This window comes from Streptomyces sp. NBC_00045, from assembly GCF_045041095.1.
GTDB lineage: Bacteria > Actinomycetota > Actinomycetes > Streptomycetales > Streptomycetaceae > Streptomyces.
Map to the genome: position 1 here is coordinate 5,118,696 of NZ_CP108271.1, position 57,671 is coordinate 5,176,366.

50 protein-coding genes and 1 pseudogene (1 of these 51 only partly in view) are annotated in these 57,671 nt (G+C 71.4%); 36 read left to right on the forward strand and 15 right to left on the reverse strand.

Annotated features, from left to right (window positions below):
- The 3 genes from OHA65_RS24165 to OHA65_RS24175 form a co-directional block, all read left to right on the forward strand.
- Positions 1-37, forward strand: partial view of an alpha/beta hydrolase-fold protein gene (locus tag OHA65_RS24165; RefSeq protein WP_328763542.1) — the 3' portion only. Its footprint begins 1,067 nt before the window's first position; only the last 37 of its 1,104 coding nucleotides appear in the window; its start codon lies off the left edge, out of view; its stop codon occupies positions 35-37.
- A gap of 175 nt (positions 38-212) precedes the next feature.
- Positions 213-1,313, forward strand: a complete 1,101-nt coding sequence (locus OHA65_RS24170) for an alpha/beta hydrolase (RefSeq protein WP_405762403.1) — start codon at positions 213-215, stop codon at positions 1,311-1,313.
- Positions 1,310-2,107: a trypsin-like peptidase domain-containing protein gene (locus OHA65_RS24175; RefSeq protein WP_327285218.1), complete on the forward strand. Its 798-nt coding sequence runs from the start codon at positions 1,310-1,312 to the stop codon at positions 2,105-2,107. Before OHA65_RS24170 ends, OHA65_RS24175 begins: the two co-directional genes overlap by 4 nt.
- Before the next feature lie 40 nt (positions 2,108-2,147).
- Here OHA65_RS24175 and OHA65_RS24180 read toward each other — a convergent pair whose 3' ends face one another.
- The 3 genes from OHA65_RS24180 to OHA65_RS24190 form a co-directional block, all read right to left on the reverse strand.
- Positions 2,148-3,083: an EamA family transporter gene (locus OHA65_RS24180; protein ID WP_405762405.1), complete on the reverse strand. Its 936-nt coding sequence runs from the start codon at positions 3,081-3,083 to the stop codon at positions 2,148-2,150.
- A gap of 43 nt (positions 3,084-3,126) precedes the next feature.
- Complete coding sequence (locus OHA65_RS24185) at positions 3,127-3,936, reverse strand: isocitrate lyase/phosphoenolpyruvate mutase family protein (RefSeq protein ID WP_327285220.1); 810 nt, start codon at positions 3,934-3,936, stop codon at positions 3,127-3,129.
- A gap of 80 nt (positions 3,937-4,016) precedes the next feature.
- Positions 4,017-5,126 carry a threonine synthase gene (locus OHA65_RS24190; protein WP_328763543.1) on the reverse strand — a complete coding sequence of 370 codons (1,110 nt, stop codon included), beginning with the start codon at positions 5,124-5,126 and terminating at the stop codon, positions 4,017-4,019.
- Positions 5,127-5,273: 147 nt separating this feature from the next.
- Between OHA65_RS24190 and OHA65_RS24195 the strand changes: the two genes are divergently transcribed.
- From OHA65_RS24195 to OHA65_RS24225, 7 genes and pseudogenes are all read left to right on the forward strand, one after another.
- On the forward strand, positions 5,274-6,380 hold the full coding sequence (locus tag OHA65_RS24195; protein ID WP_328763544.1) for a septum formation family protein: 1,107 nt from the start codon (positions 5,274-5,276) through the stop codon (positions 6,378-6,380).
- 150 nt (positions 6,381-6,530) lie between these two features.
- A pseudogene (locus tag OHA65_RS24200) lies at positions 6,531-6,683 on the forward strand (GntR family transcriptional regulator); the annotation flags it as partial.
- 114 nt (positions 6,684-6,797) lie between these two features.
- Positions 6,798-7,283 (forward strand): UTRA domain-containing protein, encoded by a 486-nt coding sequence (locus tag OHA65_RS24205; RefSeq protein ID WP_405759260.1) that lies wholly within the window; start codon positions 6,798-6,800, stop codon positions 7,281-7,283.
- A gap of 416 nt (positions 7,284-7,699) precedes the next feature.
- Entirely contained in the window at positions 7,700-7,885 is a 186-nt protein-coding gene (locus OHA65_RS24210; RefSeq protein ID WP_327285224.1) for an SPOR domain-containing protein, read from the forward strand.
- A gap of 30 nt (positions 7,886-7,915) precedes the next feature.
- Complete coding sequence (locus OHA65_RS24215) at positions 7,916-8,347, forward strand: (deoxy)nucleoside triphosphate pyrophosphohydrolase (RefSeq protein ID WP_328763546.1); 432 nt, start codon at positions 7,916-7,918, stop codon at positions 8,345-8,347.
- Between the two features lie 162 nt (positions 8,348-8,509).
- Entirely contained in the window at positions 8,510-8,938 is a 429-nt protein-coding gene (locus OHA65_RS24220; protein ID WP_327285764.1) for an ATP-binding protein, read from the forward strand.
- Between the two features lie 158 nt (positions 8,939-9,096).
- Positions 9,097-11,709: a SpoIIE family protein phosphatase gene (locus OHA65_RS24225; RefSeq protein WP_371646916.1), complete on the forward strand. Its 2,613-nt coding sequence runs from the start codon at positions 9,097-9,099 to the stop codon at positions 11,707-11,709.
- Between the two features lie 38 nt (positions 11,710-11,747).
- Here the strand turns inward: OHA65_RS24225 and OHA65_RS24230 are convergent, their stop codons facing one another.
- The 7 genes from OHA65_RS24230 to OHA65_RS24260 all read right to left on the reverse strand — a co-directional run bounded on the left by OHA65_RS24230 (position 11,748) and on the right by OHA65_RS24260 (position 21,963).
- Positions 11,748-12,467: a PspA/IM30 family protein gene (locus OHA65_RS24230; protein ID WP_327285226.1), complete on the reverse strand. Its 720-nt coding sequence runs from the start codon at positions 12,465-12,467 to the stop codon at positions 11,748-11,750.
- 31 nt (positions 12,468-12,498) lie between these two features.
- Positions 12,499-14,580, reverse strand: coding sequence for a TPM domain-containing protein (locus tag OHA65_RS24235; RefSeq protein WP_329314444.1), 2,082 nt, complete (start codon positions 14,578-14,580; stop codon positions 12,499-12,501).
- A gap of 87 nt (positions 14,581-14,667) precedes the next feature.
- A complete protein-coding gene (locus tag OHA65_RS24240) occupies positions 14,668-17,991 on the reverse strand; it encodes a protein kinase domain-containing protein (protein ID WP_405762407.1) in 3,324 nt (1,107 codons plus the stop codon).
- A gap of 78 nt (positions 17,992-18,069) precedes the next feature.
- The gene (locus OHA65_RS24245) at positions 18,070-18,843 is read right to left on the reverse strand and encodes a succinate dehydrogenase/fumarate reductase iron-sulfur subunit (RefSeq protein WP_327285229.1); all 774 of its coding nucleotides are present in this window, start codon (positions 18,841-18,843) and stop codon (positions 18,070-18,072) included.
- The gene (locus OHA65_RS24250; protein WP_327285230.1) at positions 18,840-20,744 is read right to left on the reverse strand and encodes a fumarate reductase/succinate dehydrogenase flavoprotein subunit; all 1,905 of its coding nucleotides are present in this window, start codon (positions 20,742-20,744) and stop codon (positions 18,840-18,842) included. The genes OHA65_RS24245 and OHA65_RS24250 overlap by 4 nt, the downstream gene beginning before the upstream one ends.
- A 1-nt stretch (position 20,745) precedes the next feature.
- On the reverse strand, positions 20,746-21,567 hold the full coding sequence (locus OHA65_RS24255; RefSeq protein ID WP_405762409.1) for a hypothetical protein: 822 nt from the start codon (positions 21,565-21,567) through the stop codon (positions 20,746-20,748).
- A 174-nt stretch (positions 21,568-21,741) separates the two neighbouring features.
- Positions 21,742-21,963: a hypothetical protein gene (locus OHA65_RS24260; RefSeq protein WP_327285232.1), complete on the reverse strand. Its 222-nt coding sequence runs from the start codon at positions 21,961-21,963 to the stop codon at positions 21,742-21,744.
- Positions 21,964-22,312: 349 nt separating this feature from the next.
- On the opposite strand from OHA65_RS24260, the gene OHA65_RS24265 reads away from it, so the two are divergent.
- From OHA65_RS24265 to OHA65_RS24370, 22 genes are all read left to right on the forward strand, one after another.
- Positions 22,313-24,688: an ABC transporter family substrate-binding protein gene (locus OHA65_RS24265; protein WP_327285233.1), complete on the forward strand. Its 2,376-nt coding sequence runs from the start codon at positions 22,313-22,315 to the stop codon at positions 24,686-24,688.
- A gap of 317 nt (positions 24,689-25,005) precedes the next feature.
- On the forward strand, positions 25,006-26,910 hold the full coding sequence (gene typA / locus OHA65_RS24270) for a translational GTPase TypA (RefSeq protein WP_327285234.1): 1,905 nt from the start codon (positions 25,006-25,008) through the stop codon (positions 26,908-26,910).
- 452 nt (positions 26,911-27,362) lie between these two features.
- Complete coding sequence (locus OHA65_RS24275; RefSeq protein ID WP_327285235.1) at positions 27,363-29,000, forward strand: ABC transporter substrate-binding protein; 1,638 nt, start codon at positions 27,363-27,365, stop codon at positions 28,998-29,000.
- Positions 29,001-29,175: 175 nt separating this feature from the next.
- Positions 29,176-30,108 carry an ABC transporter permease gene (locus OHA65_RS24280; protein WP_327285766.1) on the forward strand — a complete coding sequence of 311 codons (933 nt, stop codon included), beginning with the start codon at positions 29,176-29,178 and terminating at the stop codon, positions 30,106-30,108.
- On the forward strand, positions 30,101-31,048 hold the full coding sequence (locus tag OHA65_RS24285; protein ID WP_327285236.1) for an ABC transporter permease: 948 nt from the start codon (positions 30,101-30,103) through the stop codon (positions 31,046-31,048). Before OHA65_RS24280 ends, OHA65_RS24285 begins: the two co-directional genes overlap by 8 nt.
- Before the next feature lie 20 nt (positions 31,049-31,068).
- A complete protein-coding gene (locus OHA65_RS24290) occupies positions 31,069-32,115 on the forward strand; it encodes an ABC transporter ATP-binding protein (RefSeq protein WP_371646917.1) in 1,047 nt (348 codons plus the stop codon).
- The gene (locus tag OHA65_RS24295; RefSeq protein WP_327285238.1) at positions 32,108-33,160 is read left to right on the forward strand and encodes a dipeptide ABC transporter ATP-binding protein; all 1,053 of its coding nucleotides are present in this window, start codon (positions 32,108-32,110) and stop codon (positions 33,158-33,160) included. The genes OHA65_RS24290 and OHA65_RS24295 overlap by 8 nt, the downstream gene beginning before the upstream one ends.
- A gap of 87 nt (positions 33,161-33,247) precedes the next feature.
- A complete protein-coding gene (locus OHA65_RS24300; RefSeq protein ID WP_329314450.1) occupies positions 33,248-34,864 on the forward strand; it encodes an ABC transporter substrate-binding protein in 1,617 nt (538 codons plus the stop codon).
- A 48-nt stretch (positions 34,865-34,912) separates the two neighbouring features.
- Complete coding sequence (locus OHA65_RS24305; RefSeq protein ID WP_327285240.1) at positions 34,913-35,875, forward strand: GNAT family N-acetyltransferase; 963 nt, start codon at positions 34,913-34,915, stop codon at positions 35,873-35,875.
- A 107-nt stretch (positions 35,876-35,982) separates the two neighbouring features.
- On the forward strand, positions 35,983-37,614 hold the full coding sequence (locus tag OHA65_RS24310) for an ABC transporter substrate-binding protein (RefSeq protein ID WP_405762417.1): 1,632 nt from the start codon (positions 35,983-35,985) through the stop codon (positions 37,612-37,614).
- A 30-nt stretch (positions 37,615-37,644) separates the two neighbouring features.
- Positions 37,645-38,568: an ABC transporter permease gene (locus OHA65_RS24315; RefSeq protein WP_327285242.1), complete on the forward strand. Its 924-nt coding sequence runs from the start codon at positions 37,645-37,647 to the stop codon at positions 38,566-38,568.
- Positions 38,561-39,568 (forward strand): ABC transporter permease, encoded by a 1,008-nt coding sequence (locus OHA65_RS24320; RefSeq protein WP_405762418.1) that lies wholly within the window; start codon positions 38,561-38,563, stop codon positions 39,566-39,568. Before OHA65_RS24315 ends, OHA65_RS24320 begins: the two co-directional genes overlap by 8 nt.
- A 12-nt stretch (positions 39,569-39,580) precedes the next feature.
- Positions 39,581-40,555 (forward strand): ABC transporter ATP-binding protein, encoded by a 975-nt coding sequence (locus tag OHA65_RS24325; RefSeq protein ID WP_405762420.1) that lies wholly within the window; start codon positions 39,581-39,583, stop codon positions 40,553-40,555.
- Positions 40,548-41,630, forward strand: coding sequence for a dipeptide ABC transporter ATP-binding protein (locus OHA65_RS24330; RefSeq protein WP_327285245.1), 1,083 nt, complete (start codon positions 40,548-40,550; stop codon positions 41,628-41,630). Before OHA65_RS24325 ends, OHA65_RS24330 begins: the two co-directional genes overlap by 8 nt.
- Positions 41,631-41,993: 363 nt before the next feature.
- Complete coding sequence (locus OHA65_RS24335; RefSeq protein WP_030153401.1) at positions 41,994-42,188, forward strand: hypothetical protein; 195 nt, start codon at positions 41,994-41,996, stop codon at positions 42,186-42,188.
- A 44-nt stretch (positions 42,189-42,232) separates the two neighbouring features.
- Positions 42,233-43,129 (forward strand): N-acetyl-1-D-myo-inositol-2-amino-2-deoxy-alpha-D-glucopyranoside deacetylase, encoded by an 897-nt coding sequence (mshB, locus tag OHA65_RS24340; protein ID WP_405762422.1) that lies wholly within the window; start codon positions 42,233-42,235, stop codon positions 43,127-43,129.
- The gene (locus tag OHA65_RS24345) at positions 43,126-43,509 is read left to right on the forward strand and encodes a DUF6113 family protein (RefSeq protein WP_405762424.1); all 384 of its coding nucleotides are present in this window, start codon (positions 43,126-43,128) and stop codon (positions 43,507-43,509) included. The genes mshB and OHA65_RS24345 overlap by 4 nt, the downstream gene beginning before the upstream one ends.
- 358 nt (positions 43,510-43,867) lie before the next feature.
- On the forward strand, positions 43,868-45,673 hold the full coding sequence (locus tag OHA65_RS24350) for a hypothetical protein (protein ID WP_328763555.1): 1,806 nt from the start codon (positions 43,868-43,870) through the stop codon (positions 45,671-45,673).
- 235 nt (positions 45,674-45,908) lie between these two features.
- The gene (locus tag OHA65_RS24355) at positions 45,909-46,871 is read left to right on the forward strand and encodes an ABC transporter ATP-binding protein (RefSeq protein ID WP_327285249.1); all 963 of its coding nucleotides are present in this window, start codon (positions 45,909-45,911) and stop codon (positions 46,869-46,871) included.
- Entirely contained in the window at positions 46,865-47,620 is a 756-nt protein-coding gene (locus OHA65_RS24360; protein WP_328763557.1) for an ABC transporter permease, read from the forward strand. Before OHA65_RS24355 ends, OHA65_RS24360 begins: the two co-directional genes overlap by 7 nt.
- A 62-nt stretch (positions 47,621-47,682) precedes the next feature.
- Positions 47,683-48,849: a sensor histidine kinase gene (locus OHA65_RS24365; RefSeq protein ID WP_405763427.1), complete on the forward strand. Its 1,167-nt coding sequence runs from the start codon at positions 47,683-47,685 to the stop codon at positions 48,847-48,849.
- Entirely contained in the window at positions 48,846-49,463 is a 618-nt protein-coding gene (locus OHA65_RS24370; protein WP_327285251.1) for a response regulator transcription factor, read from the forward strand. The genes OHA65_RS24365 and OHA65_RS24370 overlap by 4 nt, the downstream gene beginning before the upstream one ends.
- 37 nt (positions 49,464-49,500) lie before the next feature.
- On the opposite strand, the gene OHA65_RS24375 is transcribed toward OHA65_RS24370, so the two are convergent.
- Together OHA65_RS24375 and OHA65_RS24380 are read right to left on the reverse strand one after the other, a co-directional pair.
- Positions 49,501-50,292 (reverse strand): transglutaminase-like domain-containing protein, encoded by a 792-nt coding sequence (locus OHA65_RS24375; RefSeq protein ID WP_327285252.1) that lies wholly within the window; start codon positions 50,290-50,292, stop codon positions 49,501-49,503.
- On the reverse strand, positions 50,289-51,281 hold the full coding sequence (locus OHA65_RS24380; RefSeq protein ID WP_405762425.1) for a GNAT family N-acetyltransferase: 993 nt from the start codon (positions 51,279-51,281) through the stop codon (positions 50,289-50,291). The genes OHA65_RS24375 and OHA65_RS24380 overlap by 4 nt, the downstream gene beginning before the upstream one ends.
- 117 nt (positions 51,282-51,398) lie before the next feature.
- Between OHA65_RS24380 and fdxA the strand changes: the two genes are divergently transcribed.
- Together fdxA and dapC are read left to right on the forward strand one after the other, a co-directional pair.
- The gene (gene fdxA, locus OHA65_RS24385; protein ID WP_030291119.1) at positions 51,399-51,725 is read left to right on the forward strand and encodes a ferredoxin; all 327 of its coding nucleotides are present in this window, start codon (positions 51,399-51,401) and stop codon (positions 51,723-51,725) included.
- Between the two features lie 146 nt (positions 51,726-51,871).
- Entirely contained in the window at positions 51,872-52,966 is a 1,095-nt protein-coding gene (gene dapC, locus OHA65_RS24390; protein ID WP_405762427.1) for a succinyldiaminopimelate transaminase, read from the forward strand.
- 112 nt (positions 52,967-53,078) lie between these two features.
- On the opposite strand, the gene OHA65_RS24395 is transcribed toward dapC, so the two are convergent.
- Positions 53,079-53,489 (reverse strand): ATP-binding protein, encoded by a 411-nt coding sequence (locus OHA65_RS24395; protein ID WP_327285255.1) that lies wholly within the window; start codon positions 53,487-53,489, stop codon positions 53,079-53,081.
- 249 nt (positions 53,490-53,738) lie between these two features.
- Positions 53,739-54,698, reverse strand: a complete 960-nt coding sequence (locus tag OHA65_RS24400; RefSeq protein WP_327285256.1) for a hypothetical protein — start codon at positions 54,696-54,698, stop codon at positions 53,739-53,741.
- An 86-nt stretch (positions 54,699-54,784) separates the two neighbouring features.
- Here OHA65_RS24400 and dapE point away from each other — a divergent pair, with 86 nt between their 5' ends.
- Together dapE and OHA65_RS24410 are read left to right on the forward strand one after the other, a co-directional pair.
- Positions 54,785-55,864 carry a succinyl-diaminopimelate desuccinylase gene (gene dapE, locus OHA65_RS24405; protein ID WP_327285257.1) on the forward strand — a complete coding sequence of 360 codons (1,080 nt, stop codon included), beginning with the start codon at positions 54,785-54,787 and terminating at the stop codon, positions 55,862-55,864.
- Positions 55,865-55,928: 64 nt separating this feature from the next.
- Positions 55,929-56,687, forward strand: a complete 759-nt coding sequence (locus tag OHA65_RS24410; protein WP_327285258.1) for a TIGR00730 family Rossman fold protein — start codon at positions 55,929-55,931, stop codon at positions 56,685-56,687.
- A 75-nt stretch (positions 56,688-56,762) separates the two neighbouring features.
- On the opposite strand, the gene folP is transcribed toward OHA65_RS24410, so the two are convergent.
- Complete coding sequence (gene folP / locus OHA65_RS24415) at positions 56,763-57,623, reverse strand: dihydropteroate synthase (RefSeq protein WP_327285259.1); 861 nt, start codon at positions 57,621-57,623, stop codon at positions 56,763-56,765.
- Positions 57,624-57,671 lie beyond the last annotated feature (48 nt).

The following is a 57,671-nucleotide window of genomic DNA, read 5'->3' on the forward strand; positions in this document are numbered from 1 at the left end:
CAAGGTGCTCAAGGGGCCGCAGCCCGCGACCGGCTGAGCCTCCGGCTGAGCAGGCCTTATGCACGGAGCCCGGGACCCGCGTGGCACGCACCACGTCCCGCCGGTCCCAGGCAACCCATCCGATCGTTGACACCTCTGTAAGGGGTGTAAGGGGGACCGATCGGTCCGACCCGCGCTCTTCGGGAGCGCCGGAGAAGGAACGGGACAAATCCGTGCAGCATGACCAGCTTCAGAGCGATGGCGGCCTCCTGGCCGAGGAAGGCCCGCTGACCACGGGCCGCCGCCGTCCCAAGCGCCTGCGCAGGCTTCTGATCAGCGGTGCGCTGGCATTCGTACTCGCCGCCGGGGGCGCCGCCGCCTACCAGTACGGGCTCTTCTCGGACATAGGGGATCCGGTGTCGTTCGGGAAGGTCCAGCAGTCGGCCGCGGCCGCGGACATCGGGCCGGGGGTGAGGATGCCGACCGGGCCGAAGGCCGCCTTCGTGCGGACCTACCGGCTGCCCGACGGCACCCAGATCGGCCGGACCACCCTGACCGGCGCGAAGTCCGGGTTCACCGGTGACGTGTGGGTGTGGGTGCCGAAGCAGTACGACGAGCCGAAGTACGCCAAGAGCGCCTTCCCGGTCCTGATCTCCCTGCCGGGCGGTCGGGGCTACCCCACGAACTACTGGGGAACGGGCCCGGGCCTCGGCCTGGAAAAGGCGGTGAGCGACGGGGCGAAGGCCGGTACGAGCCTGCCCTTCATCCTGATCATGCCGGTGCACAACGCCGACACCAAGCACCACTTCGACGCCTCGGACATCCCCGGCGAGCCGAAGATGGGCACCTGGATGGTCGAAGACATCCCGGATTTCACGAGGGCCAATTTCCGGACCTTCACCTCCCGCGACGGCTGGGCCTTCATGGGCTCCTCGGCGGGCGGGTTCGGCGCCTTCAAGCACGTCCTGAAGTACCCCGACCGCTTCAAGGCGGCCATCGCGAGCGGGGTCGACATCGTCCCCGACTCCCCGCTGTGGAAGGGGAACACGCAGGCCATGGACGAGAACAACCCCGAGAAGCTCGCCGGGAAGCTGATCAAGGAGGGTGGTCCGGACGTCTACATCAACTTCCAGATCGGCACGAAGGAGATCGGCCGCGAGAAGGCCGAGAAGTTCATGAGCGAGTACGGGAAGGGCCCCGTGCACACCACGCTCCAGGTGATCCAGGATGGTGAGCACAATGGGAAGTCGTACGTGCGCGGTATGAGGGAGGGCGCTCTGGAGTGGATCAGCAAGGTCATGCTGGCGCCGACCCCAGACCCCGCCGTGCGATGAACGCAGTGGCCAAGGGTGCGTCCGCGGCGGCCGTCGCCGGAGTGGCGGCGATGCTTGCCGTCGGCTTCCTCAAGGCGACGGACGGGGATGCGAACGCGGTGCACCCCTTCCCCGGCGTCGGCGTGCTCATGGCCAACGGGGAGCACTGGTGCACGGCGAGCGTCGTCGACAGCCCGAAGGGCACGGTCGTCGCGACCGCCGCGCACTGTGTGGCCCCGGCCGGCGAGGACGGCGCGCCCGGTGCGGTCGCGCACGACGGGCGGGCCATCGGTGACCTCTCCTTCGCCCCCGCCTTCACCGGCGAGGGCGTGGGCCGCCAGCCCCTCGGGGTGTGGAAGGTCCGCGCGGTCCACGTGGACGAGCGCTGGATCAAATGGGGGGAGGACACCGCCGATTTCGCGTTCCTCAGCATCGAGCCGGACGAGGACGGCCGCACCGTGCAGCAGGCGGTCGGCGGCGCCGCGGAGGCACCCAAGCCCGACTGGACCTCCGGGTACGAGCGCGACGTGACGGTCGTCGGCTACCCGGAGTCGGACCGCAACCCGCAGAACAAGCCCGTCTCCTGCACCACCCAGACCAGCCACGACCAGGAGGACCCCGCGATGCTCTACATCAGCTGCGCGGGCTTCTGGACGGGCACCAGCGGGAGCCCGTGGATCGCCGACCGCGGCGGTCCGGGGAACCCGGGGCGGCTGATCGGGGTGCTGAGCGGCGGGAACACGGACGTGGACTCCACGGCCGCGCTCTTCGACGAGAAGGCCAAGGCGCTGTACGAGCAGGCCGCGCGGGACTGACGCCGGGCCCGGGCCCGGCCCCGGCGCCGGACCGCCTCCGCTACTGCCTGCGCTCGGTGCTGACGATCACGCATACCGCGAGGACGACGATCGCGCCGCCGATCAGGATCGGGACGGTCAGGGCCTCGTCGAGGATCAGCGCCCCCAGCGCGACGGCGACGACCGGATTGACGTACGCGTACGTGGCGACCAGTGACAGTGGCGCCGACTGCAGCAGCCACGCGTAGGCCGTGAAGGCGACCAGCGAGCCGAAGACGACGAGGTAGCCCAGAGCCAGCCAGGAGGCGGTGGAGAAACCGGCCCAGTCCAGCCCGTGGTGTTCGCCGCGCAGCAACCCGACGACGATGCCGCCGGTCCCGCCGGCGAGCATCTGGTACGCGCTGCCCGTGAACGGGTTGCCCGGCAGCGACAGCTTCGACGCGGCGAACGAGCCCAGCGACCAGAGCACGGACCCCGCCAGCACCAGCAGCACGCCCCAGAGCCGCACCGCGCCGCTGATGCCCGGGCTGGTCAGTACCGCGAGCCCCCCGAAACCCAGCAGTACGCCGCCGAGGGTGCGCAGCGCCGGCCGGTCGCCGGTGGCGGTCCGCAGCACCACCAGCCACATCGGCACGGCCGCGACGAGCAGCGCGGCCAGGCCGGACGGGATCGAGGTCTCCGCGAGCACGACGAGGCCGTTGCCGCCGAGCACCAGCAGCAGGCCGACCAGGACCGCCGCACCGGCCTGCGCACGCGTGGCCCGGAGCGCGGCCGGCCCGTACCGCCAGGCGACGAGGCCGAGCAGCAGCAGGCCGGCCGCGATGAAGCGGGTTCCGGCGGACAGGAACGGCGGCATGGTCCGGACGACGACCCGGATGCCGAGGTAGGTGGAACCCCAGAGGACGTAGACGAGGGCGAGCGCGACCCACACGGCGCCCGTGACCCTGCGGGCGGCGGATTGCGGCGGCTTGCTCTCGGCGGTCTCCGGGGTGCGCATGACCGGATCCTAGGTTCGTTGGCGCGTACACGCTCCCCGAATATCAGCCCTTGAGTAGGGCGTTCAGCTCCCCGTACGGGAGTGACGCGTCGAGCGCGGTGTACGTACCACCCGCGATCAGCTCCTCGGCGGCGCGGCGGACCACGTCGTAGGCGGCCGACGCGACCGAGGAGCCGAGGCTGACGCGGGCCGCGCCGAGGGCGCCGAGCTCGGCGACGGACGGCGCGCCGGGGCCGGCGAGGACGTTGAGCGGCGCGTCGATGCCCTTGGCGAGCTCGCGGACGGTGGCCGGGTCGGTGACACCGGGGACGAAGATGCCGCTGGCGCCCGCGCGGAGGTAGGAGGCGGCGCGGGCGAGGGTCTCGTCGAGGCGGTGCTCCTCCTCCCCGAGGCCGAAGAGGAAGGTGTCGATGCGGGCGTTGATGAACAGCGGGACCCCGGCGGTGTCGGCGGCGGCCCGGGCCGCGGCCACCCGCTCCGCGTGATCGGCGGCGGCCCGGGTGCCGTCCTCGATGTTGACGCCGACCGCGCCGGCGGCGAGCACCCCGGAGACGGTCTCGGCGACGCCGGCCGGGTCGGCGCCGAAACCGCCTTCGATGTCGGCGGTGACCGGGACGGAGATGGCGGCGACCACCCGGGAGACGAGGTCGAGGGCACGGTCACGGGTCAGGGCGTCCCCGTCGGGCGCGCCGAGGGACCAGGCGACACCGGCACTGGTGGTGGCCACGGCGGGCGCCCCGGCGGCCTCGACGAGACGGGCACTGACGACGTCCCAGGCATTGGCCAGGGCCAGCGGCGCGGCGGGGTCGTGGAGCGCGGTGAACCGGCGGGCGAGATCAACGGTGTTGGTCATGGTCCCAGTTCACCAGACGGCCCCGTACCCGGCTGGCGGTTTTCCGACGTGGAGGTGTCGGCGCGGCGCCCTTGCCCGGCCTACTCCCACCCCGCCTTGAGGCCTGCTCCGCACAGGGGCAGGACCGTCGTGCGGCCCTGGAGGGGGTCGGTGGGGGCCAGGGGGCCGACCGCCGCCCAGCAGGCCGCTGCCGTGGGTTCCACGAACAGGCCGCGCTGCGCCAGGTCCCGGTGGGCCGCGCGCAGGGCCTCTTCCGGGACCGTCAGGAAGGTGCCGCCGGACGCGCGGACCGCGGCCAGGATCTGCCGGGCCCGCGGCGGGGCCGGGATCGCGATCCCGTCGGCGAGCGTGGGCAGCTGTTCCACCGGGGCGGCGTCCTTTGCACCCGCTGCGAAGGCCGTGGCCAGCGGGGACACCGCTTCGGCCTGGACCGCGATCAGCGCGGGCGGTTTCACGCCGCGGCGGGCGAGCTCCGAGACCGCCAGGGCCGCCCCCAGCAGCAGCGTGCCGTTGCCGACGGGGACGACGAGGGTCTCGGGGAGGCGGCCGCCGAGCTCCTCCCACACCTCGTACACGTACGTCTTCGTCCCGTGCAGGAAGTACGGGTTGAAGACGTGGCTCGCGTAGAAGACCCCGGGGAGGTCGGCGGCGGCGCGGGCCGCCAGCGCGGTGGCCTCCCGGCCGCCCGGTACGAAGCGGACCGCCGCGCCGTGCGCCCGCATCTGCTCCGTCTTCTTCTGCGAGGTGCCCTCGGGCACGAATACCTCGCACTTCAGTCCGGCGCGCGCGCAGTACGCGGCCACGGCGGTCCCCGCGTTCCCGCTGCTGTCCGCGACCACCCGTTCCGGGGCCAGTCGCCGGGCCAGTTCCGCGAGCATCACGGCGCCGCGGTCCTTGAAGGACAGCGTGGGCATCAGGAAGTCGAGCTTGGCGTGAACGCGCTCCGCGAGCGGGACCAGCGGGGTGTTCCCCTCCGACAGCGTCACGGAGAACGCCCCCGGCAGCGGCAGCGCGGAACCGAACCGCCAGAGCGAGTTGGGTCCGGCGGCCGGTTCGAGCGGGCCGGCCGGATCGGGTGCGAAGTCGAGGTCCCACGGTCCGCCGCACAGGGGGCAACACCAGGGGGCCGTCCGGGCGTCCGCGCGCGTGGAGTCCTCGGGGCAGACGTAGCCGGGCAGTGCGTGCGTCATGTGCAGAGCACCTTTGCTCATTCATGGCCGTTGTATGGCACGGATGTTACGCGTTCGTCCCGGGGGCGACCGTTACGGCGGCCGCACCCGCTGCGTACTATTTCGCGCATTCGTTCGCGCCCCCGCTGTGATGGAGCCCCTTGCCCCGTGAGCACCCCGCCGCCGCCCCACTGGTCCGCTCCGACCCCGCAGCCGGCGTACGGGGAGCCCGCGCTCAACGGCTTCGCGCTGGCGTCGCTGCTGGTCGGGCTGCTGTGCCTGCCGCCGCTCGGTGCCGTCTTCGCGATCGTGGCGCTCGTGCAGATCGGGCGGAAGGGGGAGCGGGGCAGGGCGCTCGCGATCACGGGCCTGATCGTTTCCCTCGTGATGACCGTGGCCGTCGTCCTCGTCACGGACCAGGTGGCGGGGCGGCTGTTCGACCGGCTGGACACGCTCCAGCGGTTCGAAGGCGCCGACGGCGAGTTGACCCCCGTGGACGACATGCGCGCGGGTGACTGCTTCAACGTCCCCGGCGGTGACCTGCTCGCCGAGAGCCCGTTCATCTACCGGATCGCCTGCACCGAGGTGCACCAGGGGGAGGTCACCTCCTCGACCCGGCTCGGCGGCGGCGCCTTCCCCGGGGTGCCCGAGCTGCGGAGGGCCGCCACGCAGGCGTGTTGGAAGGCGCAGGACGCCTACGCGATGGATACGTGGGCGCTGCCCCCGTACGCGGACATGTTCTACTTCGCGCCCACGCGCGAGTCGTGGAGCGGCGGCGACCGGCGCTTGCTCTGCGTCATCGGCACGGCGGAGGAGGAGCACCGCGGCAGCCTGCGCAAGGACGCCGGAACGCTGGAGCCGCACCAGGTGGCCTTCCTGCGGGTGATGAACGAGGCCGACCTGGCGTTGGGCGGCGAGCCCGAGGAGGACATCGACGAGGCGCTGCCGCAGTACCTGGACTGGGCCCGCGCGGTGGACGTCGCGCTGGCCGCGGAGGCGTCGCTGCTGGACGGGGCGAAACAGCGGCCGGAGCTTGCCGGGCCGGCGCGGGCGCAGCTCAAGGAGGTCGAGGCGGCGCGCGCGGGGTGGCAGCGGGCGGCCAGGGCGACGAAGCCGGCCGAGTTCAAGGCAGCGTGGGACGAGGCCACGGGGGCGGTGTCCGTGCGCACGGAGAAGGCGCTGCGCGGGGCGTACGGTCTGGCGACGACGGTGCCGGAATGGCTGGCGGAGCAGTCGGGCGGCGACTCGGACGGGTCCGGTTCGGCCGCGACCTGAGGGGCCGACGAGGATAGCCGCAGGTAACGCGCGGTAACGGGTTTCAGTGACCTGGCTTCATCACTTCGGGTGAAACTCTGGCCCTTGCTTGCGGTCCACAACCGACGGTTGCCAGGGTGTAGCTGTCTGTCAACCTGATGGGAGTGGCCAGTGACTTTCGGTGAGCAGCCGGCCTATCTGCGCGTCGCCGGGGATCTGCGACGGAAGATCGTCGATGGGTCCCTGCCCCCGCACGCCCGGCTCCCCTCGCAGGCCCGGATCCGCGAGGAGTACGGGGTCTCCGACACGGTGGCGCTGGAGGCGCGCAAGGTCCTCATGGCGGAGGGGCTCGTCGAGGGCCGGTCCGGGTCGGGTACGTACGTACGGGAGCAACCCGTGCCGCGGCGGGTCGCGCGCTCGGGATACCGCACGGGCGGGGTGTCGACGCCTTTCCGGCAGGAGCAGGCGGAGGCCGGGGTCCGCGGGACGTGGGAGTCCAGCAGCGAGCAGGTGGTGGCGCCGGCGGAGATCGCCAAGCGGCTCGGCATCGAGCCGGGCGAGCGTGTCATGCGGACGCGGTACGTGTTCCGTGATACGGGGGAGGCGATGATGCTTTCGACCTCCTGGGAGCCGCTCGCGGTCACCGGCCGGACCCCCGTGATGCTGCCCGAGGAGGGGCCGCTCGGAGGCTCGGGGGTCGTCGACCGGATGGCCGCGATCGACGTCGTCGTCGACAACGTGGTGGAGGAGGTCGGAGCGCGGCCGGGCCTGGCGGAGGAGATCATGCTGCTGGGCGGGGTCCCGGGGCACGTGGTCCTGGTGATCGGCCGTACGTACTTCGCGTCCGGGCTGGCGGTCGAGACCGCCGACGTGGTGGTCCCGGCGGACCGCTACCGCCTGTCGTACCACTTGCCCGTCCGTTGAGCGGCGCTCCCCGGGTGACGTGTCCCCGGGGAGCGGCCGAGGTGTGACATATGACGGGACGTCATGGACCCGGCGGGTTTCGGCGCGATGGTGATCGCCCCCGCCGCCCGGTTCCTCGCCTTCTTCGGGCCGTTCGGCTCCCGTGCCGGGGTCCGCTCCCCCTTCGCCGCCCGTTCCGCGGCCGGACTCGCCCTCGTTCCCGGCCCGTTGACCGCGCGATTGGCCGCGCGCCCCGTCCCGGAGCGCGCCGGGTCCGAACCGGCGCGCACGGCCCGCTCGTACGCGTGGCCGGATGCGTACGCCGTGAGGTACCTCTTCGTAAAAAACCGTATCCGCTCCGTAAAGGTCGGGCGTAAGCTCGGGCATATGCGCAATGCGGTTTCCTGGGCAGGTACATCGGCGGAGGGTGAAACGCGATGAACGACAGCGGTGCCCTGCTCCCATGGCTGGTCATACGTCAGGACGACAACGGCAACTGCTACCGGGTGGGCCGCTACCCCACCCGGGCCGAGGCCCAGAAGGTCGTCGACAGCCTCGAAGACAGGGGCCACAAGCAGCTGTACTGGGTCGAGCGGATCGGCCAGACCGCCACGACGAACTGAGCGCTCCCGCTGTGACATAGGCTCCGCCCCATGACGGTACGAGTGGTCGTGGGCGGAGCCCTTTGTCATGAGGGCCGCCTGCTGGCCGCCCGCCGCAGTGCACCCCCCGAAGTGGCCGGACGCTGGGAGCTGCCCGGCGGCAAGACCGAGCCGGGCGAGTCGGTCCCCGAGGCCCTCGTCCGCGAACTGCGCGAGGAGCTCGGCGTGGAAGCCGAGCCGCTGGAGCGGATTCCGGGGGAGTGGCCGGTGCGGCCGGGGCTCGTGCTGCAGGTGTGGACCGCCCGGCTGCTGTCCGGCGAGCCCGTGCCGCTGGAGGACCACGACGAGCTGCGCTGGCTCGGGCCGGAGGAGCTCGACTCGGTGGACTGGCTCGACCAGGACCGGCCGGCGGTGGCCGAGGCCGGACACCGGCTGCGCGCCGAGCGCGATGAGCGGCACACCAGGTCGCACGGGGGCGCGTGACGCGCGCACACTGGGCCGTCTGCGCCACAGTGCGCCGGTGCGGGAGGATCGGGTGGTACGACGCCTCGAATATCGGGTATGTCGCTATTAGTCCCAATCGTGTACTGCCCCTCGTGGCTCTGTCCCTGCTGAATCGGACTGGGGTCGTTGCCGGCCCGGGAAGTGATCGGCGTGATCGACACAGACGGTGAATGCGCCGAGTGGGCCTTCCCCGCAGAGCCCGGCGCCGTCCGCACCGCACGCCACGCCGTACGCGGCACGCTCAGCTCCTGGGGCCTGGACTCCGTCGGCGATGTCACCGTCCTGCTGGTCAGCGAGCTGGTCACCAATTCGCTGCGGTACGCCTCCGGCCCCATCGGGGTCCGGCTGGTGCGGCGCGATCCGGCCAGTGAGAGCGTGGCGGGGGGCGCCGCGCTGCTGGTGGAGGTTTCCGATCCGCTTCCGGATCCGCCCCGCGAACGGGTCGCGCAGCCGGACGACGAGGGTGGCCGGGGGCTCCATCTGGTGGCCGTCTCGGCGCAGCGCTGGGGAACCCGGCACGGGAAATCGGGCAAGACCGTGTGGTTCGAGTTGGCACTTCCTGGTGAGTAACAAGGTGAAGGATGGCCGACGATCACAGGGCATGGCTCGAAATAGTCGGGACCTTTTTGTGATCGTGAACGCCGTGCCGTGCGGGGCCGTGGTGCTGAATACTTCGGTCATGGCCGGTCCGGTTGCGGTGAGCTGGAGGGGACGGTCGCGTGAGCGAGATACCTGCGCAGGCACATCAGGCCCGTGTGCCCGGGGAGACATGGCACGACTCCCTGTGGCACAGCAGCCCGCCTGGCTCGATATATGACTACATAAAGGTTGCGTCCTTCTCCATCGGACCCGACGGGCTCATCGACCAGTGGAGCCTGCGCGCCGAGGACCTGTTCGGGCTGACCGCCGCGCAGGCCGTGGGCCGGGACCCGGTGGACGCCTTCATGCCGCCGGAGCTGCGCGCCGGCGGGCACCGACGGGTGGCCGAGATCCTCGACGGCAAGGAATGGACCGGCCTCGTCCCCTTCCGCATCCCCGGCGGGGACGGCGCGCACGGCGTGGCCGAGATCTACGTGATGCCCACCCAGACGGAGACCGCCGAGCGGGCCGCCCTGTGCGTCGTGGTCGACGTACGCGCGCTGCGCCGGATCGAATCCGACCTGGCAGCTTCGCAGGCGATTTTCGGCCAATCTCCTTTCGGTTTCCTGCTCTTCGGAACGGACCTCACCGTGCAGCGGGCCAACCGCCGTTTCGCGACCGTATTCGGCGGCGCCGTCGAGGAACACCGCGGCCGCACCGTCCACGACTACCTGCCGCCCCAGGAGGCCGACCGGATGACCGAGGCCCTGCGAAGGGTCCTGGAGACCGGCCATTCCGTCACCGACCTCCAGATCACCGGCGCCGCCCCCGGTAGCCGGGAGAAGCGCCACTGGTCCATCAACCTCTACCGCCTCCACGGCGGCACCGGCCGCCCCATCGGCGTCGCGGGCCTCGGCACCGACGTCACCCGCCGCCACCTCGCCGCCCGCGAGGCCGCCGGGGTCCGGCGCAATCTCGCCCTGCTCAACGAGGCCGGGCACCGCATCGGGAACTCCCTCGACCTGGAGACCACCGCCCGCGAACTGCTCGACGTGACCGTGCCGGGCTTCTGCGACCTCGCCGCCGTCGACCTCTACCAGGGGCTGCTGCTCGGCGACGACGACCGGCCCGCCCGGCCGCACGGGCCCGGCGTGCCCCCGCTCCCGGCCGGGCTCGGTCCCGGACGGGTGCCGTCCGCGCCGCTGCGGCGGGTCGCCTTCGCCTCGGCGGTCTCGGACGCCCCATTGTCGGGTCCGGGCGCGCTGGTCTCCGTGGGGGAGATCCACCGCTATCCGGCGGCCTCGCCGGGAGCGCTGGCCCTGCGGACCGCGCGGCCGCGGCTGATCGAGGGCGGCGGCCCGGACGACCTCGTGCAGTCCACGCTCGTCGTGCCGATGGTCGCCCACGACACCGTGGTCGGGCTCGCCCAGTTCTCCCGTACGAAGGGCAGCGAGCCCTTCGGCGAACGGGACCGGGCGGTGGCCGTGGAACTCGCCGCCCGCGCCGCCGTCTGCATCGACAACGCCCGGCTGTACCGGCGCGAGCACGAGCGGGCGCTGATACTCCAGCGCAGCCTGCTGCCGCCCGGGGACCCCGAGGCCGCCGGCCTGGACATCGCCTGCCGGTACCTGCCGGGGAACGCGGCCACCGAGGTCGGCGGAGACTGGTTCGACGTCATCGAGCTGCCCGGGCACCGCACGGCCCTGGTCGTCGGCGACGTGATGGGCCGCGGGCTGCGGGCCGCCGTCGCGATGGGCGAACTGCGCACCGCCGTACGGACCCTGGCGCTGCTGGACCTGGAGCCGGCGGAGGTGCTGACCGCGCTGGACGAGATCGCCCGCGGGCTCGGCGCGCCCGGCGGCTCCCAGCAGGCCTCCCGGGCCGCCCTGCACTCGCGGGACGCGGACCGCTCGGAGGTGTACCTCGCGACCTGCGTGTACGCCGTCTACGACCCGGTGACCCGGCGCTGCACCATCGCCAACGCCGGCCACATGCCGCCGGTGCTGGTGGAACCGGCGGAACCGGGCGCCCCGCCGCGGCCCGCGCTGCTGCTGGAGGTGCCGCCGGGGATGCCGCTCGGGGTGGGCGGGGAGCCGTTCGAGGAGGTGGAGGTGGACCTCCCGGAAGGAGCCCTGCTGGCCCTGTACACCGACGGGCTGGTGGAATCGCGGGACCACCCGCTGGAGGAGGGGCTGCGGGGGCTGCGGGACGCGCTCGCCGACCCGGTGCGGCCGCTGGAGGACGTCTGCGACCACGTGCTGAACACGCTGGACACGCGGCACGGCGAGGACGACATCGCGCTGCTGATGGCGCGGGTGCAAGGGCTGCCGATGGACGCGGTCGGGGACTGGCAGCTGCCGCGCGAGGCCCGGTCGGTGGGCCGGGCGCGGGAGTTGGCCCGGGCGAAACTCCCGGCATGGGGCCTGGAGGGGCTGCTCGACACCACCGAACTGCTGGTCAGTGAACTGGTGACGAACGCCCTGCGGTACGGCGAGGGCGAGATCAGGCTCCGCCTGCTGCTCGACCGCACCCTCGTCTGCGAGGTCTGGGACGGCAACCTGGTGCAGCCGCGCCGCCGCCGGGCCCGGGACACCGACGAGGGCGGGCGCGGCCTCCAGCTGGTCGGCATGCTGTCCGCGGGCTGGGGCACGCGCCGCACCCACCGCGGCAAGACGGTCTGGTTCGAGCTGCCCCTCCCCGGCGCTGCGGCCGAGGCGGTCTCGGAGCTGTCGGCGGAACAGCTCCTCAACATGTACGGCTGACCGCACGGCTGACCCGTCCCGCGGGGCCGCGGCGAACCTCAGGCGGCCTCGCGGGACTTCAGCGCGGCCAGGCGCGCCTCGACCTCCGCGGTCCTGCCGAGGTCGTCCAGGGCCTCGAACTGGGCGTCCAGCGAGGAGGCCGCGAGCTCCTGCCTGCCGAGCGCCCTGGCCTCCTCCCGGCGGACCTTGTCCTCGAAGCGGGCCAGGTCGCTCGTCGGGTCCATGACGTCGATGTTCTTCACCGCGTCCAGCATCGTGTTCTGCGCCTGCGCGGTCTTGGCGCGGGCCACCAGCTCGTCACGTTTCGCCGTCAGTTCGGTCAGCTTGTCCTTCATCGCGTCCAGTCCGGACCTGAGCTCGTCGACGACCTCCGTCTGCGCGGCGATCGTCGGCTCCGCCGTCGCCGCCTCCTTCTCCGACCGGAGCTGGCGCCCGAGGGCGACCTTCGCCAGGTTGTCGAACTTGTCGGCGTCCGCCGTGGCGCCGGACGTCCGCAGCTCGTCCGCCTTGCGGCTGGCCGCGAGCGCCTTGCCGCCCCACTCCGCGGCCGCCTCCACGTCCTCCTTGTGGTCCGCCTCCAGCATCCGCAGATTGCCGATCGTGGTGGCGACCGCCTGCTCCGCCTCCGAGATGTTGTTCGTGTAGTCGCGGATCAGCTGGTCCAGCATCTTCTGCGGGTCCTCCGCCTGGTCCAGCAGCGCGTTGACGTTCGCCTTCGCGAGCTGGGTGACACGGCCGAGGACGGTCTGCTTGCTCATCGGTGCCCTTTCCCGGGTTGACGCGAGTGGGTCAGAAACGGCCCCCGCCGCCCATGCGGCCGCGGGTGCCCCCGCCGCCGAACGAGCCGGGTCCCGGCCCCCCGCCCCCGCCGCCGAAGCCCCCGCCGAAGCCGCCGCCCCCGCGGCCATCGCCCAGGATCTCGCCCAGGATGATCCCGCCGAGGACCGCGCCGCCCATGCCGCCGCCCTGCTGCTGCCCGCCGCCGTACGGGTTCCGGTACGCCCGTACGTCCTCCTCGGCCAGCTGCTGCGCCTGCCGCGCCAGCCCGTCCGCCTGCTGCGCCTGCGCCAGCGCCCCCGCCGGGTCCGAACCCGCCAGCGCGGCCGACTGCTCCAGCCGCCGCTGCGCCTCCGCCAGCCGGGTACGGGCCTGGCTGCCCACCGCGCCCCGGCTGGTGGTGACGTAGTCCGTCGCCGCCCCGATCGCACTGCGCGCCGAGAGCGTCGCCTGGTCCAGCAGGGCGGCCGCCCGCTGTCGGCCGCTCTCGCGCTCCCGGGCACCGGTCAGCGCCTCGTCGAGGACCGCGTCGGCCTCCTCCACCCGGCGCAGCGCGTCGATCGGGTCGTACCGGCCGGCCGCCTGCTCCCGCCGTACGTCGGTCAGGACCGCCTCCGCCCGGCCGATCCGGCCCCGCAGGTCCGCCGTGGAGGTGCCTTCCGCGGTGCCGGTCAGCAGGCCGCGGGCATCGGCGAGGTCGGTGTCGGTCTCCGTGAGCGCCCCGGGCAGCTTCCCGGCCGCCTCCGCCAGCTCCTGCGCCCGCCGCTCCACCGCGTCGACCAACGTCGCCGCCTGGTCCACCGCGCCCTCGGCGGCCCGCACGTGCACGGCCGCCTTCCCGTTGTCGCCGCCGTCGAGCGCCGCACGGGCCCCGCCCAGGTTCGTCGTCGCGAACAGCAGCCGGTCCTCGGCCTGTTCGGCGTTGGAGGCCACCGGTGCGGACGCCGAGTCCGCGTACCGCCCGGCCATCGCGGTCAAGGTCGCCGCGGCCGTCGACGTACGTCCCGCCAGGTCCTGGGCGTGCGCCTCCACCGTGGCGAGCGCCCGCGGGGCGTTCTTCTCCAGGTCCCGCAGCCGGTCGAAGTCCGCCGACTCGGCGTCGAGGCGCCGGTTCGCCTCGGTGCACCGCGCCACGATCTCGTCCAGCATCCGCCGCCGCGTCGGATCGTCCTCGGGGTACGCGTCGTCGAGCTGCTGGCGCAGCCGGAACGCGGCCGTCAGCTCGCTCTGCGCGAAGACCACCGCCTCGGTGAAGGCGGCGACCGCCTCGTCGCCGAACTGCGCGGAGGCGAAGCCGAGCTCCTCGGCGCTGGTGCGGATCGCGTCGTCGGTCTCCACCAACAGGGCCTTCGCCTTGGCGTCCAGCTCCGGCAGCGGGAGCGCGGTCGTGGTCGCCGGCTGCGCGCCCCAGCCCGTCGTGCCACCGGCGCCGGCGCCCCTGCGCTTGCGGCGGGTGTACGCGTACGCCCCGAGCGCGCCGGCCGCACCGACGAGGACCACCGGGAGCACGTAGTCCCCGGCCCCGCTCGTGCCCGTGTCCCCGCCGGGGTCCGCCACGCCGGGGGTGACGTCCGGAACCGGTACGGGCTTCCCGGAGAGCACGGCGCCGTACCCCTCGGCGGCGCCGATCGCCGCGCCCGCCCAGTCGTTCTGCCGCAGTGGGGGCTCGATGGCCGTCCGGGCGACGTCCGCGAGCTGCGCCTGGGTGAACCCGGAACCGACATCGGCCGAATAGGCGTACTGGCGGGCTCCGGTCGCCACGGCCAGCAGCACGTCGTCCTGACCGAGGCCGTTCTTCTGCGCGGTGGCGTCCGCCCAGCTCTGCGCGGAACGCCCGGAGAAATCGTGCACGTACGTCACGAACAGCTGGATCCGGTGGTCGGCGTACAGCTTGTCCAACGCGGTGGTGACGGCCGCCTTCCGATCGCCCAGGGCGCCCACGCGGTCGGTGATCTGTCCCTGCGAGGACAGGGTGACGGGATCCTCGGCCCGGGCGGCCGGCGCCCCGACCACCCCCCAGCCACCGAGCCCCAGCAGCGCGGCGGCCAGGACCAGCCCGGCCCGTACCGACGTCCCCGTGGCGGTGCGTCGCATCGACCTGCTCCTGGGCGCCCTCACATTTGGGAGGGTAGGGGCGGCCGTGCCCACCCGCACCCGGAGAACCCCGCGGCCCGGAGCCCGTTACGGGAGGGCGTACGCCGCCAGTTCCGGGCGGGACAGCACGAGCTGGTCGCCGACCAGCAGGGTGTCCCCGTCGGCGAGCCCCGGCTGCTCCCACTGGCGGCGCTGCCTGCCCGTCGCCGGATCCAGGACGGCGACGAACGGGCCCGACTCCCGGCCCAGCCGCCCGCGCCGGCCACCACGGGCGGCCTTCACGTACAGTCCGCCCGCCCGCAGGCCCAGCAGTTCGAGCGCGCACACCGTCCCCTCGCGCCGGACCACGGTCCGCTGCCAGCGCAGCGCCCCCGTCCGGGCGTCGAGCGCGAACACCAGGTCCCAGCCCTGGTCCTGGCGGTGCCCCGCCGCGTACACGGCGTCGCCCTCGACTAGTAGCCGCGCCGCCGGCACGCCCGGGGCGAACTGCCACAGCTCCCGGCCGGTGCCGCGGTCCACGGCGCGTACGAGCTCCCCGTCCAGCACGTGCACCGGCTGGAGGCCGGGCTCGCGGTCGAAGGCCTCCGAGCCCCGTAGCTGCGACCACATCCGCCGGCCGCTCGGCAGGTGCAGCGCCTGGAGCCACCGCCCGTCCGTCAGGACCAGGCAGTCGCCCACCGCCGCCAGGGACCGGGTGGCTTCCGACAGCGAGCGCTGCCACACGACCTCGCCCGTCACAGCCCGCAGCACGGTCAGGTCGCCCCGCGCCTCGTGCACCAGCACCGGCCCGGCGCTGCGCAGCGAACCCGCCCGCGGCAGGTCCCGCCACCAGCGCACCCGACCGTCACGCGGCTCCCGCGCCACCACCCGGACCCCGGGCCCACCGTCCCGGCGCACGTCGACGTACACCGTGGCGGCGTCCGCCACGCAGGACACCAGCAGCCGCCCGCCCTCCGGCAGCAGCGGCGCGAGCACCCCCTCGTCCGCGAAGGCCGTCCAGCGCGTCGCACCCACGTCGGCCCGTACGCAGCCCACCGCGGCACCCGACCGCCACACCAGTGCGGACCCGGCGGAGTGCAGGGCGTCCGGGCGGACCGCCTGCCGCCACCGGCGGCCGTCCGGGTCCGCAGGCCGCAGCGCCCCTGCCCGCTCGGCGAGCACCGTCACCCCGGGCGGCGGCGGGGCTCCCGGCTCCGCCGCCGCCTCGGGCAGCCAGGTCGTACCCGCCGCGGCCACGCAGTCCCGCGCGATCCGGGCCAGTTCGACGGCCCGGACCGGCGACCCGAACGGGCCGCGTGCCCGCTCGACGCGCTCCCGGGCCCCCGCCGGGTCCAGCGCGGGACCGGCGGCGCGCGCCACCTGCTCCCGGACCTCCTCCAGGGCGCCCAGTGCGTGCGCCGCCTTCTCGTCACCGGCCGTTTCCGGCCGGCCGCGGAGCAGGCCGTCGGCCCGGGTGCGCAGCCGCTCCGCCTCCACGAGCAGTCCGCGCTCGGCGTGCCAGGCCGCCTCCTCCCGCAGCCACGCGGCCCGCTCCTCCAGTACCCGGGGCAGTTCCTCCTCGGCGAGCGCCAGTGCGCGCCGCGCGCCGGTCACGTCCCCGGCGGCGGTGCGGTCCCGCGCGACCTGGCACAGCGCCAACAGCCGGGCGCCCGCGGAGCCGATCCGCTCACTGAGCCGCAGGGCCGCGGGCAGGTCCCGTGCGGCCAGGGCCAGCACCATGTCGTACGTCGCGGTCGCGCGCCGGCCGGCGTCCTCGATCCGGGACAGATCCCGCTCGGCCCGTCCGGGTTCGGCCACCGCGAGGGCCACGTCGACGCGGGCCCGGATCCTGCTCCCGGCGGAGCCGTCCGCGAAGTGGTGGCCGACGAGCCGGGCGGCCTGCTCGGGAGCCACCACGGCCAGCTCCTGCGCCACCGCGAGCAGCGGGCCCTGACGGTTGGAGCCGAACACGGTGAACAGCGCCTGCTCCGCGTCGGTCAGCAGCCGCAGGGCCCGGGCCGGGGCGTGCGGGGCGGTTTCCCCGGCCAGCAAGGTCAGCAGCCGGGCCACCTGCCCGCCGTCGCCCCCACTGCCGGTCCACGCGACGGCCTCCGCGTCGGCGAGCAGCCGGCCGGCGAGCTCCGCGTCGAAGCGGGCCGCGGCGTCCGCGGCGACGGCCAGCGCCTCCACGCGGGCGTCGGCGCCGTGCGGCCAGGCCCGCAGGGTCTGCTCCACCTCCAGCAGCAGCCCCCGCACGACCTCCCGCACCTCGGGCGTCACACCCCCGCCCCCCGGCACCGGGTGCGGGTCCGGTGTCCGCTCGGGCGACACGGCCTCCGGCCCCGGGCCCGGCTCCTGGTCGGCCCCGGCCTCCGCCTCCGCTCCGGGCCGGGACCCGGGCAGTGTGCCCGGGTCCCGTGGCACGACCCGGCCCGCGACCACACCGTCGAGCACGGCCGCGGCCGCAGCCGCGACGTCGATCCGGGCCGCCGGTGCACGTCCGGGCACCGGATCCGGCGGGAGCCCGGGCGGTGCGTGCCCCGGCTCCGAGCCCGGCGCCCGGCCGGGCGCCGCCTCCGGTGTGCGGGCGGCCGCCGGTTCGGGATCGTCCGTGAGCCCGCGAAGACCGCGCAGGGCCTTGCCCACGGCCTCCGCCGACTCCGGCCGGTCCGCCGGGTCCTTCGCCAGCAGCGCCTGCACCAGCCGGTCCAGCTCCGCGGGAACCGGCGCGCCGACCTCGCGCAGCGGGAGCGGTGCCTCCCCGGTGTGCCGGAGCATCAGGGCGTACAGGTCGGCGTGCCCGAACGGCGGGGCCCCGCTCAGCAGCGCGTACAGCACGCACCCCAGTGCGTACAGATCGCACCGGCCGTCCACGCGTTCGCTGCGCCACTGCTCCGGCGCCATGTACGCCCAGGTGCCGATCACCTGGCCCGTGGCCGTCCAGCCCGCCGTGGCGTCCGCGGAGTAGGCGATGCCGAAGTCGCATATCTTGAGCCGCCGGCCCGACAGCAGGAAGAGGTTGGACGGTTTCAGGTCCCGGTGCACCACGGACTGCTGGTGCGCAGCGGCCAGGGCCTCCGCCGTCTGCGCGGCCAGGTCGACCGCGACGTCTACCGCGAGCCGGCCCTCGCGCGCCAGCACGGTGGCCAGGTCCTCGCCCGCGAGCAGCTCCATGACGATGAACAGCCGTCCGTCCTGCTGCCCCACGTCGTGCACCACGGTGATCCCCGGGTGCTGGAGCCGCGCCCCGATCGTGGCCTCGCGCCTGAACCGGGCGACCACCTCGTCGCTCGTGGCCGCCTCCAGCAGCACCTTGACCGCGACGGACCGGCCCAGCGCCAGGTCGTGGGCGCGCCACACCTCGCCCATCCCGCCCTTGCCGAGCCGCTGTTCCAGCCGGTACCGGCCGGCCAGCTCATCCCCCACCCGCACCGCAAAGCCCCCTGACATCACGTCATACGACGTTTTCCCAGGGGGCATTGTGTCCTGCGAAGTGAACCACCGGGGGTGCTACGGCTCGCTGCGCCTGCGGATCTTGCTCCCGAGCCACACCAGCGGGTCGTACTTGCGGTCCACCGCCCGTTCCTTCAGCGGGATCAGCGCATTGTCAGTGATCTTGATGCCCTCGGGGCAGACCTCCGTACAGCACTTGGTGATGTTGCAGTAGCCGAGCCCGTGCTCCTCCTGGGCCGTGCGCTTGCGGTCCAGGCCCGCCTCCGCCGCCGCGTCCAGCGGATGCATGTCCAGCTCCGCGACCCGCATCAGGAAGCGCGGACCGGCGAACGCCCGCTTGTTCTCCTCGTGGTCGCGCACCACGTGGCAGGTGTCCTGGCACAGGAAGCACTCGATGCACTTCCTGAACTCCTGCGAGCGGTCCACGTCCACCTGCTGCATCCGGTACGCGCCCGGAGCCACCCCCTCCGGCGGCACGAACGCCGGAACCTCGCGCGCCTTGCGGTAGTTGAACGACACGTCCGTGACCAGGTCCCGGACCACGGGGAAGGCGCGCAGCGGGGTGACCGTGATCGTCTCGGACCGGTCGAAGGTGGACATGCGCGTCATGCACATCAGCCGCGGCCGCCCGTTGATCTCCGCACTGCACGAGCCGCACTTGCCCGCCTTGCAGTTCCAGCGCACCGCCAGGTCGGAGGCCTGGGTGGCCTGGAGCCGGTGGACGATGTCCAGGACGACCTCGCCGTCGTGCACCTCCACGGTGAAGTCCCGCAGCTCCCCGCCTTCCGCGTCGCCCCGCCAGATCCGGAAGCGGGCGTCGTAGTCAGTCACTCGTAGAGCTCCTCTTCGGCGAGGTACTTGACCAGCTCGTCCTTCTCGAAGAGCGCGAGCAGGTCGGGGCGGATGGGTTCGGTGCTCGTCCGGACGAGGGAGATCCGGTCAGCGGCCGGATCCTCGGGCGCCGGGTCGACCGGGCGGCACAGCAGGTTCACCGGGCGCCAGCTGCGCTCCATCGACGGGCAGTCCTCCCGGGTGTGCCCGCCGCGGCTCTCGGTGCGCTCCAGGGCCGCGCGGGCCACGCACTCGCTGACCAGCAGCATGTTCCGCAGGTCCAGGGCGAGGTGCCAGCCCGGGTTGAACTGCCGGTGCCCCTCGACGCCGGCCCTGGCCGCCCGTACGCGCAGGCCCGACAGCTTCTCCAGCGCCTCGGCCATCTCGCCCTCGCGGCGGATGATCCCCACCAGGTCGTTCATGGTCGTCTGGAGCTCCTGGTGGAGCGTGTACGGGTTCTCCGCGCCCTCGGCGGCGTGGAACGGGGCCAGCGCCTCCGTCGCCGCCGCGTCGATCTCCGGCTGGGAGACCGCGGGCGGCGCGTCGGCCAGGCCCGAGGCGTACTCCGCCGCGTGCATGCCGGCCCGCCGGCCGAACACCAGCAGGTCGGACAGGGAGTTCCCGCCGAGCCGGTTCGAGCCGTGCATGCCGCCCGCGACCTCGCCCGCCGCGAACAGGCCCGGGACCCCGACCGTGGCGGCGGTCTCGGAGTCCACCGCGATCCCGCCCATCACGTAGTGGCAGGTCGGGCCGACCTCCATCGGCTCGGCGGTGATGTCCACGTCCGCCAGCTCCTTGAACTGGTGGTACATGGAGGGCAGCCGCCGTTTGATCCGCTCGGCCGGCATCCGGGTCGACACGTCGAGGAAGACCCCGCCGTGCGGGGAGCCGCGGCCCGCCTTGACCTCGGAGTTGATGGCCCGGGCCACCTCGTCGCGGGGGAGCAGCTCGGGCGGGCGCCGGTTGTGGTCCGGGTCCTCGTACCAGCGGTCGCCCTCCTCCTCGGACTCCGCGTACTTCTCCTTGAAGACGTCCGGGACGTAGTCGAACATGAACCGCTTGCCCTCGCTGTTGCGCAGCACCCCGCCGTCGCCGCGCACCGACTCGGTGACGAGGATCCCCTTCACCGAGGGCGGCCAGACCATTCCGGTGGGGTGGAACTGCACGAACTCCATGTTCAGCAGCGGGGCGCCCGCGAGCAGGGCCAGCGCGTGGCCGTCGCCCGTGTACTCCCAGGAGTTCGAGGTCGTCTTGAAGGACTTGCCGATCCCGCCCGTGGCCAGGACCACCGCAGGCGCTTCCAGTACGAAGAACCGGCCGGACTCGCGCTCGTAGCAGAAGGCCCCCGAGACCCTCTGCCCTTCCTTCAGGACCCTCGTGACCGTGCACTCCTGGAAGACCTTGAGCCTGGCCTCGTAGTCCCCGAACTCCTTGAAGTCCTCCTGCTGGAGCTGGACGATCTTCTGCTGGAGGGTGCGGATCAGCTCCAGCCCGGTCCGGTCGCCCACGTGCGCGAGGCGCGGGTACTCGTGCCCGCCGAAATTGCGCTGGGAGATCTTCCCGTCCGGGGTGCGGTCGAAGAGCGCGCCCCAGGTCTCCAGCTCCCAGACCCGGTCCGGGGCCTCCTTCGCGTGGAGTTCCGCCATCCGCCACTGGTTCAGGAACTTGCCCCCGCGCATCGTGTCGCGGAAGTGCACCTGCCAGTTGTCGCCCTCGTTGACGTTGCCCATGGAGGCGGCGATCCCGCCCTCCGCCATGACCGTGTGGGCCTTGCCGAACAGGGACTTGCAGATGACGGCCGTACGGGCTCCCCGTTCGCGGGCCTCGATCGCGGCCCGCAGCCCGGCGCCGCCCGCACCGACCACGACCACGTCCCACTGCTGCCGGTCGACTTGAGCCATGTCAGAAGATCCTCGGGTCGGTGAAGGTGCCGCTGGCCAGCAGGTACACGTAGAAGTCGCACAGGGCGACGCTGATCAGCGAGGCCCACGCGAGCAGCATGTGGCGGGAGTTGAGCCGGCTGATCCAACCCCATAGCCGGTAGCGCACCGGGTGCTTGGAGAAGTGCCGCAGACGGCCGCCCATGATGTGCCGGCAGGAGTGGCAGGACAGCGTGTAGGCCCAGATCAGCGTGATGTTGACGAGGAACAGCAGCGTCCCGAGGCCCATGTGGCCCCACTCGTAACGGTCGTTGCGGAAGGTCAGCACCGTGTCGTACGTGAGGATGCCCGCGACCGGGAGCGCCGTGTAGAAGAAGTACCGGTGCGCGTTCTGCAGGATCAGCGGGAAGCGCGTCTCGCCCGTGTACTTCTCGTGCGGCTCGGCGACGGCGCAGGCGGGCGGCGAGGCCCAGAAGCCCCGGTAGTACGCCTTGCGGTAGTAGTAGCAGGTCAGCCGGAAGCCGAGCGGGAAGACCAGGATCAGCAGGGCGGGGGACAGGCCCCACCAGCTGCCGAACAGGTCCAGGTTGGGGCCGCCGCGCATCTCCTGGCAGTTCTCCGCGAGACACGGGGAGTAGAACGGGGAGACGTACGGGGCCGCGTAATAGTCGGCGTTGGCGAAGGCCCGCCACGTCGAGTAGACGATGAAGGCGAGCAGCCCGGCCGCGGTGGCGGCGGGGGCCAGCCACCACCGGTCGGTGCGCAGGTGCCGGGCGGCGATCGCGGCCCGGGAGGCGTCGTGGACGCCGGTCAGCTGCCGGGGTGGTTCCGTGCCTGTGGCCAAAGGGGACTCCGGGTGGAGTGATGAGGGGTGACCCACGAGGCCCAGCCGCGGACGGCTGGGCCGGGTGGGGTGCGGGGTGCCGCGCGTGCGGGGGCCAGGTCCCGTCGTCAAGGTCCCGCCCGGCCCGCGGGCCCGACCGGCGCTACTTCGACGACAGGACCTCGGCCCGTCGGGTCAGGGTGCCCGGCGGTCGCGGGCGCCGAGACCCTCGTCGTCGACGTCCTGCCACAGCGTGCTGTCGTACGGGGTGTCCGGAACGGGGACCATCCCCTCCTGGCGTGGCGCCCGCGAGGTGGCGGGGGCTTGCCGGGCGACGTCCTGCTCCAGCCGTTCCACCGAGCGGACCAGGTCGTTCAGATTGCGCCGTACCGCGGTCAAATCATCTTGCAGGGACATGACTTGCCCTCACTTCCGCTGGTTGCGGTGGCAACGCTCATGTGCGCCTGCGAGTGTCGCGCCTCCCGTCCCCGGTTGTGAAGGGACGTGCAGCGATTGCGGGCGCGCAGGCGCAATCTGTGCGCCCCTCCCTGCTCCCATTTTGATCCCTCTTCCGAGGGAACGCCCGTCCGTGGCGCAAGCGGGATTGGTCCGCACGGGTGGGGTTCGCGGCGTGGCGAGGGTCGGCTGCGAGAGGTGTGGCGAGCTGTGGATTTCAGTGTGTAGCGGCACCCAGTGTGATCAGCTCCATATACCGCCAAACGTGATCAAGCCGCCCCTTTCACGCCCCGTCCCGGAGGTACCACCCATGTCCCAGAGAAGGCGCAGGTCCTTGGCGCTGCTGACCTCGGGAGTCCTCGCACTGCCGCTGCTCGCGGGCTGCGGCGCCGGAGACGACGAGGGCGGTCCCGTGGCTGCCGGCCAGGACATCGCGGCGACGGCCCGCGACAAGGTCGCCGACGGCGGCGTGCTGCGCTGGGCCGTGGACGCCCTCCCGGACACCCTGAACACCTTCCAGGCCGACGCGGACGCCACCACCAACCGGATCGCCGGGGCGGTGCTGCCCCAGCTGTTCACGCTGGACGACAAGGGACGACCGGTGGCCAACCCGGACTACCTGGAGAAGGCCGAGGTCGTCGAGCGGGAGCCCAAGCAGGTCGTCCTGTACAAGCTGAACCAGCAGGCGGTGTGGAGCGACGGCCGCGAGATCGGCGCCGCCGACTTCGTGGCGCAGTGGCGGGCCCTGAACGGCAAGGACTCGGCGTACTGGACGGCCCGCAACGCCGGGTACGACCGGATCGAGAAGATCGAGCGCGGAAAGACCGACCTGGAGGTCAAGGTCACTTTCGCCAAGCCGTACACCGACTGGCGCTCCCTGTTCACCCCGCTCTACCCCAAGCAGGTCACCGGCACCCCGGACTCCTTCAACGAGGGGGCCCGCGGCACCCTCAAGGTCACCGCCGGGCCCTTCAACCTCGGCGCCATCGACAAGGGGACGGGCACCGCCGCGCTGACCCGCAACGCCCGCTGGTGGGGGCGGCCGGCCAAGCTGGACTCGCTGGTCCTGACCGCCGTTCCCCGGGCCCAGCGCCCGGCCGCGCTGGCCGCCGGCAAGGTCGACCTGGCGGAGATCGACCGCGCGGGCGCCGACCGCATCGCGGTGGCCCGCCGGGACGCGGAACGCTCTCCGGGCCCGGGCGGGGCCCCGGCGCACGGACCGGGCGCCTCGGTCACCCCGGCCCAGGCCACGCTGTCGTGGGCGGTCGCGAACGGCTCCGACGAGGGCAAGGCGGCGACGGAGCGGGAGACCCGCGCGCAGAACGCCGAGGCGGCCAAGAGCTACGCCGACGAGCAGTCGGCGCTGCGCACCTTCACGGTCCGCAAGTCCCTGGAGCCGGCCTACACGCAGCTCGCCCTGAACGGGGCCTCCGGCCCGCTGGCCGACGAGCGGGTCCGGCGGGCCGTGGCCCGGGCCCTGGACCGCAAGGAATTGGCCGAGATCGTACTGAAGCCCCTGGGCCTGCCGGCGAAGCCGGTCGGCAGCCACGTGGCGCTGGCCGGGCAGCGGGCGTACGCGGACAACAGTGACGCGCTCGGCGGCAAGGACATCCACGCCGCCGAGGCCCTGCTCGCGGACGCGGGCTGGCGCCGGGGCGGCAAGCTCACCGAGCCGTCGGGTGCGAAGGCCGGCTCCGAGAACGCGGAGGGCGACGGCCAGGACGACTCGAAGACCCCGTCGGGCCCGGGCACGGGCAACGACGGCCTCTACATCGTGGGCCAGGAGGACGAGCGCAACGGCGACACCCTGGAGCGCGGGATCCCGGCGGTCGGCGGAGAGGCGTTCGTGCAGGGAGGCCGGGGCGAACGGGTCTCCCCGGTGCCGGCCGCGGCCCTGCACGCGGAAGAGCAGAAGGCCGCGCTGCTGGCCCAGGCCGACGCCCTGGACGCGAAGAACCCGGGCGGGTCGGCGCGAGCGGCGGACGACGCGGACACGACGGCCGCCGACGACGCCAAGCGCGGTCCGGCCCGCGACGGCGAGGCCCCCGGGCCCGGCAAGGCCGGGACGGCCTCCCCGGCGCCGGCACCGGCCAAGCAGGCCCGTACCTCCGGCAACATGCTGGCCAAGGACGGCAAGGCGCTCAACCTGCGCTTCGTCCTCCCGGCCGGCCCCGGCTCCGAGGCCCTGCGCACGGTCGGCGAGCGGATCGCCCAGATGCTCCGCAAGGTCGGGGTGAGCACCGAGCTGACCAAGGTGGCCGACGAGAGCTTCTTCAAGGACCACATCGCCTCGGGCCAGTACGACCTGGCGCTGTACTCCTGGCCGGCGACGGCCTACCCGGCCACCGACGCCCGCCCCATCTTCGCCAAGCCGGAACCGGCAGCCGACGGCTCGCTGCTCGTCGAACAGAACTACACCCGGGTCGGTACCGACCACATCGACCAGCTGTTCGACCAGGCGCTCGGCGAGCTGGACGAGGACGCCTCGCGAGAGCTGATGCGCAAGGCGGACGCGCGGATCTGGGCCGCTGCCGGATCCATCCCGCTCTACCAGCGCCCCGAGCTGGTGGCCGCCAAGTCGAACCTGGCCAATGCGGGCGCCTTCGGCCTCGGCAGCCCCCACTTCCAGGACATCGGCTGGAAGAAGCCGCCGGCCGCGGCGAAAGACGAGGGGAAGAAGAAGTGACAAAACGGGGCCAGACAGATTGAGCTTCGACTCATAAGCTCAGATGTGACTCAAGTCGCTTGCCCGCCGGATCCTCCGGCGGGCAAGGTCGTAGATACCCGTTGACCCGCGGCAATACCCGTAATACCCCCAGCCGGGAACCCCCCACCCCGTACCCGGCCCTTCTCAGTCGTCCGGCCTCTTGACAGACCCCCCGGCGGGCGGTTCCCGCCACGCGACGTACGATGGGGTAAGGCCGTGGCAGGTTTTCCGCCCGGTCGAGGCTCGCGTGCCGGACCGTACGCGCTGCCATCCACGATCCCGGGAGAAGCGCCGAAGTGCCCACGCGCCACGACATCCGTAACGTCGCCATCGTCGCCCACGTCGACCATGGCAAGACGACCATCGTCGATGCCATGCTCAAGCAGGCCGGTGCCTTCGCCGCCCACCAGCACCTCGACGACCGCATGATGGACTCGAACGACCTGGAGCGTGAGAAGGGCATCACGATCCTCGCCAAGAACACGGCGGTGAAGTATCACCCCAAGGACGGCGGGGCCCCGATCACGATCAACATCATCGACACCCCCGGCCACGCCGACTTCGGTGGTGAGGTCGAGCGCGGTCTGTCGATGGTGGACGCCGTCGTTCTGCTGGTGGACGCCTCCGAGGGTCCGCTGCCCCAGACCCGCTTCGTCCTGCGCAAGGCCCTGCAGGCGAACATGCCGGTCATCCTCTGCATCAACAAGACGGACCGTCCGGACTCCCGGATCGACGAGGTCGTCAACGACACGTACGACCTCTTCCTGGACCTGGACGCCACCGAGGAGCAGATCGAGTTCCCGATCGTCTACGCCTGTGGCCGTGACGGCGTCGCCTCGCTGACCAAGCCCGAAGACGGCACCGTCCCCGCGGACAGCGACAGCCTGGAGCCGTTCTTCTCCACCATCCTGGAGCACGTCCCCGCCCCGGTGTACGACGACGAGGCGCCCCTCCAGGCCCACGTCACCAACCTGGACGCCGACAACTTCCTCGGCCGCATCGCGCTGCTCCGCGTCGAGCAGGGCGAGCTGCGCAAGGGCCAGACCGTCGCGTGGATCAAGCGTGACGGTTCGATGTCGAACGTCCGCATCACCGAGCTGATGATGACCGAGGCGCTCACCCGCAAGCCGGCCGAGGTCGCCGGCCCCGGTGACATCTGTGCCGTCGCCGGTATCCCGGACATCATGATCGGCGAGACCCTGGCCGACCCGGAGAACCCGATCGCGCTTCCGCTGATCTCGGTCGACGAGCCGGCGATCTCCATGACCATCGGTACGAACACCTCCCCGATGGTCGGCCGCGGCGGCAGCGGCAAGGGCGCGGACGCCAAGTCCGCGGTCAAGGACCGCAAGGTCACCGCCCGCCAGGTCAAGGACCGTCTGGACCGCGAGCTGATCGGTAACGTCTCGCTCCGCGTCCTCGACACCGAGCGCCCGGACGCCTGGGAGGTCCAGGGCCGTGGTGAGCTCGCGCTCGCCATCCTGGTCGAGCAGATGCGCCGCGAGGGCTTCGAGCTGACCATCGGCAAGCCCCAGGTCGTCACGCAGGAGATCGACGGCAAGGTGCACGAGCCGGTCGAGCGCATGACGGTCGACGTGCCCGAGGAGCACATGGGTGCGGTCACGCAGCTCATGGGTGTCCGCAAGGGCCGCATGGACAACATGTCGAACCACGGCTCCGGCTGGGTCCGCATGGAGTTCGTCGTCCCGTCGCGCGGCCTCATCGGCTTCCGCACGGAGTTCCTGACCAACACCCGCGGTACGGGCATCGCCCACTCGATCCACGAGGGCCACGAGCCGTGGTTCGGCCAGCTGGTGACCCGCAACAACGGTTCGCTGGTCGCCGACCGCGCCGGTTCGGTCACGCCGTTCGCGATGATCAACCTGCAGGAGCGCGGCGTCCTGTTCACCGAGCCCGGCACCGAGGTGTACGAGGGCATGATCGTCGGCGAGAACTCGCGCTCCGACGACATGGACGTGAACATCACCAAGGAGAAGAAGCTCACCAACATGCGTGCGGCTTCCGCGGACAACACCGAGAACGTGGTGCCGCCCCGCAGGCTCTCCCTGGAGCAGTCCCTGGAGTTCTGCCGCGACGACGAGTGCGTCGAGGTGACCCCCGAGGCCGTCCGTATCCGCAAGGTCGTCCTGGACCAGAAGGACCGCTCGCGCACCGCGTCGCGCGCCAAGTCCGGCAAGTAGGTCCGACCATCGCTTCCGGTACGTAGGAAGTGGGCCCCGCGGGGCCGTCGTTCCACCGACAACCCCTTCACCACGGCTTCGTGGGGGAGGGGTTGTTGCCTTTTGTCAAGCGGATTGTTGCGTTCCAGTGTCCACGGTGTCCGTATACCGACCGTGACACTCCGGATGGTGAGCTAACAGTCCGTTTCGCACGTGTCTGTCTCCTATCCGTTTGTCCGGATTTCGGGTTTTCGCCGTGCGGTGATGTTGTGAAAACGAGACCAGTTAAGTGTGGTTTACGGTCAGGCCGTCCCTGAGGATGGCTCCATTGAGCTCGGGTCAATGGGTCACACGCTGTGGGGAGCGTCGACTCACGAGCACACTCGGGGCACTGTTCATCTCGCCGTCAGGGGTGTCGGCGAAGCGTGCATGTGTCCCGCACATCAAACAGTGGACTCATGAGGAGGAAACCCATGCGCGGTGCCAAGAGCGCCAAGTGGGTAGCGGGCGCGATTGTCGTCGCCCTGGCTGCGACCGCCTGCGGTGGCAACGACAAGGGCGACGCCGCCGGCAAGGGTGAGGTTGACCCGAACGGCATCTACTCCGTCGAGGTGGGCGAGCCCGAAAAGCTCCTCCAGCCGGCCGACACGATGGAGTCCAACGGATCGATCGTCATGTCCGGGCTGTTCTCGCAGCTCGTCGACTACGACGCCGACGGCAAGCTGACCATGGTCAACGCCGAGTCGGTCGACTCCAAGGACAGCAAGCTCTGGACCGTCAAGCTCAAGCCGGGCTGGACCTTCCACGACGGCACCAAGGTGACCGCCGACTCGTACGTCAAGGCCTGGAACTGGGCCGCGAACATCGACAACAAGCAGGGCAACGCGTCCTGGTTCGCGGACATCAAGGGCTTCGACGCCGTCCACCCCGAGGCCGAGGGCGCCAAGCCCACCGGCACCGCGATGGAGGGCCTGAAGGTCGTCGACGAGAACACCTTCACCATTGAGCTCGCCAACGCCGTCCCGTACTTCGCGTACAAGCTCGGCTACGAGGTCTTCTCCCCGCTGCCCGAGTCCTTCTACAAGGACCCGAAGGCCGCCGGTGAGAAGCCGGTCGGCAACGGCCCCTACAAGTTCAAGTCGTGGGAGCACAAGAAGCAGATCGAGCTCACCCGCTTCGACGAGTACAAGGGCGAGAACAAGGCGAAGAACGGTGGTGTGATCCTCAAGAACTACTCCACCCTCGAAACCGCCTACGAGGACCTGAAGTCGGGCAACGTCGACGTCCTGCGTCAGATCGGCCCGAAGGACCTCCCGGTCTACCGCGCCGACCTCGGCGACCGTGCCGTGGACCAGGCGTACTCGGCCGTCCAGACCCTGGCCATCGCGTTCTACGCCGACCAGTGGAAGACCCCGAAGCCGGTCGACCCCAAGGTCATCCAGGGTCTGTCGATGGCGATCGACCGTGACACCATCACCAAGACCGTGCTCCAGGGCACCCGCGAGCCGGCCACGGGCTGGGTCGCCAAGGGCGTCCTCGGCTACACGCCGAACGCCACCGGTGACGTCACCAAGTTCAACCCGGCCAAGGCCAAGGAGCTCATCACCGCGGGTGGTGGCGTTCCGAACAACGAGATCTCCATCCAGTTCAACTCGGATGGCGGTCACAAGGAATGGGTCGACGCTGTCTGCAACAGCATCACCCAGGCCACCGGCGTCAAGTGCACCGGCGACGCCAAGCCCGACTTCCAGGCCGACCTCCAGGCCCGTAAGTCCAAGCAGGTCAAGTCGATCTACCGCTCCGGCTGGGTCCTCGACTACCCGGTGAACGCCAACTTCATCAGCGACCTGTTCCGTACGGGCGCCGGCGGCAACCAGGGCGGCTTCTCCAACCCCGACCTGGACGCGAAGATCGCTGCTGCTGACACCGCCGCGTCCCTGGACGAGTCGGTCAAGGCCTACCAGGCCATCGAGAAGGACCTGGTGAACTACATGCCGTCGATCCCGCTCTGGTACTACAAGGTCAACGCGGGCTTCTCGGAGAAGGTCCAGAACGTGAAGTACGCCCAGGACGGCGACCCGATCCTCGAAGGCGTCGAGGTCAAGAAGTAAGTCCCACAGCGTAATTCCGCTCGACGGATGTGGGCCGGCGGGGAGCCGGCCCGCATCCGGGCCTAAATGCAGAGCCTCGGGGGGCCCTTTCGCGACGCAGTGACGATCCCGTCACGTGCGTGCGTGGCGAAAGGGCCCGTCCGGCTGCCTCTGCCGCATCTTCTACGGAGGCATGATGGGGCGCTACGTCGCACGACGACTGCTCCAGATGATTCCGGTCTTCTTCGGGACGACCGCGCTCATCTTCTTTATGGTCTACAGCCTGCCCGGCGACCCCGTGGCCGGTCTCTTCGGTGACAAGGGAACAGACCCTGCCACGCTGGCCGCACTCCGGCACGAGCACGGGCTCGACCTGCCGGTATGGCACCAGTACTACAACTACATCACCGGCATCCTGTTCCACTTCGACTTCGGACAGCAGATCCGCAGTGGACGTGAGATCACGGACGTCATCGGATCCGCCTTCCCGGTCACGCTCCGCCTGGCTTTCCTGGCCTTCGCCATCGAGATCGTCCTGGGTCTGGCCCTCGGAATCGTCGCGGGCCTCAAGGCCGGCAAGCTGGTCGACAACCTGGTCCTGATCCTCACGCTGCTGATCATCTCGATGCCGGTCTTCGTGCTCGGGTTCATCGTGAAGTCGGTGTTCGCCTTCCAGCTCGGCTGGATCGACCCCAACGTCAGCAACAAGGAGACGTGGGGCGAACTCATCGCGCCGGCCATCGTGCTCGGATCGCTGTCCCTCGCCTACGTGGCCCGCCTGACCCGCACCTCGATGGCCGAGAACCTGCGCTCGGACTACATGCGCACCGCCGTTGCCAAGGGCCTGCCCAAGCGACGCGTCATCGGTGTGCACCTGATGCGCAACTCGATGATCCCCGTCGTGACCTTCCTGGGTACCGACATCGGCGCCCTCATGGGCGGCGCCGTCGTCACCGAAGGCATCTTCAACGTCAAGGGTGTCGGTGGCCTGATCTACGACTCGGTCATCCGCCGCGAGGGCCTGACCGTGGTCGGTGTCGTCACCGTCCTGGTCGTCGTGTACCTCATAGCCAGCCTGCTCGTCGACCTCCTCTACGCGGTCATGGACCCGAGGATCCGGTATGCCTGACATGACCAAGACCGAAGTCGTTTCGACCGAGGGCGCCGTCGCCCCCGTCGACGCGATCGCACCCGTCACCAAGGAGAAGGCGCGCAGCCTCTGGGGCGACGCCTGGGCCGACCTGCGTCGCAACCCGTACTTCGTCGTCTCCGCGGCGCTGATCCTCATACTCCTCGTGATCGCGACCTTCCCGGGCTGGTTCACCAGTGCCGACCCCACCAAGGGCGACCTGGTCCACCACTTCCTCGGCAAGCCGGAACTCGCCAAGGTCGGTTCGCCCGACTGGCTCGGGTACGACGGCCAGGGGCGCAGCGTCTACGCCCGCCTGATCTACGGCACCCGGGCCTCGATCATCGTCGCCACCTGCGTGACCCTGATCGTCACCGTCGTCGGCGGCGTCACGGGCATGATCGCCGGTTACTTCGGCGGCCTCACGGACACGCTCATCTCGGGGATCACCAACATCTTCTTCGGCATCCCCTTCCTGCTCGGCTCGATGGTCGTCCTCCAGGCCTTCACCAAGCGCACGGTGTGGACGGTCGTCTTCGCCCTGGCCTTCCTGGGATGGACGCAGATCACCCGCGTCATGCGCGGTTCGGTCATCACCGTGAAGCAGGCGGACTACGTGCACGCCGCGAAGGCGCTGGGCGCCGGCACCACCCGCATCCTGCTGCGGCACATCCTGCCGAACGCCATGGCACCCGTGATCGTGGTGTCCACGATCGCGCTCGGCGGCTACATCGCGGCCGAGGCGACCCTGTCCTACCTGGGTCTGGGTCTCGCGTCCCCGACCATCTCGTGGGGTGTCGACATCTCCGCCGGTGCCGCACAGATCCGAGTGGCGCAGCACATCCTGCTGTACCCCTCGATCATGCTGAGCATCACCGTCCTCGCCTTCATCATGCTCGGCGAAGCGGTGCGCAACGCCCTCGACCCGAAGCTGCGCTGAGGAGGGCGTAAGTGATCACCATGGACAACACCAGTACAGTTCCCTCCCCGCGTGACGGGAACCCGCAGACCCCGCTCCTCGAAGTGCGCGACCTGCACGTGGAGTTCCACACCCGTGACGGCGTGGCCAAGGCCGTCAACGGCGTCAACTACTCGGTCGGCGCCGGCGAGACCCTCGCCGTCCTCGGCGAGTCCGGCTCGGGCAAGTCCGTCACCGCCCAGGCCATCATGGGCATCCTCGACATGCCTCCCGGCAAGATCCCGCAGGGCGAGATCTTCTTCCGCGGCCAGGACATGCTCAAGATGAGCTTCGAGGAGCGGCGCAAGCTCCGCGGCCGGAAGATCGCCATGATCTTCCAGGACGCGCTGTCCTCGCTGAACCCGGTGCTCACCGTCGGCTACCAGCTGGGCGAGATGTTCCGCGTCCACCAGGGCCTGTCGAAGAAGGAAGCCCGGCTCAAGGCCATCGAGCTGATGGACAAGGTGAAGATCCCGGCTGCGAAGCAGCGCGTGGACGATTACCCCCACCACTTCTCGGGCGGTATGCGCCAGCGCATCATGATCGCCATGGCGATCGCGCTGGAGCCGGACCTGATCATCGCCGACGAGCCGACCACGGCCCTCGACGTGACCGTCCAGGCACAGGTCATGGACCTGCTCGCGGAGCTCCAGCGCGAGCTGAACATGGGCCTGATCCTGATCACCCACGACCTCGGCGTCGTCGCCGACGTCGCGGACAAGATCGCGGTCATGTACGCCGGCCGGATCGTCGAGACGGCTCCCGTGCACGAGATCTACAAGCGGCCGGCCCACCCGTACACGCGGGGCCTGCTCGACTCGATCCCGCGCCTGGACCAGAAGGGCCAGGAGCTCTTCGCGATCAAGGGCCTGCCGCCCAACCTCCTGCGACTGCCGACCGGCTGCTCGTTCAACCCGCGCTGCACCGTCGCGCAGGACATCTGCCGTTCCGACGTCCCCCTGCTCCAGGTGGTCAGCGAGCAGGACGGCTCCGAGCTGCCCGGCCGCGCCAGCGCCTGCCACTTCTGGAAGGAGCAGCTCCATGGCTGAGCTCACCAAGAACGCCCCCGAGCGCGAGCCGATCCTCCAGGTCCGCAACCTGGTCAAGCACTTCCCGCTGACCCAGGGCATCCTGTTCAAGAAGCAGGTCGGCGCGGTCAAGGCCGTCGACGGCATCAGCTTCGACCTGTACCAGGGCGAGACGCTGGGCATCGTCGGCGAGTCCGGGTGTGGCAAGTCCACCGTCGCCAAGCTGCTGATGAACCTGGAGCGGGCCACTGCCGGCGAGGTCTTCTACAAGGGCCAGGACATCACCAAGCTGTCCGGGCGCGCGTTGAAGGCCGTCCGCCGCAACATCCAGATGGTGTTCCAGGACCCGTACACGTCGCTGAACCCGCGCATGACGGTCGGCGACATCATCGGGGAGACCTACGAGATCCACCCCGAGGTGGCTCCGAAGGGCGACCGGCGCCGCAAGGTCCAGGAGCTCCTGGACGTCGTGGGCCTGAACCCGGAGTACATCAACCGGTACCCGCACCAGTTCTCCGGCGGCCAGCGCCAGCGCATCGGCATCGCCCGCGGCCTCGCGCTCAACCCGGAGATCATCATCTGCGACGAGCCGGTCTCCGCGCTCGACGTGTCGGTGCAGGCGCAGGTCATCAACCTGATGGAGAAGCTGCAGGACGAGTTCAACCTCTCCTACATCTTCATCGCGCACGACCTCTCGATCGTCCGGCACATCTCGGACCGCGTGGGCGTCATGTACCTGGGCAAGATGGCCGAGATCGGTACCGACACCGAGATCTACGACCACCCGACGCACCCCTACACCCAGGCGCTGCTGTCGGCGGTCCCGGTTCCGGACCCGGAGGCCCGCGCCCACCGCGAGCGGATCATCCTCACGGGTGACGTGCCCTCCCCGGCCAACCCGCCGTCGGGCTGCCGCTTCCGCACCCGCTGCTGGAAGGCGGAGGAGCGGTGCTCCACGGAGGAGCCGCTCCTGGCGATCCCGACGCGCTTCGAGGGTGTCAACACCTTCGCCGCGCACGAGTCGGCCTGCCACTTCGCCGAGGAGAAGGCCGTTCTGGGAGTCTGATCCTGCCGAACACCGGACGGGGCACGGCCGATTCCGGCTGTGCCCCGTCCGTGTTTCTCCCAGCGACATCCGAGGAGGCAAGTAGCCATGCGTGCAGCGAGCAAGTGGGTCGCCGGTGCCGTCGTCGTGGCGACGGCCGCCACGGCATGCAGCGCCGGACAGGACGAGACGGCCCACAGGACCGGCGGCCACGTCAACGTGGTGCTCACCGAACCGCAGCACGGACTGGTGGGCCAGGAGACGGCCGAGTCCGAGGGGGCCGAGGTCCTCCACGCACTCTTCACCGGCCTGGTCTCCTACGACAACAGGACCAACGAGCCGAAGCTCGCGATCGCCGAGTCCATCGACACCACGGACTCGAAGACGTGGACGATCAGGATCAAGGACGGCTTCACCTTCCACAACGGTGAGAAGGTCGACGCGCAGTCCTTCGTCCGGGCCTGGAACTGGGGCGCGGACCAGGAGAACACCGCCGAGGCGATGGGCTTCTTCTCGAAGATCGAGGGCTCCGACGAGCTGGCCCCGGGCGCGGGCAAGACGCCCACCGCCAAGGAGCTCAAGGGCCTGCGGATCATCGACGACAGGACGTTCACCGTCACCCTGAAGGCGCCGTTCTCCCAGTTCAAGACCATGCTGGGGTACAACGCCTTCTACCCGCTGCCCCGGGCTTTCGAGGCCGACCCGAAGGCCTTCGGCGAGTCCCCGATCGGAAACGGGCCGTTCCGCATGGACGGCACCTGGGAGCACAACAAGCAGATCAAGCTCAGGAAGTACGACAAGTACCCGGCCGAGGGCCGCGCGAAGCTCGACAGCGTGACCTTCAAGATCTACGACAATCCGGACGGCGCCTACGACGACCTGCGCAAGAACAAGCTGCAGATCGTCGACAGGCTGCCGGTCTCGTCGCTCCCGACCGTCGCCGAGGAGTTCGGCGACCGCTACGTCTACAAGCCGGAAGCGTCCGTCGGCTACATCGGCTTCCCGCTGGCGGCCAACCCCGGGGCCTTCGGCAAGGCCGGGATCCGCAAGGCGATCTCGATGGCGATCGACCGGGACGCCATCTCCAAGACCGTCTTCAACGGGACCCGCAAGCGGGCCGACGACTTCATCAGCCCGATCGTCCCCGGCTACCGCAAGGGCGCACTGGGCGAGGCAGGCACGTACAACCCGGCCAAGGCGAAGGCGCTGTTCCAGGAGAACGGCGGCCTCCCGGGCAACGCACTGGAGCTCGGCTACAACGAGGACGGCGGCCACAAGGAGTGGATCCGGGCCGTAGCCTCCCAGCTGAAGGCGAACCTCGGAATCGAGGTCACCACCAAGCCGTTCCCGAGCTCAGGCGACCTGACCGACGCCGTCAAGGCCGGGACGTTCAAGGGCGCCTTCCGCATGGGCTGGGGCATGGACTACCCCGCGGCGGAGAACTACCTGCGGCCGGTCTTCTCGAAGGAAGCCATCGCCAACGGCTCCAACTTCGGGCGCTACGAGAACGCCGAGTTCGAGGCCACCCTCGCCGCCGCCGACAGCGCGACCGATCCGGCCACGAGCCTGAAGCTCTACCAGAAGGCCGACGACATCGTCATCCGGGACCTCCCGTACATCCCGGTCTTCACCTACATGTCCGCCGTGGCCTACTCCACCTCCGTGAAGAACGTAGAGGTCGACGCCCAGGGCCGCATCGACCTGGCGCACGTCGAGCTCAACTGACACGAAAGGCAGTTGCGGTCGCGCCGCGGCCGGGCGGACAGTGGCCCGATGATCGGGACACCGCACGACCGCCGAGGCCCGCGCACGCTGACCGTACGGCCCGCCGGGCCCGGGGACGCGTCCGACATCTGCTCCCTCCTCAACGCGGTCGACGCCATCGAGATCGGCAGACCGGAGACCGACCTCGCGGCCGTCGAAGCCGATCTCCACCACCCCGACGTCGACCTGGCCAAGGACTCCTGGCTGGCGTTCGAGGACGGCCGGCTCGTGGCCTACGCCCTGGTGTGGGCCGACTCCGGACCCGGCAGGGCCGACTCCGAGCACTACGTGCTGCCCGGTCACCGCGCAGCCGCCGTCCGGCTGCTGGAGCTCATGGAGGTCCGGGCCCGCGAGCTCACCGCCGGCGCGGGGCGGGCCGTCCTGCGGCTCCAGGTCAACCCGAAGTCCACGCTCGACGCCGACGTGCTGCCCGACCGCGGCTACCGCACCGTCCGCCACTACCAGGTGATGACCCGGGGCCTGTCGGCCGCCGACCTGCCTCCCGCCCCGCCCGAGGGACTCGTCCTGCGGGACTGCGCCGCCGACGGGGCCGACCGCCGCCGGGCCCACGCCCTGGTCGAGGACACCTTCGCCGCCCACTTCGGCCATGTGGAGCGCCCGTACGAGGCCTGGCTGGACCACCTCGACGCCCGTGCCCTCGACTGGTCGCTCGTGTGGATCGCGAGCCTGCCCCCGGTCGGCGACGTGGGCGTCCTGCTGACCCGCGACGACCGCACCAGCATGGGCTGGCTCAGCCACCTCGGCGTCCGCGCCGACCTGCGCGGGCGGGGCATCGGCGGCTTCCTGCTGCGCCACGGCTTCGCCGCCTACGCGGCCCGCGGCCGGGACACCGTCGGCCTCGGCGTGGACGTCCACAACGAGAGCGGCGCGCTCGCGCTGTACGAGGCCCACGGCATGCGCCTGCACTTCGCCGTCGACACGTGGGAGCTGACATTGCACTCGCAGGGGTGACAGCCGGGAGACGCGAGGGCGCAATCGGTCCAACGAAGAGCGTTCCGGCCCCCACATAGGGTGACATTGGGCCCTAAGTGAGTCTTGGGAGCCATAGGAGGCACTCCATGCGCGGAGCCACCCACGCCAAGTGGGCCGCATGTGCGGTGGCCGTCGCCCTCGCGGCGACGGCCTGCGGCGGTAGCGACAGCGGCGGGGGCGGCGGCAGTGGCGCGGGAATCGTCAGTTCCTCCTGGGGTGACCCGCAGAACCCGCTGGAGCCGGCCAACACCAACGAGGTGCAGGGCGGCAAGGTCCTCGACATGCTCTTCCGGGGCCTCAAACGGTACGACCCGAAGACCGGCGAGGCGACGAACATGCTCGCCGAGAAAATCGAGACGACCGACAGCCAGAACTTCACGGTCACCCTGAAGGACGGCTGGAAGTTCAGCAACGACGAGCCGGTCACCGCCCAGTCATTCGTCGACGCCTGGAACTACGGCGCGGACGTCCGCAACAAGCAGAACAACGCACCGTTCTTCTCGAACATCGTGGGCTACGACGACCTCCACCCCGCCTCCGGCGAGCCCAAGGCCAAAACGATGTCCGGGCTGGTCGTCAAGGACCCCAAGACCTTCACCGTCGCCCTGAAGAACAAGTTCTCCACCTGGCCCGAGACCCTCGGCTACCAGGCCTTCTCCCCGCTGCCCAAGGCCTTCTTCACCGACCACGCCGGCTGGCTGAACAAGCCGATCGGCAACGGCCCGTACACGGTGGACTCGTACACCAAGGGCACCGGCATGAAGCTGCGCGCCTGGGACGCCTACCCGGGTGAGGACAAGGCACAGAACAGCGGCGTCGACCTCAAGGTCTACACCGACAGCAACACGGCGTACACGGACCTGATCTCCGGCAACCTCGACCTCGTCGACGACGTCCCCGCCCAGCAGCTCAAGAACGTCAAGAACGACCTCGGCGACCGGTACATCAACCAGCCGGCCCTCATCATCCAGACCCTCACCTTCCCGCTGTACGACCCGCAGTGGAACAAGGAGGGGATGGAGAACGTCCGCCGCGGCATCTCGATGGCGATCAACCGCGACGAGATCACCAAGCAGATCTTCCGGGAGACCCGCACCCCCGCCAAGGACTGGACCTCCCCGGCCCTCGGCGAGAAGGGCGGCTTCAACGCCACCCTGTGCGGTGACGCCTGCAAGTTCGACCCCGCGGCGGCCAAGAAGCTCATCCAGGACGCCGGCGGGCTCCCCGGCGGCAAGGTCACGCTGACGTCGAACGTGGACACCGGCTCGCACCGCGAGTGGATGGACGCCGTCTGCAACAGCATCAACAACGCGCTCGGCGAGGGCCCGGTCTGCACGGTCAACCCGGTCGGCACCTTCGCCGACTTCCGCAACCAGCAGAGCGCCTTCAAGCTGACCGGGCCCTTCCGCTCCGGCTGGCAGGCCGACTACCCGCTGATCCAGAACTTCCTCCAGCCGCTCTACTACACCGGCGCCTCCTCCAACTACGGCAAGTTCAGCAATCCGGAGTTCGACAAGCTCGTCGACGAGGCCAACCAGCAGAGCGACGCGGCCCAGGCCATCGCGAAGTTCCAGGACTCCGAGAAGATCCTCGCCGCGCAGATGCCGTCCATCCCGCTCTGGTACCAGAACGGCAGCGCGGGCTACGCAGAACGGCTCTCCGACGTCGCACTCAACCAGTTCAGCGTCCCCGTCTACAACGAGATCAAGGTCAGCTGACCCCCTGTCGGATCGATCCTGGAGCAGTCCATGGGACGTTATGTGATCCGGCGGCTGCTCCAGATGATCCCGGTGTTCATCGGCAGCACGTTCCTGATCTTCTTCATGGTGTACGCCCTCGGCGACCCGGTCGCGGCCCTCTTCGGCGACAAGGCGCCCGACCCCGCCACCGCCGCGCGCATCCGCAAGGACCTCTACCTCGACCGGCCCCTGTGGGAGCAGTACCTCCACTACATGGGCCAGATCTTCAAGGGCGACTTCGGCACGGCCTTCAACGGCCAGCCGGTCACCGAGCTGATGGCCTCGGCCTTCCCCGTCACCCTGCGCCTGACCATGGTCGCGATCTTCTTCGAGATCGTCATCGGCATCACCCTCGGCGTCATCAGCGGGCTGCGCCGGGGCAAGTCCGTCGACACGAGCGTGCTGGTGCTCACCCTCGTCGTCATCTCCGTACCGACGTTCGTGACGGGCTATGTGCTCCAGTACCTCTTCGGCGTCAAATGGGGCTGGGTACGGCCCACCGTCTCCCCGGACGCCCCCTTCAACGAGCTGATCCTGCCCGGCATCGTCCTCGCACTGGTCTCCCTCGCGTACGTCACCCGGCTCTCGCGCACCTCCATCGCCGAGAACGTCAAGGCCGACTACGTGCGCACCGCCACCGCCAAGGGCCTGCCGCGCCGCCGGGTCGTCACCCGCCACCTGCTGCGCAACTCGCTCATCCCCGTCGTGACCTTCATCGGCACCGACATCGGCGCCCTGATGGGCGGCGCCATCGTCACCGAGCGGATCTTCAACATCCACGGCGTCGGCTACCAGCTCTACCAGGGCATCCTGCGCAACAACTCCCCGACGGTGGTCGGCTTCGTGACCATCCTCGTCATCGTCTTCCTGCTGGCGAACCTGCTCGTCGACCTGCTCTACGCGGTCCTGGACCCGAGGATCCGTTATGCCTGAGCGCAGCGAGCCCGTCTACGACCCATTGGAACCAGGAGAGGGGGAGGCCATCGCACCCACCGGCCAGGGCGGACCCATGGATCTCGCGCTCGACGAGGCCGAGAGCCTGGAGCGGCCCCTCGGCGACGCCCCCACCGGGCGCGGCCCGCAGGAGAAGGCCCGCTCCCTGTGGTCCGACGCCTGGCACCAGCTGCGCCGCAACCCCGTCTTCATCATCTCCTCGCTGATGATCCTCTTCCTCCTGATCATCGCGATCTGGCCGCAGCTGATCGCGAGCGGCGACCCGCTCCAGTGCGACCTGTCCAAGTCCCAGCAGGGCTCCGCCCCCGGCCACCCCTTCGGCTACGACACCCAGGGCTGCGACGTCTACACCCGTACCGTCTACGGAGCCCGCGCCTCCATCACCGTCGGCGTCTGCGCCACCCTCGGCGCCGCCCTGCTCGGCTCGGTCCTCGGCGGGCTCGCCGGGTTCTTCGGCGGCTGGGGCGACGCGTTGCTCTCCCGGGTCGCGGACATCTTCTTCGGCATCCCCGTCGTCCTCGGCGGCCTGGTCTTCCTGTCCGTGGTCACCAGCACGACCGTCTGGCCGGTCGTCGGCTTCATCGTGCTCCTCGGCTGGCCGCAGATCGCCCGCATCGGCCGCGGCTCCGTCATCACCGCCAAACAGAACGACTACGTCCAGGCCGCCCGGGCCCTCGGCGCCGGCAACGGCCGGATGCTGCTGCGGCACGTGGCACCCAATGCCGTCGCCCCCGTCATCGTCGTCGCCACCATCGCCCTGGGCACGTACATCGCCCTGGAGGCCACCCTGTCCTTCCTCGGCGTCGGCCTGCGCCCGCCCACCGTCTCCTGGGGCATCGACATCTCCAACGCGGCCCCGCAGATCCGCAACGCCCCCCACATGCTGCTCTGGCCGGCGGGCGCGCTGAGCCTGACCGTGCTCGCGTTCATCATGCTCGGCGACGCGGTCCGCGACGCCCTCGACCCCAAGCTGCGCTGAGGAGTGGGCACCATGCTGCTCGAAGTCCGCGACCTCCACGTGGAGTTCCGTACGCGGGACGGAGTCGCCAAGGCCGTCAACGGCGTCAACTACTCGGTGGAAGAGGGCGAGACGCTCGCCGTGCTCGGCGAGTCGGGCTCGGGCAAGTCGGTGACCGCACAGGCCGTGATGGGCATCCTGGACGTGCCGCCGGGCCGGATCGCGGGCGGCGAGATCATGTTCAAGGGCAAGGACCTGCTGAAGATGAAGGAGGAGGAACGGCGGAAGATCCGCGGCGCCGACATGGCGATGATCTTCCAGGACGCCCTGTCCTCCCTGAACCCGGTCCTCAGCGTGGGCGCCCAGCTCGGCGAGATGTACGAGGTCCACCGCGGGATGTCCCGCAAGGACGCCAGGGCCAGGGCCGTCGAGCTGATGGACCGGGTGAAGATCCCGGCGGCGAAGCAGCGGGTGGGGGACTACCCGCACCAGTTCTCGGGCGGCATGCGCCAGCGCATCATGATCGCGATGGCGCTGGCCCTGGAACCCTCCCTGATCATCGCGGACGAGCCGACGACGGCGCTGGACGTCACCGTCCAGGCCCAGGTGATGGACCTGCTCGCCGAGCTCCAGCGCGAACTCAACATGGGGCTGATCCTCATCACCCACGACCTCGGCGTGGTCGCGGACGTCGCCGACAAGATCGCCGTCATGTACGCGGGCCGGATCGTGGAGGCGGCCCCCGTCCACGCGATCTACGCGGCGCCCGCGCACCCCTACACGAGGGGCCTGCTCGACTCCATCCCGCGCCTGGACCAGAAGGGCCAGGAGCTGTACGCGATCAAGGGCCTGCCGCCGAACCTGCTGGCCATCCCGCCGGGCTGTGCCTTCAACCCGCGCTGCCCGATGGCGCAGGCCGTCTGCCGCACCGACGTCCCTCCGCTCGCGGACGTGGCGCCGGACCGCACGAGCGCGTGCTTCTTCTGGAAGGAGTGCCTCGGTGGCTGAGACCATCCTGGAGGTGAGGGACCTCGTCAAGCACTACCCGCTGACCCAGGGCGTCCTGTTCAAGAGGCAGGTCGGCGCGGTCAAGGCGGTCGACGGGGTCTCCTTCGACCTCGCCCGGGGCGAAACGCTCGGCATCGTCGGCGAGTCCGGCTGCGGGAAGTCCACGGTCGCCAAGATGCTGGTCAACCTGGAGCGCCCGACCGCCGGAGCGATCTCGTACAAGGGCGAGGACATCACCAAGCTTTCGGGCCGCGCCCTCAAGGCCGTCCGGCGCAACATCCAAATGGTGTTCCAGGACCCGTACACCTCGCTCAATCCGCGCATGACGGTCGGCGACATCATCGGGGAGCCGTACGACATCCACCCCGAGGTGGCCCCGAAGGGCGACCGGCGCCGCAGGGTGCAGGAACTCCTCGACGTGGTCGGACTCAACCCCGAGTACATCAACCGCTACCCGCACCAGTTCTCCGGCGGCCAGCGCCAGCGCATCGGCATCGCCCGCGGCCTCGCCCTGCGGCCGGAGATCATCGTGGCGGACGAGCCGGTCTCGGCGCTCGACGTCTCGGTCCAGGCCCAGGTGATCAACCTCCTGGAGCGCCTGCAGAACGAGTTCGACCTGTCGTACGTGTTCATCGCGCACGACCTCTCGATCGTGCGGCACATCTCCGACCGCGTCGGCGTGATGTACCTCGGCCGGGTGGTGGAGATCGGCACCGACACCCAGATCTACGACCACCCCACCCACCCCTACACCCAGGCCCTGCTGTCGGCCGTGCCCGTCCCGGACCCACAGGCCCGCGCCCATCGCGAGCGGATCATCCTGACCGGCGACGTGCCCTCCCCGGCCAACCCGCCGTCCGGCTGCCCCTTCCGCACCCGCTGCTGGAAGGCGCAGCCGCGGTGCACGGACGAGGTCCCGCTGCTGGCCGTCCCGGAAGCCTTCCGCTCCGGCGCGACGACGCACCCCGCGGCCCATCCCTCGGCCTGCCACTTCGCGGCGGAGAAGCAGGTCGTACCGGCGCCCGGCGACCTCCCGCCGGCGCCGTCCCCGCCGGTCCCCCCGGCGAAGGAATGACCGGCGCGGCCGAGGGGTGAAATCCGGCCACCCCGCGCGGATCCGCTCCGTTAGGGTCACCTTCCCGCCAACGCGGTTTACATGCAGGCAACTTGACCGTTTCTGTCCTGAGATCTGGGCCGTGCAGCCTGGGTCCCGTGCGGCCGTGCGGGTGCCGACAGCCGGCCCGGGAGGCGCACAGCCTCCCGGCCGGCCTCCCCCGTGACCCTGCGCATGCGCGGCATGCGCCCCTCGTGCTGCCGGAATTCGATCGATGCGCTGGTACGGATAGTTATGATCCGTAGCGCACGGTGGGTATGACTCCGCCGAGCACTGAGTACGAGTACGCGTACCGATGTCCGCTCGACGTGGAGGTGAAACGCCGTGGCACTCTCGATCTCGGCCGTGGTGCTGCTGGCGATCGTCGTCTTCCTGCTGGTCCGCCGGTCGGGCCTGAAGGCGGGACACGCCGCTGTCTGTGTGCTCCTCGGTTTCTATCTGGCGAGTTCGACCATCGCCCCGACCCTCAGCCAGCTGACCACCAACGTGGCCAGCATGATCAGTGGCCTCAAGCTGTAGGCAGCACGCCGCTCGCCGCGCTGCTTGATCGTAGGCTTGGCCCCATGAACGGTCTTCCCGCCCGTCGTCTGCTCCTCGTGCACGCGCACCCGGACGACGAGTCGATCAACAACGGCGTCACCATGGCCAAGTACGCGGCCGAGGGTGCCCACGTCACGCTGGTGACCTGCACCCTCGGTGAGGAGGGCGAGGTCATCCCGCCCGGGCTCGCCCACCTGGCACCCGACCGCGACGACACCCTCGGCGCCCACCGCGTCGGGGAGCTGTCCGCCGCCATGGCCGAACTCGGCGTCACCGACCACCGGTTCCTCGGCGGCACGGGCCGCTTCAGGGACTCCGGCATGATGGGCGCCGAGCAGAACCGCCGGCCCGGGTCCTTCTGGTCCACCGACGTGGACGAGGCCGCGGCCCACCTGGTCGAGGTCATCCGCGATGTGCGCCCGCAGGTGCTCGTCACCTACGACCCGGACGGCGGCTACGGACACCCCGACCACATCCAGGCCCACCGGGTCGCCACGCGCGCCGCGGAGCTGGCAGCGGAGCCCACGTACCGCCGGGACTTCGGAGACCCGTGGCGGATCGCGAAGGTCTACTGGAACCGGGTCCCGCGCTCGGTGGTCGAGGAGGGCTTCGCCCGGCTGGAGGAGGCCGGTTCCAAGGCACCCTTCCCCGGGCTGGCTTCGCCGGAGGACGTGCCCGGGGTCGTCGCCGACGACCGGATCACCGCCGAGATCGCGGCCGACGAGACGTTCGTGGCGGCCAAGGCGGCCGCGATGCGCGCCCACGCCACCCAGATCGCCGTGGACGGGTCCTTCTTCGCGCTCTCCAACGACCTCGCACAGCCGCTGTTCGCGCGCGAGTACTACGAACTGGTAGTGGGCCGGCCGGGGGCCCCGACGGGCGAGCGCGAGCACGACCTGTTCGCGGGGGTGCAGGCGTGAGCGCAACCCTGAACCCCGCCCGGATCGCCGTCCTGCTCGGCCTGTTGGTAGTGGGCGCGCTGACCGGCGCGGCCGGCTGGCTCGTCGTGGACCTGTGGTTCCCCGCCGGGCTGCTGCTGGGACTGCTGGCGCTCTTCGGGCTGTTCCTCGGCGGCCGGATCGCCGTCGGGAGCGGGCTCGGGGTGGGCGCCGGGGCGATCGGTTGGTTCGTCGCGTACGTGGTGCTCGGCGTTCCGCGCCCCGAGGGGGACTTCCTGCTCGGTTCGTCCGGAATCGGTATGTACGCCTACCTTTTGGGCGGGACGATGCTGGCTGTGATGTGCGCCACGCTCCGCGGGCCGTTCGAGGGATCGGTTTCGGCCGCGCAGACCGGCAAGTGACGTGCCGTTGAACTCGGTCGGGGTGCGTGTTCACGGGGGTTGGGGCGGGACCTCCGGGTTGCCCGGAAGGGGTGCGGAGGGGCTGAAGGGGAACCCCTGATTCCCCTAGGACAGTTGCGCGAGGGCGTCGGCCAGTATGGTGGTCGGGCCGCCGAGCTGCCCGCGCACGGCACGCGGGCGGCGGAGCCAACCAGGAGAACCTGCCTTGAGTCGTGAAACCGACAGTTCGTCCTCCGGGCCCCAAGGGCGCGGTGGAGCCGCTTACCCCTCGGGTATGCCGCCGTATGGAACCGGCCAGCACCCGTCCTTGCCTGTGCCGCCTGGGCCTGGCGCGGCGACTGCCTCGGAGGAGAACCCTGTGACCTCGAACCCGTCCACGCCCGACACCGACGGGCCGAAGACCGAGACCACCCTGACGACCCGGATCCGGATCAACATCCCGGGTTCGCGGCCGATCCCGCCGGTGGTCGTACGCAAGCCTGTCGCGGCCGCCGCCGTCGACGCGGAGCCCGAGGCGGCGGCCGCCGTCGAGCAGCCCGTGACGGAGCCCGCGCCCGCCGCCGAGCCGGAGGAGCCGACCAGCAACTGGTTCGCCCCCCGCAAGTCGACCGCTCCGGGCCCCGCCCCGGCGCCCGCACCGGCCGCGGCGCTGCCGACCCGTACCCCGGCCGCGGGCTCCGCGCCCGCGCTGCCGACCCGTACGCCGGCCGGCTCCGCACCGGCGCTGCCCACCCGTACCCCGGCCCCGCCGGGCCCGGGCGCCGGGTTCGCCCCGGGCGTCCCGGGTCCCCGTGCGGGCGCCCCCGCGGGCCCCGGCTACGACACGCCCGCCCACGGCTTCGCCCCGGCGCCCGCTCCGGCCGGCCCCGGCTACGGCGCGGGCGGCCCCGGCCCGGGCCCCGACGCCCCCCTGGCCGCCCGGCGGCCCGGCGGCCCCGGCGTCGGCACGACCCCGGTCATGCCCGGCTACGACGACGGCGGACCCACCACCGAGGCGTTCCCCGCGTACGGCGGCCCCGTGGGCCCCGGCGGCTCCGGCGCGCCGGCGGGCCCCACCGGCGGCCCCGCTCTCGGCAGCGTCCCCGTCGGCGCCGAGGAGCCCCGCTGGCCCGGCCCCGATCTGGACGACCCGTTCCCGGCTCCCGCGCCGACCCCGGTCCCCGCCCCGGCACCGGCCGCCCCCGCGCGTCCGAAGCCGGCCTCCGCAGCGCCGGCCAAGAGCAAGAAGGGCCGCTCCAAGCTGGTCCTCATCGGCGGCGGCCTCTTCGCCCTGTTCGGCGTGGCCTACGGCGCCGGGCTGCTCCTCAACCATTCCGACGTCCCCAAGGGCACGACCGTCCTCGGCGTCGACATCAGCGGCAGCCGCGACGAGGCCGTCGGCAAGCTCCAGACGGCCTTCGGCAACCGGGCGGCGTCCCCGCTCACGCTCACCGTCGGCGGCAAGCAGGTCGAGCTCAAGCCCGAGAAGGCCGGCCTGAGCCTGGACGCCCAGACCACCGTCCGCAACGCGGCGGGCAGCGACTACAACCCCGTCACGGTCATCGGCTCGCTCCTCGGCAACGAGCGCGTCGCCGACCCCGTCCTGCCCGTCGACGACGAGAAGCTCCAGGTCGCGCTCCAGGAGCTGGCCGGAACCGCCGGCACCGTCACCGAGGGCACCATCACGTTCGACACCGGCAAGGCCGTCGCCGTCCCCGGCAAGCCCGGCACCACCTTGGACCCGGGCGCCTCGGCGACCCTGGTCACCAAGGCGTTCCGCGAGATGGTCGCCACCGGCAAGGCCGCCCCGGTCGAACTCCCCGTCACCGCCAAGAACCCGGTCGTCGACCAGGCCGAACTGAACCGGGCGATGAAGGAGTTCGCCGAGCCCGCCATGTCCGGGAACGCCACCGTCAAGGCGGGCGGCAAGTCCCTCGCCTTCGGCGCCAAGTCCCTGCCCAAGATCCTCAGCATGCAGCCGGTGGACGGGCACCTCGTCGAGAAGTACGACCTGGAAGCGCTCAAGGCCACGTACGGGAACGCCTTCGACGGTGTCCTGATCATGCGCGGTACCGGCGAGAAGACCGCCGTCACCCCGCAGGACGTCGTCGGCGCCCTCCGCAAGGCCCTGCGCGGCAAGACCGCGGCCGAACGGACCGCCACCATCGACACCAACGCCGGCTAGCAGCAGCCGGCCCGAGCCCCCGTCCGACCCCGGGCGGGGGCTCCGTCGTACCCGCCGCCGTACCCGCCGCCGTACCCGCCGTCGTACCCGCCGCCGTACCCGCCGCCGTACCGGTCGCCGGGAACGTCGCCGTATCCGCCGCGGGCCCGTCATGCCGGGCGCATGACATCTGTCATCCACCAGTCACGACCGCAGACACTGCCGCCGCCGCCCCCGTACGGGGGAACCTTCGGTCATGACGACGACGACCCCGGCGCACACCACCGCCGCACAGGACACCGGACCCGGCGCCGGCCCCGTGGTGGCCTTCCAGAACGTGACCAAGAGCTACGGCGCGGTCCGCGCGGTCGAGGGCCTCTCCCTCGAACTCCACCCCGGCGAGACCGTCGCACTGCTCGGTCCCAACGGCGCCGGCAAGTCCTCCACCCTCGACCTGCTGCTGGGCCTGCGCCCCGCCGACTCCGGCACCGTCCAGGTCTTCGGCAGCACCCCGCGCGAGGCCATAGCGGCCGGCCGGGTCGGCGCCATGCTCCAGAGCGGCGGCCTGATGGAGGACGTCACCGTACGGGAGATCGTCAGCCTCGGCTGCGCCCTGCACCCGCGCCGCTACCCGGTCGACGAGGTGCTCAGCCGCGCCGGGATCAGCGAGATCGCCGACCGCATGGTCAACAAGCTCTCCGGCGGCCAGGAGCAGCGCGTCCGCTTCGCCCTCGCCACCGCAGGACACAACGACCTGATCGTCCTCGACGAGCCGACCACCGGCATGGACGTCACCTCCCGCCAGGCCTTCTGGGCCACCATGCGGGAGCAGGCCGCCCAGGGCCGCACGGTCCTCTTCGCCACCCACTACCTGGAAGAGGCCGACGCGATCGCGGACCGCGTCCTGGTCCTGAACAAGGGCCGGCTGCTCGCCGACGGCAGCGCCGCCGAGATCAAGGCCAAGGCCGGGGCCCGCCGGATCGTCTTCGACCTCGCCGCGGACGCTCCGGTGGACGAGGTGGCGCTGCGCGCGCTCCCGCACCTGACGACCTACGAGCGCCACGGCGACACCGTCAAGCTCCAGTCGCGCGATGCCGACGCCACCGTCCACGCCCTGTACGCGCTGGGGCTCTACCCCCGGAACCTGGAAGTCGCCGGGCTGGGCCTGGAACAGGCCTTCATCGCCCTCACCGAGGCCGAGGAGGCCCCCGCATGCTGACCACCGGAACGATCAGGCTCATCAAGCTTGAGATCAGCCGCGCGCTGCGCAACAAGAAGTACCTGTTCTTCACCGTGCTCTACCCGGCCGCGCTGTTCCTGATGCTCGGCGGCACACTGGACGGCACCACGAAGGTCATGGGCACCGAACTGACCATGCCCGCCTTCTACATGGTCTCCATGGCCTCCTTCGGCGCGCTGACCGCCGTCCTGATGGGCAACAGCGAGCGCATCGCCAAGGAGCGCGAGAAGGGCTGGGTCCGGCAGCTGCGGCTGACCGCCCTGCCCGGCCGCGGGTACGTCCTCGGCAAGACCGCCAGTGCCGGCGTGCTCTCGCTGCCCGCCATCCTCGTCGTGTTCGCCGTCGCCGCGGGCGTCAAGGGCGTACGGTTCGAAGCCTGGCAGTGGCTCGCCCTGACCGGTTCCATCTGGGCCGGCAGCCTGGTCTTCGCCGCCCTCGGCGTGGCGATCGGCTACCTCGCGAGCGGCGACACCGTCCGCCCGATCACGATGCTGTTCTACTTCGGCCTGTCGATCCTCGGCGGCCTGTGGATGCCGACCGCCAACTTCCCGCAGTGGCTGCAGGACATCTGCGCGTGGCTGCCGACCCGGGCGTACACGAGCCTCGGCCAGGCCATCGAGCTCGGTGGTGCGCCGCACCTCAAGGACGTGGCGATCCTGGCCGCGTACTTCGTACTGTTCACCGGTGCCGCCGCCTGGCTGTACCGCAAGGACTCGCTGAAGGCGTGACGGGTGTGACGAGGGTGATGGGTGCGACGAGCACGATGGGTGCGACGGGTGTGACCGGGCCGATGACCGAGACCGGCACGACGGTGATCAAGGGTGGGCCCATGATCGGGCTCCGCCCCGAGAACCGCCGGCAGAAGATCGTGAAGTCGCTGTGGATCGGCCTCTGGCTGTTCTACCTCAGCGCCCCCGTCACCGACCTGGTCCGCGGCGGCCACGGCCTCGGGGCCCGGCTGCTCGGCGCCCTGGGCCTCGTGACCTTCATAGCCTGGTACCTGTTCCTGGTCTTCCGCACCGCCCGCCAGACCGAGGTGCGGCGGGTGCTGCTCTCGGTCGCCGTGCTCTCCGCACAGGCCACGCTCCTGTCGCTGAGCCTGGGCCGCGAATGGCTCGTCCTCTTCGTGTACGTGTCGATCTCCTCCGGCGCCGCCCTGCCGGCGGAGATCTCCCGCTTCACGGTGCCCGGCGCCACCGCCCTGCTCGCGGTCACGGCGCTCGCGGTACCGAGCGGTGACGAATACCTCGCCGGACTGCTGATCCCGGCCCTGATGGGCGGGTTCGCGATGGTCGGCATCCGCGCCATGATCCGGACGACGGTGGAACTGCGCGAGGCGCGCGCCACCGTGGCACAACTCGCCGCGAACGAGGAGCGCCTGCGGATGGCCCGGGACCTGCACGACCTCCTCGGCCACTCGCTGTCCCTGATCACGCTCAAGAGCGAGCTGGCCGGGCGGATGCTGCCCGGCAGCCCCGAGCAGGCCGCCCAGCAGGTCGCCGACATCGAACGGGTCAGCCGGCAGGCGCTGGTCGACGTACGGGAGGCCGTGAGCGGCTACCGGCGGCCGACCCTGCCCGGTGAACTGGCCGGCGCCCGGACCGCGCTGACCGCGGCGGGCGTACGGGCCGACCTCCCGGCGGAGGCGGTGGAGGACCTCCCCGAGGACGTGGAGTCGGCCCTGGCCTGGTCGCTCCGCGAAGCGGTGACGAACGTGGTCCGGCACAGCGGGGCACGGCAGTGCACGGTCCGGCTGGAGGTCCTCCAGACCCTGGCGGGACGGGTGGTGGAACTGTCGGTCGCGGACGACGGCGGGGGCGGGCTCGCGGTGGCCGGCAACGGCCTGACGGGGCTGACGGAACGCCTGGAGGCGGTGGGCGGCACCCTGTCGGCCGGAGCCACCGGAAAGAAGGGCTTCCGTCTGCTGGCCCGCATCCCCCTAGGATCGGGATCATGAGCGCACTTCCCATCCGGATCCTCCTGGCGGAGGACCAGTCCATGGTCCGGGAAGCCCTCGCGGCCCTCCTCGGACTGGAGCCGGACATCGAGGTGCTGGCCCAGGTCGCCCGCGGCGACGAGGTGGTGCCGGCTGCGCGGGCGCACGACGTGAACGTCGCACTGCTCGACATCGAGATGCCGGGCATGACGGGCATCGAGGCGGCGGCAGCCCTGCGGGACGCCGTCCCCGACCTCAAGATCGTCGTCCTGACGACCTTCGGCCGCCCCGGCTACCTGCGCGGCGCGATGGAGGCGGGGGCCTCGGCGTTCCTGGTCAAGGACGCCCCGGCGGCGCAGCTGGCGGAAGCGGTGCGCAAGGTCCTGACCGGGGAGCGCGTCATCGACCCCACCCTGGCGGCGGCGGCCCTGGCGGACGGCGCGAACCCGCTGACCGATCGGGAACGGGAGGTCCTGCGGGCGGCCGAGGACGGCGCGACGAACGCCGAACTGGCGGCCCTGCTGCACCTGTCCCAGGGCACGGTCCGCAATTACCTCTCGACGGCGATCCAAAAACTGGCGTCGCGCAACCGCGCCGAAGCGATCCGCGTGGCCCGGGAAAAGGGCTGGCTCTGACCCTGGTCCCCGCCCCGGCGTCCCCGCCGCGGCGGGGTCAGTTCAGGAGGGCCCGGGCGGCCGTGGCTTCCGTGCGGACCCGGGCCGCCGCGCCCGGGTCGATCGCGTCGACGACCACCGCGTAGGACTCCAGTTCCGTCGCGCCGGAGGCGAACTCCCCCCGCTCGACCAGGACCTTCGCCCGCTCGTACCGCAGCGACGCCGGATGCGACGGCAGCAGCAGCGACAGGTCCAGCGCCCACAGGGCCACCCCCGACTGCTCGGGACGGGTCGAGGCCCACGCCCTGATGTTGTTCAGGATCCGCAGCACGATGTCCCGCGTCCGGGCCGGCGTGCGCGGCTCGGAGGCCCGTTCCGCCGGCCCCGCGCCCAGCGAGGCGCCCCCGGCGAACGGGTCCACCACCAGCCCCTCCTCCGGATCGCCGAAGCCCACCACGAAGTGCCCCGGCAGACCCAGCCCGTACACCGGCGCGCCCGCGCGCCGCGCGACCTCCAGCCAGACGACGGACAGGAGGATCGGCAGGCCCCGGCGCCGCCGCAACACCTCGTGCAGCAGCGAGGACGACAGCCGGTCGTAGTCCGCGGGCGTGCCGTGGAAGCCCATCCGACCACCCAGCAGTTCCGTCACCGCCGAGGCCCACGCCTTCCCGCTGCGCAGTCCGTACGGCAGCATCCCCGCCAGCCGGTCCAGCTCGATCTGCGCCCGGTCCATGGCCCGTTCGTCCAGTTCCGGGTCCGCCTCCGCGGCGAGCAGCAGGCACATCAGCGCCAGGTCGGGTCGCTCCGAGCGGGCTTCCTCCGCGAACCGCGCGCGGGATTCCGCGCTCATCGGGCAGCCCGGAAGCGGAAGTGGTGGTACGCGTGGTGCGTCGCGAAGCCCAAGCCGTCGTACAGCGCCCGCGCCCCCGCGTTGTCCGCTTCCACCTGGAGCCAGGCCGCCGACGCGCCCTCTTCCAGCGCCTGCCGGGCCAGTACGGCCATCACGGCCGTGCCCAGGCCCGCGCGCCGGTGCTCCGGGTCGACCTCGACCGCGGCGAAGCCGGCCCAGCGACCGTCCACGACCAGCCGCCCGATCGCCCGTCCGGGCACTGTCGCGAACCACACGGACGGCCCTGCGACCAGGACCCGCCGGGCCACCTCCGGGTCCTTGACCCGCCCGTACATCCCGAGCCACTCCTCGTCCGGGGCACGGTTCAGCCGTACGCCGGAGGCGCTCGCCCCGGTGTCCACGTCCGCGATCGGCGCCAGCGCCGCGATCCGGACCTGCGCCGACACCTCGTTCACCCAGCCCCGGCGCTCCAGCTCGACGCCCAGCAGCTCCTGGGTGCCGGCCGCCCCCGTCGCCGTCTGCACGTACGCCGGAAGCTCACGTTCTGCGTACCAGGAGGTCACCCGGGCGAGTGCTTCGTCCAGCGGAACACCCGGGTCGCCGATCGGCAGCACGGAATTGGCCCGCCGGGTGAATCCGGCGGCCGCCCGCAGCGTCCACCCGCCCAGCGGCTCGCTCTCCAGCGGCTGCCAGGCGCGCGCCCCGATCCGCGCCAGCTCCTCGAAAGAGGCCGCGGGACCCCGCCGCCGGGCCGGCGCCGGGGGCACGACCTTGCCCGCCACCAGCATCGATTCCGCGATGTGGACGGACTCACCGCTCTTTCGTGTGATCGTCAGCACACCTTGGTCCCAGGATGTGAGAACCCCTACCGTGTCAGTGAACGACGGCGCTTCGTCCGCCCCGCTCTCCACCCGTCGTACAGAGACTCGTTTACCCACGTCAGCCGGGGTAATACGGATCTCCAGCAGCCCACCGGCAGTGATTTCCACAGCTCTGTCCGCCCCTCCTGTTCGGATCGTGCCCGGGAACGGAGATACTAGGCGTGGGCATCGACGACGCCGCGCTCCCGCGCGATATGGAAAGCCCTACCGAGGAGGAACGAGAGCGTGACCTACGTCATCGCGGAGCCTTGTGTCGACGTCAAGGACAAGGCATGCATCGAAGAGTGCCCCGTCGACTGCATCTACGAGGGCCAGCGGTCCTTGTACATCCACCCGGACGAGTGCGTCGACTGTGGTGCGTGTGAGCCGGTCTGCCCGGTCGAGGCCATCTTCTACGAGGACGACACTCCGGAAGAGTGGAAGGACTACTACAAGGCGAACGTCGAGTTCTTCGACGAGCTCGGTTCGCCCGGTGGTGCTTCCAAGCTGGGCCTGATCGAGCGCGATCACCCCTTCATCGCCGCGCTGCCGCCCATGGGCGAAGGCCACTGACGGCCACCGCCCCCACGGCGGAACGCGTGCCCCGGTCCCGTACGGCCCCCGTGCCGCGCGGGACCGAGGCATTTCCCGGCGCACCCACCCGGCACACCCGCCGGGACATCCAGTACGTCCAGCACCAGTAGAGAGCAGAGACCACCGTGGCCGCAGTATCCGCACGTCTTCCCGCCTTCCCCTGGGACAAGCTGGAGCCGTACAAGAAGACGGCGGCGGCCCACCCGGACGGCATCGTCGACCTGTCCGTCGGCACGCCCGTGGACCCGGTCCCGCAGCTGATCCAGGACGCCCTCGTCGCCGCCGCCGACTCCCCGGGCTACCCCACGGTGCGGGGCACCGCCGCACTGCGCGACGCGATCACCGGCTGGCTGAAGGGCCGCCTCGGCGCGAGCGCTGCCGGACACCGCAACGTCCTGCCGGTCGTCGGCTCCAAGGAGCTGGTGGCCTGGCTGCCGACCCAGCTGGGCCTGGGCGCCGGGGACAAGGTCGCCTACCCCCGGCTCGCCTACCCCACGTACGAGGTCGGCGCACGGCTGTGCGGGGCCGAACCGGTGGTCTACGACGACCCGACCGAACTCGACCCGGCCGGCGTGAAGCTGCTGTGGCTCAACTCCCCGTCCAACCCCACCGGGAAGGTCATCCCGAAGGAAGACCTGATCCGGATCGTGGCCTGGGCGCGCGAGCACGGCATCCTGATCTTCAGCGACGAGTGCTACCTGGAGCTGGGCTGGGAGGCCGAGCCCGTATCCGTCCTGCACGACGACGTCTGCGGCGGCTCCTACGAGGGCCTCGTCGCCGTCCACTCCCTCTCCAAGCGCTCCAACCTGGCGGGCTACCGGGCCGCGTTCATCGCCGGTGACGCCGAGGTGCTCGGCGAGCTGCTGGAGATCCGCAAGCACGGCGGCATGATGACCCCGGCGCCGGTGCAGGCGGCCACGGTCGCCGCCCTCGGCGACGACGCGCACGTCGCGGAGCAGCGCGGGCGCTACGCCGCGCGGCGCGAGGCGCTGCGGGCCGCCCTGGAGGCGCACGGCTTCCGGGTCGAGCACAGCGAGGCCAGCCTGTACCTGTGGGTGACCCGGGACGAGGCGTGCTGGGACACGGTCGCCCACCTCGCCGAGCGGGGCATCCTGGTCGCGCCGGGCGATTTCTACGGCGAGGCGGGCGCGCGGTTCGTGCGCGTCGCCCTCACGGCGACGGACGAGCGCGTCGAGGCGGCGGTCAAGCGCCTCGCCTGATCTTGCACACGGCCCGCACGGGGCCCGTACGCAGCCCGAGGGGCCGGGAGTTCGTGCTCCCGGCCCCTCGGTCCTGTTTCGGCGTGCTGCCCGGCGTTCCGCTCGCGGCGGGTCAGCCGCCCAGGGGGAGGCCGCCCAGCGGCAGCGCCTGGGTGGGAACCGAGCCGGCCAGCTCGCCGGTCGGCAGCCCACCGGTCGGCAGCCCACCGGTGGGCAGTCCCTTGGCCGCCGGCAGGCCGCCGAGCAGGGCGCCCGCGGTGTCGGTGACCTGGGCGGGGGCGCCGGGTACGGCCTTGGCGGCGGTGTCCGTGGCGGTGCCCGTCGCGGTGGTGGCAGCGGCCTCACCGGCGCCGACCACGTCACCCGCGGTGCCGGCGGCGTCCGGGCTGGTGAGCGCGCCCAGCTGCGGCACGGACTCCAGGCCCGCGGCGCTGGCCGCGCCGGCCGCACCGACCACGGGAGCTGCCCCGGCTGCGAGCAGCAGCGCGGTACGGGCGATCCGGCGGGTCAGGGGGAGGGACATGTTGCTCCTAAGCGGTAGCGGCTGAGTACGCCCTGTACAACCGCTCGGGGGGCGGGTGGAGTTGCGGAGACCCCGGGTAAAGGATCAGTAACGCATCGTTTAATCGGCTTCCGCGACAAGCTCATTGAATGCGCGCCCACCAGGGCTTCCGTCCCTCCAGGGGCCGATCTGGGCGGCCGCCGGGTCACCTCCGTACGGGGGACGTCCCGCACGGGCGACCGGTTCCGCGGGCAGGCCCGCCCGGCCGGGTCAGCGCGCGACGAAGATCCGTACCTCGTCCTGCTTCGCTTCGTAGGGATCCCCGGCGCCGGCGCCGGACTTCCCCCCGCCGCCGCCCTTCTGCTGCCACTTGCCCTTGGCCTCGCCGGCTATCCAGCCCTCCTGGGCGTACGACACCCGCACGATGCCCATCCCGCGCGCATTGGCCACCGCCCAGCCCGCCATCGCCTTGCTGCCGCGCGCCGCGGACGCGCCGCCGTCCCGCTTCTCCACGAAGGTCACCTCGGTCTCCTTGACCGCCCGGCCCGCCTCCGCCGCCCGGTTGGGCCCCGCCACAGCGGAGTGCAGCTTGTCCTTCGCGAAGATCCGGGTGAGCTCCGTCCGCACCTTCTCCGGGTCGCCCGGCGCCGTGGGGGCGGGCCCGCCGCACATCAGCTCGCCGTCACCGGCGAAGGTCGCGGTCAGGACGGTCGCGTCCGGCTCGTGCTTCGCGTACGCCTGCGGGAAGCCGCTGAGCTGCACCTGCTGCGCCGCCTCCGTCAACGGGAGCCGCGAGTACCCCTTGATCGCGACGAGCCGGTCGTAGAAGATCCCGGCCGAGTACACCGGGTCCATGATCTGCTGCGGAGTGCCCCACCCCTGCGAGGGCCGCTGCTGGAACAGGCCGAGCGAATCCCGGTCGCCGTGGTCGAGGTTGCGCAGCATCGACTCCTGCATGGCGGTCGCCAGCGCGATGGTCACGGCCCGGTCCGGCAGGCCCTTGGCCACGCCGACCGCGGCTATCGTCGCCGCGTTGGCCGCCTGCTCGGGGGTCATGTCGAACCCGTCCTCGCCCGTCCGCGCGCTGGCCGTGCAGTGCGGTGCACCACCACTGCCGTTCGTCGAGTCGTACTGCACGGCGAAGTAGCCGATCAGCGCGAGCAGCACGAACGCACCGGCAACTTTCAGCAGCGGTCGGCGGCGAGGGCGGGGGTGATCGCTCTGGGACACGCCGCCCACCGTACTTGAGCCACGCGACGCGTCCACCGGCCGGACGTGGGAGGTTCGTCGCAGCCCGGGGCGTTAGGGTCAGAGCCATGTCCGAATCCGAGCTGGACCTCACCCTGGACGCCGCCGAGCTGACCGCCCGGCTCGTCGACATCCCGTCCGTGAGCGGCGACGAAAAGGTCCTCGCCGACCTGGTGGAGCACGCGCTGCGCGCCCTCCCGCACCTCACGGTCGACCGGTACGGCAACAACGTCGTCGCCCGCACGGACCTCGGCAGGGCCGAGCGCGTCGTCCTGGCCGGCCACCTGGACACGGTGCCGATCGCCGACAACGTTCCGTCCCGCCTCGACGAGAACGACGTCCTGTGGGGCTGCGGAACGACCGACATGAAGTCCGGCGTCGCCGTACAGCTGCGCATCGCCGCGACCGTGCCCGAGCCCAACCGTGACCTCACCTTCGTCTTCTACGACCAGGAGGAGGTCGCCGCCGACCTCAACGGCCTGGGCAAGGTCGCCGAGGCCCACCCCGACTGGCTGACCGGCGACTTCGCTGTCCTGCTGGAGCCGTCGAACGCCGAGGTCGAGGGCGGCTGCCAGGGCACCCTGCGCGTCCTGCTCCGCACCTGCGGCGAGCGCGCCCACTCCGCGCGCAGCTGGATGGGGTCCAACGCCATCCACGCGGCGAGCCCGATTCTCGCCAAACTCGCGGCGTACGAGCCCCGCAAGCCCGTGATCGACGGCCTGGAGTACCACGAGGGCCTCAACGCGGTCCGCATCGAGGGCGGCGTCGCCAACAACGTCATCCCCGACGCCTGCACCGTGACGGTCAACTTCCGCTTCGCCCCGGACCGCAGCATGGACGACGCGATCGCCCACGTCAGGGAGGTCTTCGCGGACTGCGGCGTCGACGAGTTCGTGATCGACGACTTCTCCGGCGGTGCCCTACCCGGCCTCTCCCACCCGGCCGCGGCCGCGTTCATGGAGGCGGTCGGCGGCCGCGCGATGCCGAAGTTCGGCTGGACGGACGTGTCCCGCTTCAGCGCCCTCGGCGTCCCGGCCGTGAACTACGGCCCGGGCGACGCGCTGCTGGCCCACAAGGTGGACGAGCGCGTGGAGACGAAGGCGATCCTCCACTGCGAAGAACGACTCCGCGCCTGGCTGACCTCCTGAATTCCGCTTCCCGTCACCTTTGTGCGCCTACCCTGATCCAACGATCAGCAGGAGGGAGCACATCATGGGCAACCCCGAAGGCAACGCTCGTCGTCGGCCCGAGGAGCAGCAGCTCGGGCCGGTGCTGCGCAGGCGGGGCCAGGTGCAGGCGGGCAGTACGACGGACCAGCGGCTGCTGGATTCGGCCGGGCCCTCCGAGTGGGTGCACACCGATCCCTGGCGGGTCCTGCGCATCCAGTCGGAGTTCATCGAGGGCTTCGGCACGCTGGCGGAGCTGCCGCCGGCGATCAGCGTGTTCGGCTCGGCCCGTACGCCCGTCGGCTCGCCGGAGTACCAGGCCGGCGTGCAGATCGGCAGCGCGCTCGTGGAGGCGGGCTTCGCGGTGATCACGGGCGGCGGCCCGGGCGCGATGGAGGCGGCCAACAAGGGTGCCCGGGAGGCCAACGGCGTCTCCGTGGGCCTGGGCATCGAGCTGCCCTTCGAGCAGGGGCTCAACCAGCACGTGGACCTCGGGCTGAACTTCCGGTACTTCTTCGTCCGCAAGACGATGTTCGTGAAGTACAGCCAGGGCTTCGTGGTCCTGCCGGGCGGACTCGGCACGCTGGACGAGCTGTTCGAGGCCCTGACCCTGGTCCAGACCCAGAAGATCACCCGGTTCCCGATCGTGCTGTTCGGGTCGGAGTACTGGTCCGGCCTGGTCGACTGGCTGAAGAACACGGTGATCGCGCAGGGCAAGGCCTCGGAGCGCGACCTCTACCTCTTCCACGTCACGGACGACGTGGACGAGGCGATCGCGCTGGTGACCAAGGAAGTCGGCAAGTAGCCGAGCCGCGGCGAGCCCCCGGCGGCCACCGCCGGGGGCGCTGCTCAGGTCAGGCCGCGGCGGCCTCCGGCCGGTTCAGGTCAGGCCGCGGCGGGTGGCTGCCGGGGGGCGGTGGCCCTGGATCGACGCCACCATGTCCAGGATCTGCTTGGTCTCCGCGACCTCGTGGACGCGGTAGACCTGGGCGCCCAGCCAGGCCGAGACGGCCGTCGTGGCCAGCGTGCCCAACAGGCGTTCCTTGACCGGCTTGTCGAGGGTCTCGCCGACGAAGTCCTTGTTGGACAGGGAGACCAGCACCGGCCAGCCCGTGTCGGTCATCTCGCCCAGGCGACGGGTGGCCTCCAGCGAGTGGCGGGTGTTCTTCCCGAAGTCGTGGCCAGGGTCGATCATGATCGCGTCCCGGCGGACCCCCAGCGCGGCCGCGCGTTCGGCCAGCCCCACCGTGACCCGCAGGATGTCCGCCATCACGTCGTCGTACGTCGTCCGGTGCGGCCGGGTCCGCGGTTCGACCCCGCCCGCGTGCGTGCAGACCAGGCCCGCCCCGTAGCGCGCCGCGACCTCCGCCAACTTCGGGTCCACCCCGCCCCAGGCGTCGTTCAGCAGGTCGGCCCCGGCTTCGCAGACCGCCTCGCCGACCTCGTGCCGCCAGGTGTCGACGCTGATCACCACGTCCGGGTGGCGGCGCCGGACCTCGGCCACGAAGCCGACGGTGCGCCGGGCCTCCTCGGCCGCGTCCACGTGGTCGCCCGGGCCCGCCTTGACCCCGCCGATGTCGATGATCGCGGCTCCCTCGGCCACCGCCTGCTCGACGCGGTCCAGAGCGGGCTCGTCGCGGAACGTCGCGCCCTGGTCGTAGAAGGAGTCCGGTGTCCGGTTCACGATGGCCATGATCACCGGCTCGTGGGTGTCGAACTCGCGCCTGCCCAGTCGCAGCATCCCGTTCTTTCCTCCTCCGGCGGCCCTCGCGCCTCGCTGCGACCTTAA

Coding starts and splice junctions, on each gene's coding strand:
- OHA65_RS24175 (WP_327285218.1), top strand. CDS start 1,310: ATGAACGCAGTGGCCAAGGGTGCGTCCGCGGCGGCCGTCGCCGGAGTG.
- OHA65_RS24180 (WP_405762405.1), bottom strand. CDS start 3,083: ATGCGCACCCCGGAGACCGCCGAGAGCAAGCCGCCGCAATCCGCCGCC.
- OHA65_RS24185 (WP_327285220.1), bottom strand. CDS start 3,936: ATGACCAACACCGTTGATCTCGCCCGCCGGTTCACCGCGCTCCACGAC.
- OHA65_RS24190 (WP_328763543.1), bottom strand. CDS start 5,126: ATGACGCACGCACTGCCCGGCTACGTCTGCCCCGAGGACTCCACGCGC.
- OHA65_RS24210 (WP_327285224.1), top strand. CDS start 7,700: ATGAACGACAGCGGTGCCCTGCTCCCATGGCTGGTCATACGTCAGGAC.
- OHA65_RS24215 (WP_328763546.1), top strand. CDS start 7,916: ATGACGGTACGAGTGGTCGTGGGCGGAGCCCTTTGTCATGAGGGCCGC.
- OHA65_RS24230 (WP_327285226.1), bottom strand. CDS start 12,467: ATGAGCAAGCAGACCGTCCTCGGCCGTGTCACCCAGCTCGCGAAGGCG.
- OHA65_RS24235 (WP_329314444.1), bottom strand. CDS start 14,580: ATGCGACGCACCGCCACGGGGACGTCGGTACGGGCCGGGCTGGTCCTG.
- OHA65_RS24250 (WP_327285230.1), bottom strand. CDS start 20,744: ATGGCTCAAGTCGACCGGCAGCAGTGGGACGTGGTCGTGGTCGGTGCG.
- OHA65_RS24260 (WP_327285232.1), bottom strand. CDS start 21,963: ATGTCCCTGCAAGATGATTTGACCGCGGTACGGCGCAATCTGAACGAC.
- OHA65_RS24265 (WP_327285233.1), top strand. CDS start 22,313: ATGTCCCAGAGAAGGCGCAGGTCCTTGGCGCTGCTGACCTCGGGAGTC.
- OHA65_RS24275 (WP_327285235.1), top strand. CDS start 27,363: ATGCGCGGTGCCAAGAGCGCCAAGTGGGTAGCGGGCGCGATTGTCGTC.
- OHA65_RS24280 (WP_327285766.1), top strand. CDS start 29,176: ATGGGGCGCTACGTCGCACGACGACTGCTCCAGATGATTCCGGTCTTC.
- OHA65_RS24285 (WP_327285236.1), top strand. CDS start 30,101: ATGCCTGACATGACCAAGACCGAAGTCGTTTCGACCGAGGGCGCCGTC.
- OHA65_RS24290 (WP_371646917.1), top strand. CDS start 31,069: ATGGACAACACCAGTACAGTTCCCTCCCCGCGTGACGGGAACCCGCAG.
- OHA65_RS24295 (WP_327285238.1), top strand. CDS start 32,108: ATGGCTGAGCTCACCAAGAACGCCCCCGAGCGCGAGCCGATCCTCCAG.
- OHA65_RS24300 (WP_329314450.1), top strand. CDS start 33,248: ATGCGTGCAGCGAGCAAGTGGGTCGCCGGTGCCGTCGTCGTGGCGACG.
- OHA65_RS24305 (WP_327285240.1), top strand. CDS start 34,913: ATGATCGGGACACCGCACGACCGCCGAGGCCCGCGCACGCTGACCGTA.
- OHA65_RS24310 (WP_405762417.1), top strand. CDS start 35,983: ATGCGCGGAGCCACCCACGCCAAGTGGGCCGCATGTGCGGTGGCCGTC.
- OHA65_RS24315 (WP_327285242.1), top strand. CDS start 37,645: ATGGGACGTTATGTGATCCGGCGGCTGCTCCAGATGATCCCGGTGTTC.
- OHA65_RS24320 (WP_405762418.1), top strand. CDS start 38,561: ATGCCTGAGCGCAGCGAGCCCGTCTACGACCCATTGGAACCAGGAGAG.
- OHA65_RS24325 (WP_405762420.1), top strand. CDS start 39,581: ATGCTGCTCGAAGTCCGCGACCTCCACGTGGAGTTCCGTACGCGGGAC.
- mshB (WP_405762422.1), top strand. CDS start 42,233: ATGAACGGTCTTCCCGCCCGTCGTCTGCTCCTCGTGCACGCGCACCCG.
- OHA65_RS24355 (WP_327285249.1), top strand. CDS start 45,909: ATGACGACGACGACCCCGGCGCACACCACCGCCGCACAGGACACCGGA.
- OHA65_RS24360 (WP_328763557.1), top strand. CDS start 46,865: ATGCTGACCACCGGAACGATCAGGCTCATCAAGCTTGAGATCAGCCGC.
- OHA65_RS24365 (WP_405763427.1), top strand. CDS start 47,683: ATGACCGAGACCGGCACGACGGTGATCAAGGGTGGGCCCATGATCGGG.
- OHA65_RS24370 (WP_327285251.1), top strand. CDS start 48,846: ATGAGCGCACTTCCCATCCGGATCCTCCTGGCGGAGGACCAGTCCATG.
- OHA65_RS24375 (WP_327285252.1), bottom strand. CDS start 50,292: ATGAGCGCGGAATCCCGCGCGCGGTTCGCGGAGGAAGCCCGCTCGGAG.
- OHA65_RS24395 (WP_327285255.1), bottom strand. CDS start 53,489: ATGTCCCTCCCCCTGACCCGCCGGATCGCCCGTACCGCGCTGCTGCTC.
- dapE (WP_327285257.1), top strand. CDS start 54,785: ATGTCCGAATCCGAGCTGGACCTCACCCTGGACGCCGCCGAGCTGACC.
- OHA65_RS24410 (WP_327285258.1), top strand. CDS start 55,929: ATGGGCAACCCCGAAGGCAACGCTCGTCGTCGGCCCGAGGAGCAGCAG.
- folP (WP_327285259.1), bottom strand. CDS start 57,623: ATGCTGCGACTGGGCAGGCGCGAGTTCGACACCCACGAGCCGGTGATC.